The 56,143-nt window shown below is 59.4% G+C and carries 59 protein-coding genes and 4 tRNA genes (1 of these 63 running past the window's edge); 55 read left to right on the forward strand and 8 right to left on the reverse strand.

Annotated features, from left to right (window positions below):
- Positions 1-1,733 carry the 3' portion of a beta-propeller domain-containing protein gene (locus tag V5B44_RS03390; protein ID WP_332357716.1) on the forward strand. The gene continues 208 nt to the left of window position 1, outside the view, so only the last 1,733 of its 1,941 coding nucleotides appear in the window; its start codon lies off the left edge, out of view; the stop codon is at positions 1,731-1,733.
- Positions 1,734-1,847: 114 nt separating this feature from the next.
- Here the strand turns inward: V5B44_RS03390 and V5B44_RS03395 are convergent, their stop codons facing one another.
- From V5B44_RS03395 to V5B44_RS03410, 4 genes are all read right to left on the reverse strand, one after another.
- Positions 1,848-3,227 (reverse strand): carbonic anhydrase, encoded by a 1,380-nt coding sequence (locus V5B44_RS03395; RefSeq protein WP_332357717.1) that lies wholly within the window; start codon positions 3,225-3,227, stop codon positions 1,848-1,850.
- A gap of 190 nt (positions 3,228-3,417) precedes the next feature.
- Positions 3,418-5,082, reverse strand: a complete 1,665-nt coding sequence (locus V5B44_RS03400) for a cation acetate symporter (protein WP_332357718.1) — start codon at positions 5,080-5,082, stop codon at positions 3,418-3,420.
- Positions 5,079-5,399: a DUF485 domain-containing protein gene (locus tag V5B44_RS03405; protein ID WP_332357719.1), complete on the reverse strand. Its 321-nt coding sequence runs from the start codon at positions 5,397-5,399 to the stop codon at positions 5,079-5,081. Before V5B44_RS03405 ends, V5B44_RS03400 begins: the two co-directional genes overlap by 4 nt.
- A 178-nt stretch (positions 5,400-5,577) precedes the next feature.
- Positions 5,578-6,252 (reverse strand): Crp/Fnr family transcriptional regulator, encoded by a 675-nt coding sequence (locus tag V5B44_RS03410; RefSeq protein ID WP_332357720.1) that lies wholly within the window; start codon positions 6,250-6,252, stop codon positions 5,578-5,580.
- A 238-nt stretch (positions 6,253-6,490) separates the two neighbouring features.
- Between V5B44_RS03410 and V5B44_RS03415 the strand changes: the two genes are divergently transcribed.
- From V5B44_RS03415 to V5B44_RS03450, 8 genes are all read left to right on the forward strand, one after another.
- Positions 6,491-8,449, forward strand: a complete 1,959-nt coding sequence (locus V5B44_RS03415; RefSeq protein ID WP_332357721.1) for an AMP-dependent synthetase/ligase — start codon at positions 6,491-6,493, stop codon at positions 8,447-8,449.
- A complete protein-coding gene (locus tag V5B44_RS03420; protein ID WP_332357722.1) occupies positions 8,449-9,231 on the forward strand; it encodes an ABC transporter ATP-binding protein in 783 nt (260 codons plus the stop codon). The genes V5B44_RS03415 and V5B44_RS03420 overlap by 1 nt, the downstream gene beginning before the upstream one ends.
- A 12-nt stretch (positions 9,232-9,243) precedes the next feature.
- Positions 9,244-10,173, forward strand: coding sequence for a branched-chain amino acid ABC transporter permease (locus V5B44_RS03425; protein WP_332357723.1), 930 nt, complete (start codon positions 9,244-9,246; stop codon positions 10,171-10,173).
- A gap of 15 nt (positions 10,174-10,188) precedes the next feature.
- Positions 10,189-11,265: a branched-chain amino acid ABC transporter permease gene (locus V5B44_RS03430; protein ID WP_332357724.1), complete on the forward strand. Its 1,077-nt coding sequence runs from the start codon at positions 10,189-10,191 to the stop codon at positions 11,263-11,265.
- Positions 11,266-11,349: 84 nt separating this feature from the next.
- Entirely contained in the window at positions 11,350-12,687 is a 1,338-nt protein-coding gene (locus V5B44_RS03435; RefSeq protein WP_332357725.1) for an ABC transporter substrate-binding protein, read from the forward strand.
- A 79-nt stretch (positions 12,688-12,766) separates the two neighbouring features.
- Positions 12,767-13,582, forward strand: coding sequence for an ABC transporter ATP-binding protein (locus V5B44_RS03440; protein WP_332357726.1), 816 nt, complete (start codon positions 12,767-12,769; stop codon positions 13,580-13,582).
- Positions 13,583-13,701: 119 nt separating this feature from the next.
- Entirely contained in the window at positions 13,702-14,934 is a 1,233-nt protein-coding gene (locus tag V5B44_RS03445; RefSeq protein WP_332357727.1) for a phenylacetate--CoA ligase family protein, read from the forward strand.
- Positions 14,935-14,964: 30 nt separating this feature from the next.
- Positions 14,965-16,131, forward strand: a complete 1,167-nt coding sequence (locus V5B44_RS03450) for a CaiB/BaiF CoA transferase family protein (RefSeq protein WP_332357728.1) — start codon at positions 14,965-14,967, stop codon at positions 16,129-16,131.
- A gap of 128 nt (positions 16,132-16,259) precedes the next feature.
- Here V5B44_RS03450 and V5B44_RS03455 read toward each other — a convergent pair whose 3' ends face one another.
- From V5B44_RS03455 to V5B44_RS03465, 3 genes are all read right to left on the reverse strand, one after another.
- Positions 16,260-16,706: a PhaM family polyhydroxyalkanoate granule multifunctional regulatory protein gene (locus V5B44_RS03455; RefSeq protein ID WP_332357729.1), complete on the reverse strand. Its 447-nt coding sequence runs from the start codon at positions 16,704-16,706 to the stop codon at positions 16,260-16,262.
- A 103-nt stretch (positions 16,707-16,809) separates the two neighbouring features.
- Positions 16,810-17,613 carry a class I SAM-dependent methyltransferase gene (locus V5B44_RS03460; protein ID WP_332357730.1) on the reverse strand — a complete coding sequence of 268 codons (804 nt, stop codon included), beginning with the start codon at positions 17,611-17,613 and terminating at the stop codon, positions 16,810-16,812.
- A gap of 44 nt (positions 17,614-17,657) precedes the next feature.
- A complete protein-coding gene (locus tag V5B44_RS03465) occupies positions 17,658-21,242 on the reverse strand; it encodes an indolepyruvate ferredoxin oxidoreductase family protein (protein WP_332357731.1) in 3,585 nt (1,194 codons plus the stop codon).
- Positions 21,243-21,465: 223 nt separating this feature from the next.
- Between V5B44_RS03465 and V5B44_RS03470 the strand changes: the two genes are divergently transcribed.
- From V5B44_RS03470 to rplQ, 46 genes are all read left to right on the forward strand, one after another.
- A tRNA-Tyr gene (locus tag V5B44_RS03470) sits at positions 21,466-21,550 on the forward strand.
- 51 nt (positions 21,551-21,601) lie between these two features.
- Positions 21,602-21,675: transfer RNA gene (locus V5B44_RS03475), tRNA-Gly, on the forward strand.
- 39 nt (positions 21,676-21,714) lie between these two features.
- Positions 21,715-21,789: transfer RNA gene (locus tag V5B44_RS03480), tRNA-Thr, on the forward strand.
- Positions 21,790-21,843: 54 nt separating this feature from the next.
- Positions 21,844-23,034 (forward strand): elongation factor Tu, encoded by a 1,191-nt coding sequence (gene tuf, locus V5B44_RS03485; RefSeq protein WP_332357732.1) that lies wholly within the window; start codon positions 21,844-21,846, stop codon positions 23,032-23,034.
- A 54-nt stretch (positions 23,035-23,088) separates the two neighbouring features.
- A tRNA-Trp gene (locus tag V5B44_RS03490) sits at positions 23,089-23,164 on the forward strand.
- A 23-nt stretch (positions 23,165-23,187) separates the two neighbouring features.
- The gene (secE, locus tag V5B44_RS03495; protein ID WP_332357733.1) at positions 23,188-23,535 is read left to right on the forward strand and encodes a preprotein translocase subunit SecE; all 348 of its coding nucleotides are present in this window, start codon (positions 23,188-23,190) and stop codon (positions 23,533-23,535) included.
- Between the two features lie 2 nt (positions 23,536-23,537).
- Positions 23,538-24,071 (forward strand): transcription termination/antitermination protein NusG, encoded by a 534-nt coding sequence (gene nusG, locus V5B44_RS03500; RefSeq protein WP_332357734.1) that lies wholly within the window; start codon positions 23,538-23,540, stop codon positions 24,069-24,071.
- A 127-nt stretch (positions 24,072-24,198) separates the two neighbouring features.
- Complete coding sequence (gene rplK, locus V5B44_RS03505) at positions 24,199-24,630, forward strand: 50S ribosomal protein L11 (protein ID WP_332357735.1); 432 nt, start codon at positions 24,199-24,201, stop codon at positions 24,628-24,630.
- A gap of 1 nt (position 24,631) precedes the next feature.
- Entirely contained in the window at positions 24,632-25,321 is a 690-nt protein-coding gene (rplA, locus tag V5B44_RS03510) for a 50S ribosomal protein L1 (protein ID WP_332357736.1), read from the forward strand.
- A 280-nt stretch (positions 25,322-25,601) separates the two neighbouring features.
- On the forward strand, positions 25,602-26,099 hold the full coding sequence (gene rplJ, locus V5B44_RS03515; RefSeq protein ID WP_332357737.1) for a 50S ribosomal protein L10: 498 nt from the start codon (positions 25,602-25,604) through the stop codon (positions 26,097-26,099).
- A 48-nt stretch (positions 26,100-26,147) separates the two neighbouring features.
- On the forward strand, positions 26,148-26,516 hold the full coding sequence (gene rplL, locus V5B44_RS03520) for a 50S ribosomal protein L7/L12 (protein ID WP_332357738.1): 369 nt from the start codon (positions 26,148-26,150) through the stop codon (positions 26,514-26,516).
- 259 nt (positions 26,517-26,775) lie between these two features.
- Positions 26,776-31,059: a DNA-directed RNA polymerase subunit beta gene (gene rpoB, locus V5B44_RS03525; RefSeq protein ID WP_332357739.1), complete on the forward strand. Its 4,284-nt coding sequence runs from the start codon at positions 26,776-26,778 to the stop codon at positions 31,057-31,059.
- Between the two features lie 89 nt (positions 31,060-31,148).
- On the forward strand, positions 31,149-35,363 hold the full coding sequence (gene rpoC, locus V5B44_RS03530) for a DNA-directed RNA polymerase subunit beta' (RefSeq protein ID WP_332357740.1): 4,215 nt from the start codon (positions 31,149-31,151) through the stop codon (positions 35,361-35,363).
- A 167-nt stretch (positions 35,364-35,530) separates the two neighbouring features.
- A complete protein-coding gene (gene rpsL / locus V5B44_RS03535) occupies positions 35,531-35,908 on the forward strand; it encodes a 30S ribosomal protein S12 (protein ID WP_332357885.1) in 378 nt (125 codons plus the stop codon).
- 96 nt (positions 35,909-36,004) lie between these two features.
- Positions 36,005-36,475 carry a 30S ribosomal protein S7 gene (gene rpsG / locus V5B44_RS03540; protein WP_287632192.1) on the forward strand — a complete coding sequence of 157 codons (471 nt, stop codon included), beginning with the start codon at positions 36,005-36,007 and terminating at the stop codon, positions 36,473-36,475.
- Positions 36,476-36,548: 73 nt separating this feature from the next.
- The gene (fusA, locus tag V5B44_RS03545) at positions 36,549-38,642 is read left to right on the forward strand and encodes an elongation factor G (protein WP_332357886.1); all 2,094 of its coding nucleotides are present in this window, start codon (positions 36,549-36,551) and stop codon (positions 38,640-38,642) included.
- A 23-nt stretch (positions 38,643-38,665) separates the two neighbouring features.
- Positions 38,666-39,856 carry an elongation factor Tu gene (tuf, locus tag V5B44_RS03550; protein ID WP_332357732.1) on the forward strand — a complete coding sequence of 397 codons (1,191 nt, stop codon included), beginning with the start codon at positions 38,666-38,668 and terminating at the stop codon, positions 39,854-39,856.
- A 55-nt stretch (positions 39,857-39,911) separates the two neighbouring features.
- Positions 39,912-40,223, forward strand: a complete 312-nt coding sequence (rpsJ, locus tag V5B44_RS03555) for a 30S ribosomal protein S10 (protein WP_287635423.1) — start codon at positions 39,912-39,914, stop codon at positions 40,221-40,223.
- A 110-nt stretch (positions 40,224-40,333) separates the two neighbouring features.
- Complete coding sequence (gene rplC / locus V5B44_RS03560; RefSeq protein ID WP_332357741.1) at positions 40,334-40,978, forward strand: 50S ribosomal protein L3; 645 nt, start codon at positions 40,334-40,336, stop codon at positions 40,976-40,978.
- The gene (rplD, locus tag V5B44_RS03565) at positions 40,979-41,599 is read left to right on the forward strand and encodes a 50S ribosomal protein L4 (protein ID WP_332357742.1); all 621 of its coding nucleotides are present in this window, start codon (positions 40,979-40,981) and stop codon (positions 41,597-41,599) included.
- Positions 41,596-41,898: a 50S ribosomal protein L23 gene (gene rplW / locus V5B44_RS03570; protein WP_332357743.1), complete on the forward strand. Its 303-nt coding sequence runs from the start codon at positions 41,596-41,598 to the stop codon at positions 41,896-41,898. The genes rplD and rplW overlap by 4 nt, the downstream gene beginning before the upstream one ends.
- Positions 41,899-42,726: a 50S ribosomal protein L2 gene (gene rplB / locus V5B44_RS03575; protein WP_332357744.1), complete on the forward strand. Its 828-nt coding sequence runs from the start codon at positions 41,899-41,901 to the stop codon at positions 42,724-42,726. It abuts the gene before it with no gap.
- A gap of 13 nt (positions 42,727-42,739) precedes the next feature.
- Positions 42,740-43,015, forward strand: coding sequence for a 30S ribosomal protein S19 (gene rpsS, locus V5B44_RS03580; RefSeq protein WP_332357745.1), 276 nt, complete (start codon positions 42,740-42,742; stop codon positions 43,013-43,015).
- Between the two features lie 10 nt (positions 43,016-43,025).
- Complete coding sequence (gene rplV, locus V5B44_RS03585; protein ID WP_332357746.1) at positions 43,026-43,355, forward strand: 50S ribosomal protein L22; 330 nt, start codon at positions 43,026-43,028, stop codon at positions 43,353-43,355.
- Between the two features lie 9 nt (positions 43,356-43,364).
- Positions 43,365-44,204, forward strand: a complete 840-nt coding sequence (gene rpsC, locus V5B44_RS03590; RefSeq protein ID WP_332357747.1) for a 30S ribosomal protein S3 — start codon at positions 43,365-43,367, stop codon at positions 44,202-44,204.
- Positions 44,188-44,601, forward strand: a complete 414-nt coding sequence (gene rplP, locus V5B44_RS03595) for a 50S ribosomal protein L16 (protein ID WP_332357748.1) — start codon at positions 44,188-44,190, stop codon at positions 44,599-44,601. The genes rpsC and rplP overlap by 17 nt, the downstream gene beginning before the upstream one ends.
- A 2-nt stretch (positions 44,602-44,603) precedes the next feature.
- Positions 44,604-44,795, forward strand: coding sequence for a 50S ribosomal protein L29 (gene rpmC / locus V5B44_RS03600; RefSeq protein ID WP_332357887.1), 192 nt, complete (start codon positions 44,604-44,606; stop codon positions 44,793-44,795).
- Positions 44,792-45,058, forward strand: a complete 267-nt coding sequence (gene rpsQ / locus V5B44_RS03605; protein ID WP_332357749.1) for a 30S ribosomal protein S17 — start codon at positions 44,792-44,794, stop codon at positions 45,056-45,058. Before rpmC ends, rpsQ begins: the two co-directional genes overlap by 4 nt.
- Before the next feature lie 130 nt (positions 45,059-45,188).
- The gene (gene rplN, locus V5B44_RS03610) at positions 45,189-45,557 is read left to right on the forward strand and encodes a 50S ribosomal protein L14 (protein WP_287635436.1); all 369 of its coding nucleotides are present in this window, start codon (positions 45,189-45,191) and stop codon (positions 45,555-45,557) included.
- Positions 45,558-45,565: 8 nt separating this feature from the next.
- Positions 45,566-45,883 carry a 50S ribosomal protein L24 gene (gene rplX / locus V5B44_RS03615; RefSeq protein WP_332357750.1) on the forward strand — a complete coding sequence of 106 codons (318 nt, stop codon included), beginning with the start codon at positions 45,566-45,568 and terminating at the stop codon, positions 45,881-45,883.
- Between the two features lie 6 nt (positions 45,884-45,889).
- Entirely contained in the window at positions 45,890-46,432 is a 543-nt protein-coding gene (gene rplE / locus V5B44_RS03620; protein ID WP_332357888.1) for a 50S ribosomal protein L5, read from the forward strand.
- Between the two features lie 6 nt (positions 46,433-46,438).
- Positions 46,439-46,744: a 30S ribosomal protein S14 gene (gene rpsN / locus V5B44_RS03625; RefSeq protein ID WP_332357751.1), complete on the forward strand. Its 306-nt coding sequence runs from the start codon at positions 46,439-46,441 to the stop codon at positions 46,742-46,744.
- A 15-nt stretch (positions 46,745-46,759) separates the two neighbouring features.
- A complete protein-coding gene (rpsH, locus tag V5B44_RS03630; protein ID WP_332357752.1) occupies positions 46,760-47,155 on the forward strand; it encodes a 30S ribosomal protein S8 in 396 nt (131 codons plus the stop codon).
- A 9-nt stretch (positions 47,156-47,164) separates the two neighbouring features.
- Positions 47,165-47,701, forward strand: coding sequence for a 50S ribosomal protein L6 (gene rplF, locus V5B44_RS03635; protein WP_332357753.1), 537 nt, complete (start codon positions 47,165-47,167; stop codon positions 47,699-47,701).
- A 13-nt stretch (positions 47,702-47,714) separates the two neighbouring features.
- A complete protein-coding gene (rplR, locus tag V5B44_RS03640) occupies positions 47,715-48,068 on the forward strand; it encodes a 50S ribosomal protein L18 (RefSeq protein ID WP_332357889.1) in 354 nt (117 codons plus the stop codon).
- Between the two features lie 27 nt (positions 48,069-48,095).
- Positions 48,096-48,620, forward strand: a complete 525-nt coding sequence (rpsE, locus tag V5B44_RS03645; protein ID WP_332357754.1) for a 30S ribosomal protein S5 — start codon at positions 48,096-48,098, stop codon at positions 48,618-48,620.
- 3 nt (positions 48,621-48,623) lie between these two features.
- The gene (gene rpmD, locus V5B44_RS03650) at positions 48,624-48,806 is read left to right on the forward strand and encodes a 50S ribosomal protein L30 (protein WP_287635444.1); all 183 of its coding nucleotides are present in this window, start codon (positions 48,624-48,626) and stop codon (positions 48,804-48,806) included.
- A 1-nt stretch (position 48,807) separates the two neighbouring features.
- Entirely contained in the window at positions 48,808-49,242 is a 435-nt protein-coding gene (gene rplO / locus V5B44_RS03655; protein ID WP_332357755.1) for a 50S ribosomal protein L15, read from the forward strand.
- A gap of 23 nt (positions 49,243-49,265) precedes the next feature.
- Entirely contained in the window at positions 49,266-50,591 is a 1,326-nt protein-coding gene (gene secY / locus V5B44_RS03660) for a preprotein translocase subunit SecY (RefSeq protein WP_332357756.1), read from the forward strand.
- Between the two features lies 1 nt (position 50,592).
- Positions 50,593-50,811 carry a translation initiation factor IF-1 gene (gene infA / locus V5B44_RS03665; RefSeq protein WP_287635448.1) on the forward strand — a complete coding sequence of 73 codons (219 nt, stop codon included), beginning with the start codon at positions 50,593-50,595 and terminating at the stop codon, positions 50,809-50,811.
- 79 nt (positions 50,812-50,890) lie between these two features.
- On the forward strand, positions 50,891-51,004 hold the full coding sequence (gene rpmJ, locus V5B44_RS03670) for a 50S ribosomal protein L36 (protein WP_287635449.1): 114 nt from the start codon (positions 50,891-50,893) through the stop codon (positions 51,002-51,004).
- A 77-nt stretch (positions 51,005-51,081) separates the two neighbouring features.
- Complete coding sequence (gene rpsM, locus V5B44_RS03675) at positions 51,082-51,444, forward strand: 30S ribosomal protein S13 (protein WP_332357757.1); 363 nt, start codon at positions 51,082-51,084, stop codon at positions 51,442-51,444.
- A 20-nt stretch (positions 51,445-51,464) separates the two neighbouring features.
- A complete protein-coding gene (gene rpsK / locus V5B44_RS03680; RefSeq protein ID WP_034895319.1) occupies positions 51,465-51,860 on the forward strand; it encodes a 30S ribosomal protein S11 in 396 nt (131 codons plus the stop codon).
- Positions 51,861-51,873: 13 nt separating this feature from the next.
- On the forward strand, positions 51,874-52,503 hold the full coding sequence (gene rpsD / locus V5B44_RS03685) for a 30S ribosomal protein S4 (protein ID WP_332357758.1): 630 nt from the start codon (positions 51,874-51,876) through the stop codon (positions 52,501-52,503).
- A 38-nt stretch (positions 52,504-52,541) separates the two neighbouring features.
- Positions 52,542-53,516: a DNA-directed RNA polymerase subunit alpha gene (locus tag V5B44_RS03690; protein WP_332357759.1), complete on the forward strand. Its 975-nt coding sequence runs from the start codon at positions 52,542-52,544 to the stop codon at positions 53,514-53,516.
- A 30-nt stretch (positions 53,517-53,546) separates the two neighbouring features.
- The gene (gene rplQ / locus V5B44_RS03695; protein WP_332357760.1) at positions 53,547-53,939 is read left to right on the forward strand and encodes a 50S ribosomal protein L17; all 393 of its coding nucleotides are present in this window, start codon (positions 53,547-53,549) and stop codon (positions 53,937-53,939) included.
- A gap of 201 nt (positions 53,940-54,140) precedes the next feature.
- On the opposite strand, the gene V5B44_RS03700 is transcribed toward rplQ, so the two are convergent.
- Positions 54,141-55,970 (reverse strand): ABCB family ABC transporter ATP-binding protein/permease, encoded by a 1,830-nt coding sequence (locus V5B44_RS03700; protein ID WP_332357761.1) that lies wholly within the window; start codon positions 55,968-55,970, stop codon positions 54,141-54,143.
- Positions 55,971-56,143: the final 173 nt, after the last annotated feature.

Here is a 56,143-nt window from a genome sequence, read left to right on the forward strand (position 1 = left end):
AGGCCTCGGAACTGGCGTCGGGCCAGGTCCCGCCTCCACCCGTACCGGCAGCGGCTGCGCCCGCGGCGGCAGCCAAGACAGCCGCGGAGGCAAAAACCGAGTCCGTCACCAACGTTCAGCACGCCGGGGTTGACGAGGGCGGGATTGTCAAGGTGCACGGCGAGCATCTCGTGATCTTGCGGCGGGGGCGCCTGTTTACCGTCCGGGTTGGCGGTAACGAACTGCGACCGGTCTCGGCAATCGATGCTTACGGCAAGGACATCGACCCGCGTGGTGCGTGGTACGACGAGATGCTGATCTCGGGTAACACCATCGTCGTCATCGGTTACAGCTACGCTCGCGGCGGCACCGAGGTCGGCGTGTTCGATGTGTCGAGTGCCGGCCAGCTCGCCTACCGGGCGACCTACCATCTACGTTCCAACGACTACTACTCGTCGCGCAACTACGCGAGCCGGCTGATCGGCAGCAAGCTGATTGTCTATTCGCCGCACGTTCTCAATCCCTGGGGCGACCCCTACGTGGCTTTTCCGGCTATGCGCCACTGGCTGTCTGGGGCGCTACCAGGCGATTTCAAACGCATTGCGCCGGCGACGCGGATTTACCGCAGCGACGATCCCATCGACCCGTTTGCCGGCGTCGCCTTGCACAGCGTGACGGTCTGCGAGCTGGCCACGCCCGAGATGGACTGCCAGAGTACCGCCGTGATGGGTCCGCCAGGGCGTGTCTTCTACGTCTCGCCGAATTCGGTGTTCGTCTGGACCACGCCGATGCGTGGCGGATCACAGGGCACTGCCCCGGCGTCGGCCGTATTTCGCATTCCACTAGACGGCCGGGCGCCGAGCATGCTGAAGACGGTCGGCAGTCCGATCGACCAGTTCTCGTTTCACCAGGACGACAAGGGAATGCTGAACGTACTGCTGCGCGCCAATGGCCGCGGTGAGGGCATGTGGGCAGCTGAAGCCAACGTCGGCGACCTTGCGTTGCTGCGGGTGCCGCTGGCCAGTTTCTCCGATGGCAGTGACAGTGCGCCCATCGACGCCTACCGTCGCCTGCCGATAGCAGCCGGCCATGCGATCCAGAGTCGCTACGTTGGCCCGTTTCTGCTCTATGGGGGCGGAACCGGCTGGCGCTCGCCGCAAACCACGCCCCAATCGCAGGTGTACGCGGTGCGTTATGCGCAGGGCGAGGTCTACGAATTGCCGCTGCGACACTCGGTCGACCGTGTTGAAGCGCTTGGCAGCAACGCGCTGGTCGTTGGCAGCGATGGCAAGGACCTGCAGCTCACCAGCGTCCGGCTCGGGCGTCTGCCGGTAACGGTCGGCCGTTACACGCGGCAGGACGCTGCGCAGGGCGAAACGCGCAGTCATGGCTTCTTCTACAAGGCCGAGAGCGAGTTCGACGGCCTGCTCGGCCTGCCGATCATCGGCGGCGATCAGCCGGGGTCGCACCAGTTGCGCACCGCATCGGCGGCCTTGCTCTATCTGCGCAATCGCAGCCTGTTGCTGAGCGAACTGGGCACCCTCAAGGCGCGCCCGTCAGCGGCTGATCGTAGCGACGGCTGTCGTGCTTCCTGCGTCGATTGGTACGGGAACTCCCGGCCGCTGTTCGTTCGCAAGCGCGTTTTCGCACTGATGGGCTACGAGATCGTCGAGGGCAAGGTCGACCGGACGAGGATCGTCGAGACGCGGCGTGTGAACTTCGCGCCGGCGGTTCTACAGGTAGCGCCCCAATAGCCCGGGCTGGCAGGCAGCAAGGGCCGCTCGACCGCAGGTGCCCGGATCAGGCTGGCTTGTGCTCGTCCCGGCCGCGCGAAGAGATCGGGGAGCCTGGCGCCGGCACGGCAGAGGTCAGCGCGATTCCTTGATCATCCGTCCGAAGGTTGCCTGCACGGGTCGGGCGTTGTGCCGGTAGAGCCGCGCGAAAATCGCCAGTTGCTCGGGCGAGATCTGCTGCGGCTGCTTGAGCACCAGCCAGAGCACGCCTTCGGAGCACGGCGGTGTGGTCAATGAACCCATGTAGGTGTAGTAAGCACGGTCTGCCGGCAGCAACTGCGCGAGGTCGATGCTCAGCTCCGGTGGTGCGACGTACTCGTTCTTCTCCAGTGGCAGATTGTTCCAGACGGTCTGGATCAGCGGATGTTCCATCCCTTTCTCGAGCAGCACGGCGACGACAGCAATGTGCTCATCCTCCGACCTGTGCACCAGGTGTGCCACCATGTCGAAGGACTTGCCGTTCACCCGTTCTTCGGCCGGGCGATGAAAATGGAACTGCCTGAGATCGTAGCGCTTGCCGAGCAGGCTGATGCTGCTGCCACCCACTTCGACTTGTATGGTGTGGCCATTGTCGACGACGCGAAACTCTGAAAGCCGATAGTTGAATTGAATCGGTTCGAGATCAACGCGAAATCCGTCACGAATATCAATCGGCGATTGTCGTTTCCCGGTCGCGCAGGTGGCATATTCCGGCTTCAGCTTTCCCCAGTTGTCAGGACCGGCCTCACCCTCGTAGGACCATTGAAGCTGCCGCTGGATGTTGCCCCCGACTATCGGGTAGTCGCTGCTCGCGGGATGCAGTGTGGTCGTCCGGCGGGCGGCTGGCTCGGTCGCTGCCAATGCCCGCGCTGGCGTGATCGGCTCTCTTGCCGCTCGCCTGGCGGGCGCTGCGGGCTTGGCTTCCGGCCCCGCGTCGGCCTTCTCGATCGCCGGAGTTTGCAGGTTCGCCCGCCTGACGTCCTTCTGGACCAGCGCCTCGTTCGCCTTGCGCAGCTCACCGCTCGCCTCGTTGACCTTGTCGGCGGTCCGGCTGGCCGCCATCGCTGCTTCGCTGCCGGCTTTCGGTCGGCAGACTTCGCGCAGCAGCTTATCATCGAGCATTCCCGACCGCACCGGCATTGGCACCTGCACCTTGACATCTTCTTCGCGGAGCATTTCGCCCTCATCCCTGAAATAACTGCGCTTCAGGGTGCTGTAGCTGCGCGACAGGCAGTCGTAGCGGCTGAGGGCCTGGACGATGCGGTAAGACGAAGATGTTTTTGGGTCGATGATCGGCTTTTCGAGGACGATGCGCCCCAGGGCCACCGTCTTCCCGCTTTCATCTTTTCTGATGCTGCTGCGGTCGACCTCGACCCGCTTGCCCGGTTCGGCGGAAATCACCTGCCAGCCTGCCGATGCCACGGCCGGGCCGAGGACCATGAGGCAGATCGCGAGTAGCCGGAGGTGTGGGTGCATGCAGGGACTCCCGTCGTTCGTTGGACTCATCACCTCGTTCACGGAGAATTGTCGCTGAACTTTAGCCGCAAACCCGATTTCCCGCGCATGGGCGAGAAAGGGTCAGCGGCCGCGTCACTCTGCCACGCGGGCAAAAAAAAGCCCTGGCGGGCTACTTGCTCCGCCAGGGCTCTTGGGTAAAACCGAAGGCTCAGTGGCTGGCGCCGGAAGCACCGAAACCGGTCTGGGCGCGAACGTACTGGTCTTCGAACGCTTCTTTCTCGAGCTTGGACCGGGGTCCGGTGTCGCTCTTGGAGAAGATGTAGGCGAAGATGAAGGCGATCGGCATGGCGAACAGCGCCGGCTGCGTGTAGGGGAACAAGGCAGCCTTGTTGCCCAGCACGTCAACCCACACCGACTTCGAGAAGAGCACGAAGAGCACCGCCGAGATGACGCCGCCGTAGCCACCCCACAACGCACCGCGAGTGGTCAGACCCTTCCAGTACATCGAGAGGATCAGCACCGGGAAGTTGGCGGCCGCAGCCACACCGAAGGCCAGACCGACCATGAAGGCGATGTTCATCTTCTCGAACAGGATGCCGAGGACGATCGCCAGCATGCCCAGACCGATGGTCGCGAAGCGCGAAACGCGAATCTCTTCCTTCTCGGTCGCCTGCCCCTTGCGGATCACGCGCGCATAGATGTCGTGCGAGATCGCCGAAGCGCCGGCCAGCGCCAGACCCGAGACAACCGCCAGGATGGTGGCGAAGGCAACCGCCGCCAGGAAGCCCAGCAGCATGTTGCCGCCGACCGCCTTGGCCAGGTGCATGGCGACCATGTTGCCGCCGCCGATGATCTTGCCACCTACTACGCCGCCTTCGAAAAACTCGGGATTCTGGCCGACGATGATGATTGCGCAGAGGCCCATCAGGAAGATCACGTTGAAGAAGAACCCGACGAAACCGGAGGCATAGAGCACCGATTTGCGTGCTTCCTTGGCGTTGCCGACGGTGAAGAAGCGCATCAGGATGTGCGGCAGACCAGCCGTACCGAACATCAGGCCGAGACCGAGTGAGATTGCCGTGATCGGATCGGCCAGCAGGCTGCCCGGTGCCATCAGTTTCGGGCCAAGCTTGTGCAGCGCCTCGGCCTGGGTCAGCAGTTCGGTCAGCGAAAAGCCGAACTGGGTGTAGGCCAGGATCAGTGTCAGCGTACCGCCGAATAGCAGCATGCAGGCCTTGATGATCTGCACCCAGGTCGTCGCGACCATGCCGCCGAGGGTGACATAGACCATCATCAGGATGCCGACGACGAAGATCGCGATGTTGTAGTCGAGGCCGAAGAGCAGCTTGATCAACTGGCCGGCACCGACCATCTGGGCGATCAGGTAGAAGACGACGACCACCAGCGACGAGATCGCCGCCATCGTCCGTACCTTGCCCTGGTCGAGTCGGTATGAGGTGATGTCGGCAAAGGTGAACCGGCCCAGGTTGCGCAGCCGCTCGGCCATCAGGAAGAGAATGATCGGCCAGCCGGCAAAGAACGCCAGCATGTAGATGTAGGCGTCGTAGCCGGCGGTGTAGGCCATCGCCGTCAGCCCGAGCAGGGTTGCCGCCGACATGTAGTCGCCGGCGATCGCCAGGCCATTCTGGAAACCGGTGATGCCGCCGCCGGCGGTATAGAAGTCGGCAGTGGACTTGGTGCGGCCTGCCGCCCAGTAGGTGATGCCCATGGTCATCGCGACGAAGATCAGGAACATGATGATCGCGTGCCAGTTGGTGGCTTGCTTGGCGCCCGCAGCATCCATGGCCGGCCCGGCAAAAGCCAGGCCGGAGAGGAAGAGCAGGGTGATTGCCGAGGTCAGTCGATGCATCATAGCTTCTCCTTCTGAGCTTCCTTGATCAGCTCGGCAGTCAGGTCATCGAATTCCCCGTTGGCCTTGCGAACGTAGACCACCGTCAGCAGCCAGAAGAAGATGAACAAGCATAACTGGATGGTGTAGCCGATCGGCCACATCGATCCCTCGGCGATCTTCTGGGCCAGCAGGCCCGGGTTGAAGGCAACCAGCATGAAGAACCCGTAGAACAGGATCAGCACAATTGCCGAGAGAGTCCAGGCAAAGCGCCCCCGCTCCTGGACCAGTTTCTGGAATTTGGGATTGACCCGCATTCGCTCGTACATAACACTACTCATGTTTTTGCATCCTCCACTTTGGTTTTGTTGACGCGGTTTCACAGCGGATTAACCAATTTAGACAAGACCTTCTCGACAAGACCATCCCCTTGCCGCGGCGAATACTAACCCAGATCAATGCCGTGTTCAATTCTGCGTTTCTGGAAGCTTTGCCGCCAGGTGCGGCTTGCTGCCCGACTTATTCGCCGAAGCAGCGTAGCCGGTCAAGATCGAGGATGGTCAGGGTGCCGTAGTCGACGCGCACCAGTCCCGCCTGTTCAAGCACGTGCAGCGCCTGATTGACGCGTTGACGCGAGATGCCGGCGAGCAGGCCGATTTCTTCCTGGGAGATGCGCAGTTCGAGGCTGCTGCCGGGGTAGAGCAGCGGATGGAACATCGAGGCCAGGCAGCGAGCGAGCCGGGCGTCGGTATTCAGCAGCCGTTCGTGCTCCATCATGCCGATGAACTGACCCAGGCGCTCGTTGAGCTGGATCAGCAGGAAGCGGTTGAACGGGATGCTGTGATCGAGGAGGTGCTGAAATCGGCTGCGCTTCATGTAGGCAATCCGCGATTCGCGCAGCGCGATGACGTCGTAGCGGCGAGGCTCGTCCTTCATCAGCGAGCCTTCGCCGAACCAGCCGCCGCTCGACAGGCCGACGAAGCTGGTTGTTTTGCCGCTGCTCCAGTTGCTGGCCATCTTGACCAGTCCGTCGACGACGCCCAGCCAGTGTTCGACCGCGTCTCCCTTCATGCACACGTATTGCCCGGCGGGAACCGTCCGCACGACAGTGTCTCCCTTGACCTGCTCGAGCTCGTCCGCGGACAGTTGCCGTGCCCAGCAGGACGCTTGCAGCATGTCGTCGAGCGACTGCATTCCAGGTTCGATCGTCAAGGAACAGCCGAATTGTCTTCCGAGCGACAATTATAGCCGCCCGGAGCGCTTACACTGTGGCCAAGGTCCGTCCTGATGTCACCCTCTGGAAGTCGCTTCTTTCGCTTATGCGGCGCCGCACAATGACTGTCAGCGAAAAGGGACTAGAATCAACGACTACAAATAAACGATAAGGGCTTGCCGTCGGGTTTCTGACGGTCAAGGCACCGGAGGAGACGAGATGCCGGAGATCGCTTCCGCGCAGGTGCTGGATACGTTTCCGCGCCTGCTGATGGACCACGCGCAGGTGCGCGGCAACAAGCCAGCCATGCGCGAGAAGGATCTGGGGATCTGGCAATGCTGGACCTGGCACGAGGTCGCCGAGGAGGTGCGGGCTCTCGCTTGTGGTCTTGCCGAAATGGGTTTCAAGCGTGGCGACAATCTGGCCATCGTCGGCGAGAACCGCCCACGCATGTACATGATGATGACTGCCGCACAGTGCCTTGGCGGCGTGCCCTTGCCGCTCTACCAGGACGCTGTCGCCAACGAAATGCTCTTCGTCCTGCTCGACGCGGAAGTCCGTTTCATCTTCGTCGAGGATCAGGAGCAGGTCGACAAGGTGCTCGAGATCCAGACGCAGTTGCCGCAGCTCGAACACCTGCTCTACGACGATCCGCGCGGCATGCGGCACTACACGCTTCCCTTCATCCACGGCATCCGCGAGTTGATGGCGATGGGGCGGATTCACAACCGCAATCACCCTGACCTGCTGACCAGGGAGGTGGCCGTCGGCGCGTCCGATGATGTGAGCGTCATGCTGTACACTTCGGGCACGACCGGCAAGCCGAAGGGCGTTCGCCTGACACACCATGCTTTCATCAGCGCCGCTCGCGGCGGAGCCGATTTCGATCAACTGACCGCTGATGAAGACATCCTCTCCTATCTGCCGATGGCCTGGGTCGGTGACCACCTGTTCTCGTTTGCGCAGGCGATGGTGACCGGTTTCACGATCAACTGCCCGGAGTCTGCGGACACGGTGATGACTGATCTGCGCGAGATTGGCCCGACCTACTATTTTGCGCCACCACGCGTCTTCGAGAACCTGTTGACACAGGTGATGATCCGCATGGAGGACGCGAGTGTCGTCAAACAGAAGATGTTTCACTTCTTCATGGCCGTCGCCCGGCGCAGCGGGGCCGAGATCCTCGACGGTCAGCCGGTCTCGGCAGTCGATCGCCTGCTCTACGCGCTGGGCAACGTTTTTATCTTCGGGCCACTGAAGAACGTTCTCGGCATGAGCCGCATCCGCGTTGCCTATACCGCCGGGGCGGCGATCGGTCCGGACCTCTTCCGATTCTATCGGTCGATTGGCATTAACCTGAAGCAGCTCTACGGCCAGACGGAAACCTGTGCCTATGTCTGCCTGCAGCCCGATGGACAGATCAAGTTCGACAGTGTCGGCAAGCCGGCCCCAGGGGTTGAGGTGAAGATCGCCGACAACGGCGAGATTCTCGTTCGGGGTCCGATGTTGCTCAAGGAGTATTACAAGCGACCGGATGCGACGGCCGAAGCGATCAACGCCGATGGCTATTTCATGACCGGTGATGCCGGGATCTTCGACGACGACGGTCATCTGAAGATCATCGATCGCGCCAAGGACGTTGGCAAGCTGGCCAATGGGGCGATGTATGCGCCGAACTACATCGAGAACAAGCTGAAATTCTTCCCGCACATCAAGGAAGCGGTGGTCTTTGGCGACCAGCGCAAGATGGTCTGCGCGTTCATCAACATCGACATCGGCGCCGTCGGCAACTGGGCCGAGCGGCGTGGCATTGCCTATTCGGGCTATACCGATCTGGCGGCGAAGCCGGAGGTCTATGGGCTGATTCAGGAGTGCATTGAACAGGTCAATGGCGAACTGCTTGGCGAGGGCGCTCTCGCCGATTCACAGATTCACCGCTTCCTGATCCTGCACAAGGAACTTGATCCGGACGATGACGAACTGACGCGCACGCGCAAGGTGCGCCGCGGTTTCGTCGCCGAGAAGTATGCTGTGCTGATCGATGCGCTGTACAGCGGTCGCAACAGCCAGTTCATCGAAACGGCGGTCAAGTTCGAGGACGGCCGGCAAGGCAAGGTCGCTGCCGATCTCGTCATCCGCGACCTGAAGACCTTCGAGATTGCCGGGAGGGACGCCTGATGAGTCGACAGATCGGCGAGGTCATTCTCAACCTGAAGAACGTTTCTCTTGCCTTCGGTGGCGTCAAGGCGCTGACCGACATTTCCTTTGATGTTCGCGAGCACGAGATCCGCGCAATCATCGGCCCGAATGGCGCGGGCAAAAGTTCGATGCTCAACGTGATCAACGGTGTCTATCGGCCACAGCAGGGCGAGATCATCCTGCGCGGCCAGCACTTCAGCAAGATGAATCCCTACAAGGCGGCCAAGGCCGGGATCTCTCGCACCTTTCAGAACATTGCGCTGTTCAAGGGCATGAACGTGATCGACAACCTGATGACCGGGCGCAACCTGCAGATCCGGAGCAACCTGATTCAGCAGGCGTTCTGGTGGGGGCCGGCCCGGCGCGAGGAACTGGCGCATCGCGTCAAGGTCGAGCAGGTGATCGATTTCCTCGAGATCCAGCACATTCGCAAGACGCCGGTTGGCCGCCTGCCCTACGGTCTGCAGAAGCGGGTCGACCTGGGTCGTGCGCTGGCCATGGAGCCGAGCATTCTCCTGCTCGATGAGCCGATGGCCGGCATGAACGTCGAAGAGAAGCAGGACATGTGTCGTTTCATCCTCGACGTAAACGACCAGTTCGGTACGACGATCGTCCTCATCGAGCACGACATGGCGGTGGTCATGGATATCTCCGACCGGGTGGTGGTGCTCGATTACGGCAAAAAGATCGGTGACGGTGACCCCGACGAGGTTCGTGCTAATCCGGAAGTCATCAGTGCCTACCTTGGCGCCAGCCACTGAGGAGAGAACAAGATGGGTTTCTTTCTCGAAACATTGATCGGTGGCCTGATGGCCGGCATGCTTTATTCCCTGGTCGCGCTGGGATTTGTCTTGATTTTCAAAGCCTCCGGCGTGTTCAACTTTGCGCAGGGAGCGATGGTACTTTTCGCGGCCCTGGCGATGGCGCGCTTTTCGGCGTGGATACCCCAGTGGCTGGGAATTGACAGTCGTTTTCTGGCGAACACGGTGGCCTTCCTGCTGGCCGGGGCACTGATGTTTGTCGTCGCCTGGCTGATCGAGCGTCTGGTCCTGCGCCATCTGGTGAATCAGGAGGGCGCGACCTTGCTGATGGCCACCCTGGGCATCGCCTACGTTCTTGAAGGCGTTGGTACGAGCGTCTTCGGTAGCGATATATACAAGATCGACGTCGGCATGCCCAAGGAACCGGTGATGATTCTCGAGGGGGCCTTCGAAGGCGGATTGCTGATCAACAAGGAGGACTTTGTCGCCGCATTGATCGCGGCGGTTCTGGTCGGGCTGCTGGCGCTGTTTTTTCAGAAGACCGCTACCGGCCGTGCCCTGCGGGCGGTGGCGGATGACCATCAGGCGGCGCAGTCGATCGGCATTCCGCTCAATCGCATCTGGGTAATCGTCTGGTGCGTCGCCGGCGTGGTCGCCCTGGTTGCCGGGGTGATCTGGGGTTCCAAGTTGGGGGTCCAGTTCTCGCTGGCGACGGTGGCGCTGCGCGGTCTGCCGGTAGTCATTCTCGGCGGTCTGACTTCGATTCCCGGTGCGATCATCGGCGGGCTGATCATTGGCGTCGGCGAGAAACTTTCCGAGGTCTATCTCGGGCCGATGATTGGTGGTGGCATCGAAATCTGGTTTGCCTACCAGCTGGCCCTGCTCTTTTTGCTGTTCAGGCCGCAGGGGCTGTTCGGCGAAAAGATCATCGACCGCGTCTAACCAGGGAGCAGACAAGTGCTATATAGAGAAAACGGTCAGTTCAAGACCTCCTACGCCGCCGATCAGCAGATTTTTCCGATCGCCCAGGACCGCTGGGTGATCGTTGGCATCCTGGTGTTTGCCTTTGTCGGCGTTCCTCTGCTGGTCGACGAGTACCTCTTTCGCGCCATCCTGATTCCCTTCCTGATCCTTTCGCTGGCGGCACTTGGCGTTAATATCCTGGTTGGTTTCTGCGGCCAGATCACCCTTGGCGCCGGGGCCTTCATGGCCGTCGGCGCGTACGCCGCCTATAACTTCCACATTCGTGTCGAGGGCATCCCGCTCCTCGTTTCCTTCCTGCTCGGTGGCCTCACCTCGGCGGCAGTCGGCATCTTCTTCGGCATTCCGAGTCTGCGCGTTCGGGGTCTGTATCTTGCCGTCGCGACCCTCGCGGCACAGTTCTTCACCGACTGGGTGTTCCTGCGCGTCCCCTGGTTTACTGACAACGCTTCGTCCGGCTCTGTTTCCGTTTCGAACCTGCAGATCCTCGCCTGGCAGATCGACACGCCGGTCGACAAATACCTGTTCTGTCTGGCGTTCCTGGTGGTTTTTGCTCTGCTGGGGAAGAACATGACGCGTAGTGCCATCGGTCGGCAGTGGATGGCGATCCGCGATATGGACGTCGCCGCCGAGGTGATCGGAATCCGGCCGCTTTTTGCCAAGCTCTCAGCCTTTGCCGTCAGTTCCTTCTTTGTCGGCACCGCTGGCGCGCTGTGGGGTTTTATCCACCTGGCTTCGTGGGAGCCGGCGGCCTTCTCGGTCGATCGTTCATTCCAGTTGCTGTTCATGGTCATCATCGGCGGCCTGGGGTCGATCATGGGCAGCTTTTTTGGGGCGGCGTTCATCGTCATCCTGCCGATCGCCCTGAACCAGTTCCTGCCGGCGCTTGGCGGTTTATTCGGGATTACCATCTCCACTGCCGGCATATCGCATGCCGAACTGATCATCTTCGGTGCACTGATCATTTTTTTCCTGATCAAGGAACCACACGGCATTGCTCGCCTGTGGTCTACCGGCAAGGAAAAACTCAGGCTCTGGCCATTTCCGCACTGAGCGGCGGGCTGGGGGCTCGTTCCGCTACGACTAGAAGACTTTTTCGCAGGTGCATTACTTTCAATACAAAAAGAGGAGACACTAATGAAACTACGCAAGCTTGCATTGAGTGCTTCGGCGACAGTCGTCGCTCTGTTGTCGCTACTGACCTCACCGAATGCCCTGGCGCAGGCCAAGGAGCAGTTCTTTCCTGTCCTGGTATACCGTACCGGGGCCTATGCTCCCAATGGCACCCCTTGGGCCAATGGCTATGTTGATTACCTCAAGCTGGTGAATGCCAGGGGCGGGATCAACGGCGTCAAGATCAGCTTCGAGGAGTGCGAAACGGCTTATGCGACCGACCGCGGCGTCGAATGCTATGAGCGCCTGAAGGGTAAGCATGGCGGCGCTACCGTGTTCCAGCCCCTGTCGACCGGTGTTACCTTCGCACTGACCGAAAAGGCTCCGGTGGACAAGATTCCGCTGATCACTGCGGGCTACGGCCGCAGTGAATCGCAGAATGGTGCCGTTTTTACCTGGAACTTTCCCTTGCTAGGTACCTACTGGGTCGGCGCCGACGTCGCCATCCAGCATATCGGCAAGAAGCTCGGCGGGATGGCCAATCTGAAGGGGAAGAAAATCGCTCTCGTCTACCATGACAGTCCCTACGGCAAGGAGCCCATCCCGGTACTGCAGGAACTCGGCAAGACCTACGGTTTCGACGTGCAACTGCTGCCTGTGGCGCATCCCGGCGTCGAGCAGAAAGCGACCTGGCTGCAGATTCGTCAGCAGAAGCCCGACTACGTCCTGCTCTGGGGCTGGGGTGTGATGAACTCGACTTCGCTGCGCGAAGCCCAGGCGACAGGCTATCCCCGCGAGAAGATGATTGGAATCTGGTGGGCTGGTGCCGAACCCGATGTCAAGGACGTCGCTGAAGGTGCCAAGGGCTACAGCGCGTTGACCCTGCAGCATGGTGCCGAGCCGAACTCGAAGGTCGTCAAGGATGTGCTTGAACTCGTGCATGCCAAGGGACAGGGAACCGGGCCAAAGGACGAGGTTGGGCAGGTACTCTACATGCGTGGTCTGCTGTCGGCGATGCTCGGCGTTGAAGGAGTACGCAAGGCGCAGGAGCGCTATGGCAAGGGCAAGGTGATGAGTGGCGAGCAGGTTCGCTGGGGCCTGGAGAACCTCAATCTGGACCAGAAGACTCTCGATGCCATGGGCTTCGCCGGGGTCATGCGTCCGGTTCAGACATCCTGCCTTGACCATATGGGATCGTCGTGGGTGCGCGTTCACACCTGGAACGGTAGCAAGTGGGAGTTCAGTTCTGACTGGTACCAGGCGGATGAGAAAAACCTTCGGCCGATGGTGATGCTGGCCTCCAGCAAGTATGCCGAGGAGAAGAAGCTGAAGCCGCGCACGCCCGAGGAATGCAAGAAGTAGGGTCCGGCGGACTCGCCACCGCGAGTCGATTAGGTGCCCGCCCTTGTGTGGGAGGGCGCCGCACTAACGAAGAGACGCCATGAGCGACGCCACCAGCATCCTTCTCCGAGTCAATAGCATCGAGGTGATCTACAACCACGTGATCCTCGTTCTCAAGGGTGTTTCATTCAGCGTCCCCGAGGGCGGCATTGTTGCCCTGCTGGGAGGCAATGGCGCCGGCAAGACGACCACCCTGCGCGCGGTCAGTAATTTGCTGCACGGTGAGCGGGGAGAAGTCACCAAGGGGACGATCGACCTGCGCGACGAGCGAATCGAAGCGCTGACCCCGGCAGAACTGGTAAAGCGCGGCGTGATCCAGGTGATGGAAGGGCGACACTGCTTTGGCCACCTGAGCATCGAGGAAAACCTGCTCACCGGCGCCTATACACGCAAGGATGGCAAGGCGGCGGTCGCCGAGACGCTCGACAAGGTCTACGCGTATTTTCCGCGCCTGAAGACACGCCGCAGCAGCCAGGCAGCCTATACCTCGGGCGGGGAGCAGCAGATGTGCGCCATTGGGCGCGCGCTGATGGCCAATCCGAGCATGGTGCTGCTCGACGAGCCGTCGATGGGCCTGGCGCCGCAGGTCGTCGACGAGGTGTTCGGCATCGTCAAGGATCTGAACCAGAAGGAAGGAGTGACCTTCCTGCTCGCCGAGCAGAACACCAACATGGCGCTGCGCTACGCCGATTTCGGTTACATCCTTGAAAATGGCCGTGTGGTCATGGAGGGCGCTGCCGGAGATCTGGCGGCAAACGAAGACGTCAAGGAATTTTATCTGGGGCTCTCCTCGGCTGGTCGCAAGAGCTTCCGCGATGTCAAGCACTACCGCCGCCGCAAGCGCTGGCTCTCTTGATCTGGCAACGATCCGGATTACCTCGGCCGGCTTGCTCTTCGTCCCCAATCCGCCGATGGCCCCCCGCGCCCTGGTTCGCTGGCGGCGTTCGCCTGCTCTCCGGCGCCCATGAGAAGCCCATGAACTACTACGATTCCCTGGAAACCCGTTCGCCCGGTGAGCGCGAAGCCTCGTTGATGGCACGCTTGCCGCAGCAGGTTGCCCACGCCAAAAGCAGTTCGAACTACTTTGGCCGGTTGTATGCCGGATTTGATGCCCAGGCGATCAATTCCCGGCAAGCTCTGGCGAGGTTGCCGCTGACGCGCAAGACCGACCTGCACGAATTGCAGCGGGCAGCGCTACCCTTTGGCGGCCTGACAGCGACGCCGTTGTCGGCGCTCTCGCGGGTGTTCGCGTCGCCCGGCCCGATCTACGATCCCGAGGGGCGTGGACAGGACTGGTGGCGTTTTGCGCGGGTGTTGTTTGCCGCCGGTTTCCGGGCTGGCGAGCTGATCCACAATACCTTCTCGTATCACTTCACGCCGGCCGGCTTCATGCTCGAAGGCGCCGCACAACAGCTGGGCTGCCCGGTTTTTCCTGCTGGCGTGGGGCAGACCGAAATGCAGGTGCAGGTGATTGCCGATCTGAAGCCGGTGGCCTACGTTGGCACACCTTCCTTCCTGCGCATCATTTTTGACAAGGCCGACGAACTTGGCGCTGATGTGAGCTCACTCAGGAAAGCCGTGCTGTCTGGAGAAGCCTTGCCGGCGGCGCTGCGTCAGTCGCTCAACGAACGCGGGATGGTCGTTCGCCAGGCCTATGCGACTGCCGACCTTGGCGTGATTGCCTACGAAACTCCGAGTGAGGAGGGCCTGGTGGTCGAGGAGGAGATCCTGCTCGAGATTGTTCGTCCGGGTACGGGCGATCCAGTTGCCGACGGCGAGGTTGGCGAGGTAGTGGTGACTGGCTTCAACGCGGACTACCCATTGGTCCGCTTTGCCACCGGCGACTTGTCGGCGGTTCTGCCCGGCGTCAGTCCCTGCGGCCGGACCAACGTCCGCATCAAGGGCTGGCTGGGGCGAGCCGACCAGACGACCAAAGTCAAGGGCATGTTCGTACACCCTTCGCAGGTTGCCGCAATTCTCACTCGACATCCGGGCATTGACCGTGTGCGCCTGGTGGTCGACAACGCGAGCGGTAGCGATCGGATGAGCCTGCACTGTGAGGTTGGCAATCCCTCTGACCAGCTGGCTGCTGCCTTGGTGAACAGCCTCCGTGACCTGACCAAGCTGCGTGGGGAGGTCGTATTCTGTGCTGCCAACACCTTGCCCAACGATGGCAAGGTGATCGATGACCGCCGAAAGTATGGGTAAGGCTGACTGGGAGCCTGGCGGGGCGGGCGGATGAGTGGCGGACCGCTAAGGGGCGTTCGTGTTCTTGACTTGACGCGACTGCTGCCGGGTCCGGTCGCCACGCTGCATTTGGCCGATATGGGCGCCGACGTGATCAAGATCGAAGACCACGCTGCCGGTGACTACGCGCGCATCCTGGGTGACGGTCCGCACGGCGTCAGCGTTTTCTATCGCAGCGTCAATCGTAACAAGCGTGGCCTGCGCCTCGATCTGAAGCGCCCGCAGGGGCTGGAAGTGTTCTTGCGCCTGGCGCACACAGCCGACGTGGTAGTCGAGAGTTTCCGGCCGGGGGTCAGCGACAAGCTTGGTATCGGCTATGAAGTGCTGCGTGCACTCAATCCGAAACTCGTCTATTGCGCGATCACCGGTTATGGCCAGAGCGGGCCGCTGGCGATGGCCGCCGGCCACGACCTCAACTATATTGGCTTTGCCGGCGTTCTCGATCAGATCGGGGTGGACAGCGGCCAGCCAGCCATTCCGAATCTGCAGATAGGTGACTTGCTGGGCGGCGCGATGACTGCGGTGATGGGCATTCTCGCTGCTCTGTTCGACGCGCAGCGCAGCGGCCAGGGGCGGATGGTCGATGTGGCAATGAGCGAGGCAGTTCTGGCTCACAATCTCTTCCCGTTTTTCGCGTTGCAGACTGAAGGCGTGGTGCCTCTGCGTGGTGCCGATCTGTTGAGCGGTGGCGACGCCGGCTACGGCGTCTATGCAACGGCCGATAGACGCTACATGGCGGTCGCACCGCTGGAGAAGAAGTTCTGGGATATTTTCTGCGATGCCTTGGGCCGCCCTGAGTGGAAGGCTCGGCACGCTGCCCGTGGCGCTGCTGCGTCCGCATTGCGCGGTGAACTGGAGCAAGTCTTCGCGAGCCGCAATCAGGCAGACTGGCGGGCCCTGTTCGACGGGGTCGATTGCTGCGTGACACCGGTTCTCACCGTTGCAGAGGCTCTCGAACATCCGCAGTTTGTTGCCCGGGGCATGACGGTAGAGGCCGACGGGGTGACCCAATACTCGCCGCCAATGAAGCTTTCCGGCTGGGTCTTTGCCATCGAACGAAGCGCACCTTCGGCTGGCGAGCATGGCGAGGAAATCTTGCGCGAGGCTGGTTTCAGCAGACGCGAGATCCACTGTCTGCAGCAGGCGGCCATCATCTGACGGAAGAGCCCGTCACGCAAGGGAGAATGCACGCCAATGCCCCCGTAGGGCTTGGGAGTTCTGCTTCGGCTGCTCGTGAGAACCTTTCGCTGGCGGGTACGTTCGTTCGGGCCGCGCTTTGCTGGCGTCTACGGTTTGGCAGCGTCGTCGCGCGTTTCGCTGGCCTGTGCCGCTGCAGCCGCTGCTTTCTGCATTTGCTCCTGCATCTGTTGCAGCAGGGTCAGCGGCCAGAGAGCAGCCTGCTTGAGCGCTTCATTGCCGGTGCCGGCAACGAGAGAAGTACCCTGACTGTCGCCGGTAGCGGCTGCGCCAGTGCTGTAACTGGTTGCCATCTGACCCATCGCGCGGACTGCGTTGAGCGTCACGCATTGCATCTCGAGGCCCTGAATCGTCATCTGCAACATCGACAGATTCATTTTCAGCCAGCTCTCGACAGCCTTTAGGTCTTTCACCTTCTTCTCGATCTCTTCTACATCAAGGGTCGGCGTGACCATGTTGGGCAGTGAAAAGCCCATGCCACCCCACATCTTCTTGGCAAAGCTCAGGGGATCGGGTACTGCGTCGTGATTGGACATCTGGGGACTCCGGTGGTGGTGAGTCGGGGCATCTTAGCAAAGTTTGGCTCTTTCGGGCGAAGCGGCTGCGCGGGTTGGCAAGGCGGACGAGAGAGATCAGGTTTCACAGCCGGTAACAGAACAGGCGTGTTCGCCGGGTGTCATCAACGTCGGTCACGCTGTTAGCTTCGACATCGGGGATGGCAAAACTGTTGCTGATGAACAGGCTGCCCGGCCGCATCTCCTGGCGAACCTTCTGCCAGAGAGCCGTCATCGGAGCTGGCGACAGGAAGGCATAGACGACGTTGTAGGCGGCAAGGTCGGTTTGCCAGATATCTCCCCAGCGCCAGTCACAATTGGCCAACCCGGCGGTGCGCAGGCGGCCTATCAGCCAGGTGGCGGGCGCATTCTCGACGCCGGTGAAACGTCCGTCAGGCCGTTCTCTGGCCAGAGGGTTAACGACACTGCCGATACCCGCGCCCAGGTCAAGGAAGCGCAGGCCGTGCACTTCGGCGGTGAGCGCGGCGAGGGCTGCGGCAGTCGGTCGGTTCGAGAGATAGAGGGGTATCTGGCCAGTCAGTGCGCCGCGATAGACGAGCAACAGCCCGATGGACAGCAGGAGGAACCAGCCAGGATCGATCGCCAGTCGCGAAACACTCCAGGCCAGCGGCGCGAAGAGGGCGTGCATGATTCGCCACCACCACGGTTGGCTGGTCAGACTGGCGAATAATGCGGCGATTGCGCCAATGGCGAAAGCGGTCTGCGGCCAGGGGAGGTCTTTGCTGCCGATGCCATAGTAGGGCCAGGCCAGCGAGAGAACGACAAGCATTGCAGCAAGTTGCAGGGCGAGCTGGCGCAGTGGAGACACGAACGTCGGTGGCGAAGTTTCTGCCGGCTCGGTTTGGGGCGAGGACAAGGGTAATGGCAATGGCTTTCTCCTGGATAGCGAGTGGCGAATTCTATCCCCTGCGGTCAGGATGCGCGCGTTGGGCTGTCTGCTGTGGCCAGCAGTTGCGCGCGCAGGGCCGACTGTCTGGTGCGTGCCTGCAGCACCGACGCGGCCTTGACTTGACCAAAGCCGCGAATCTGTTCGGGCACACTGGCCAGCTCGATGGCGCTGGCCAGTGTTTCGGGCATCAGCCGCATGAGCATGAGTTCAACGTCGACTTCGTAGTCGGTCAGCAGTTGCCTTTCCATCTGCCGTTCCTCGGTCTTGCCGAAGGGATCGAAGATCGTGCCGCGCAAGGCCTTCAGCCGGCTCAGCCAGCGGAAGCTGTGCATCATCCAGGGGCCGTAACTGCGTTTGCTGGCTCTGCCGGTTGCGGGATCAGGTTTGGCGAGCAGCGGCGGTGCCAGATGAAAGTGCAGTCTGAAGTCGCCCTCGAACTCTTCGGACAACTGCTGGATGAACGATGGGTCGGCATAAAGCCTCGCCACCTCGTACTCGTCCTTGACCGCCAGCAACTTGAAATAGCCGCGGGCAACTGCTTCGGTCAGGGCCGTTGATGGCAACCTGGATTCGGCGGCGCGTACACGCTCGACGAGGGCACGGTAGCGTTGGGCGTAGCGTGCGTCCTGATAGGCGGTCAGAAACTCGACGCGGTGGTTGATCGTCTCGTCGAGGTTCTGTGAGATTCTTCGCCTCGCCGCCGGGCTGGCCGGCAGGGTGAGCTGCTGCATGGATTGCGGGTCATGTGCCGCGCGCCGACCCCAGAGGAAGGCCTGCCGGTTCTGCTCTATCGCCGCCCCATTGAGCTCGATGGCCTTTTCGATGGCCGTCAGCGATAGCGGCACGAGCCCCATTTGCCAGGCAACACCCAGCAGCAAGACATTGCCGTAGAGAGCGTCACCCATCAGGCGGCGGGACATTTCCGCCGTATCGAGAAAGAGCACCTTCCCTTCGCCCAACGCTTCATTGATCTGGGCCTGCATGGCTTCCTGAGGGAAATGCCAGTCCGGGTTACGGGTGAATTCGGCGGTTGGCGTCTCGGCGACATTGACTACTGCCCGCGTTTTGCCGGCCAGAACCTTCGATAGCGCTTCGCTGCCAGCAGTGACCACCAGGTCGCCGCCGATGACCGCATGCGCTTCGCCGGTGGCGATACGTGCCGCATGAATATCCTCTGGCCGATTGGCAATCCGGAGGTGGGAAAAAACAGCGCCGTATTTTTGCGCCAGGCCCGTCATGTCGAGCACCGAGACACCTTTGCCGTCGAGGTGCGCGGCCATGCCCAGCAGGGCGCCGAGGGTCACGACACCAGTGCCGCCAACACCGGTGACAAGTATGTTGAAAGGGCTTCGGGTATTGGCCAGCAGCGGTTCAGGCAAGGGGGAAAAAGTGCTGGTGTCGGCAGCAATGGCTTGGCCACGGCGCCGACGGCCGCCTTCGACTGTGACAAAGCTCGGGCATAAGCCCTTGAGGCAGGAAAAGTCCTTGTTGCACGATGACTGGTCAATGGCTCGCTTGCGGCCATATTCGGTTTCGACAGGAATCACCGCGAGGCAGTTGGACTGCACGCCGCAGTCCCCACATCCTTCACAGACTGCTTCGTTGATGAACACGCGCCGAGCGGGATCGGTCAGCTTGCCACGCTTTCGACGGCGGCGTTTCTCGGTGGCGCAGGTCTGGTCATAGATCAGGATCGACACCCCGGGATGCTGCCGCAGTTGGCGCTGAACCGCATCCAGCTGGTCACGGTGGTGGACCGGTGTCTGCGGCGCGAGATCGTGCACCTGATGATACTTGGCGGGCTCGTCGGTAACGATGACGATCTTGCTGATTCCTTCTGCTGCCAGCTGTCGGGTCAGCTGGGCGACGCTCAACTGGCCGTCGACCGCTTGTCCTCCGGTCATCGCCACGGCATCGTTGTAGAGAATCTTGTAGGTGATCGCGACGCCGGCGGCGACCGACTGGCGAATTGCCAATAGTCCGGAGTGGAAGTAGGTGCCATCGCCGAGATTGGCGAACACGTGCTTTTCGCTAGTGAACGGCGCCTGCCCAACCCAGGTCACGCCCTCGCCGCCCATGTGGGTGAAGGTCGCGGTGTTGCGATCCATCCAGGTCACCATGTAGTGACAGCCGATACCGGCGACGGCGCGTGAGCCTTCAGGCAAGCGCGTTGAGGTATTGTGGGGGCAGCCAGAGCAGAAATAGGGCGTACGCTGGATGGCGGCCATGCCGGTTGCCGGAAGGAGGGGCGTGGCGAGACTCTTCTGCTTGGCTTCGAGCAGCGCCAGTCGCGACTGGATGGCCGGCGAGGTGAAGAAGCGACCGATGCGTGCCGCCAGTGCCCTTGCGACTTGTGCTACCGACAACTCGCCGGCGGCCGGCAGCAGCCAGTCACCGTGCGTCAGGTGCCCGCTGCCCGTCGGTAGCAGGGACCACTCACCTTTCTCGTCGAACTTCCCGACAACCCGCGGGCGCACGTCTTCGCGCCAGTTGTAGAGCTCCTCCTTGAGCTGGTATTCGAGTAGTTGCCGTTTTTCCTCGACCACCAGGATCTCGTCGAGACCCTCGGCGAAGCGCCGCACCCCGTCCGCTTCGAGCGGCCAGACCATGCCGACCTTGTACAGGCGAATACCGATCTGCGCTGCCAGTTCGTCGTCGATACCGAGCTCGCCGAGTGCCTGGCGGACATCGAGGTAGGCCTTGCCAGCGGTGATGATTCCCAGACGCGCCGGCGAGGCGGGGTCTGTGCTGTCGATCACCACGCGGTTGAGCTGGTTGGCCCGACAATAGGCCAGCGCGGCGTAAAGCTTGTGGTTGATCAGGCGCGCTTCCTGTTGCAGTGGCGGGTCGGGCCAGCGGATGTTGAGCCCGTGCGGGTCGTTCGCCGGCAGTTCGAAATCGACCGGCAGTTTGATGCGGGTGGAGAGCGGATCAATCGATACTGAAGCCGATGTTTCAACCGTATCGGCCAGTGCCTTCATCACCACCCAGCAGCCGGAGTAGCGACTCATTGCCCAAGCGTGCAGGCCATAGTCGAGATACTCCTGGACGTTGGCGGGATAGAGGACGGGCATCATCACCGCTTTGAAAATGTGTTCGGTCTGGTGTGGCAGGGTGGACGATTTGGCGGCGTGGTCGTCGCCGGCAATCACCAGAACGCCACCAAGCCTGGCCGAACCAGCAGCGTTGGCGTGCCTGAACACGTCGCCGCAGCGGTCCACACCGGGCCCCTTGCCGTACCACATGGCGAAAACGCCATCGTGTTTGGCGCCAGGAAAAAGATTGAGTTGCTGGGTACCCCAGACGGCCGTCGCCGCAAGGTCCTCGTTGACCGCCGGCTGGAAGACGATGCGCTTGGCTTCGAGGTGTGCTTTTGCCTTCCACAGCGCCTGATCGAGTCCTCCCAGGGGGCTGCCACGGTAACCAGAGACAAAACCCGCGGTATTCAGTCCGGCCGCTTCGTCGCGCATGCGCTGCAGCATCGGCAGGCGAACGAGGGCCTGGGTGCCGCTGAGAAAGACTCGCCCGGAGGTCGCCGTATAGCGGCTATCGAGCGTGATCGAGAGATCGCCCATTCCTTCGCCTCCCTTGTCGTGACTGCCTGTCATCCGGTCCAGCCAGCCGATGTTCCTTTTCGACCGCTGGCTTGGGCGCAGGTTGCACCCTGGGTGCCGCGTCGCCCTCCCCGGACCGAGGCAGGATCTTTCCAAGGCTGGGAAGGTTGTCGGGATCCGGTGTCATCGAACCTGCCTTGTACTATAGAATACTGCGCGCCTCGAGAAAATATTTGACAGTCGGTTCGTTGGGCGTCAGAATTGTGGGTTCTTGGCTGGAGGGATACCCAAGTGGCCAACGGGATCAGACTGTAAATCTGACGGCTCTGCCTTCGAAGGTTCGAATCCTTCTCCCTCCACCACAAGCGCCGCTGTTGGTGAGGTTGTTCAATCGTTCTTCGGGTAATGGTTTCGCGGGTGTAGCTCAATGGTAGAGCTGAAGCCTTCCAAGCTTATGACGAGGGTTCGATTCCCTTCACCCGCTCCAGGTTGCGACCGCAGAATTGCTTAAGGCTTCTCGAGCGATGCCCATGTAGCTCAGCGGTAGAGCACTCCCTTGGTAAGGGAGAGGTCGACAGTTCAATTCTGTCCATGGGCACCACCGATTGGTGCTGTAGATTCATTATTAACTTCTAACGTCTTGAGGTACCGGTAAATGGCCAAGGGAAAATTTGAACGCACGAAGCCGCACGTCAATGTGGGCACGATTGGGCACGTTGATCATGGGAAGACCACGCTGACGGCGGCGATCACGACCATTCTGGCGAAGAAATATGGCGGTGTGGCGAAGGCCTACGACCAGATTGATGCGGCGCCGGAAGAGAAGGCGCGTGGCATCACGATCAATACCGCGCATGTCGAGTACGAGACGGCCAAGCGTCACTACGCGCACGTGGATTGCCCGGGTCACGCGGACTACATCAAGAACATGATTACCGGGGCGGCGCAGATGGACGGTGCGATCCTGGTGGTTTCGGCGGCTGACGGACCGATGCCGCAGACGCGAGAGCACATTCTGCTGGCGCGTCAGGTTGGTGTGCCCTACATCATCGTTTATCTGAACAAGTGCGACATGGTTGACGATGCCGAGTTGTTGGAGCTGGTGGACATGGAAGTGCGCGAGTTGCTGTCGAAGTACGACTTTCCGGGTGACGACGTACCGATCGTCCAGGGTTCGGCGTTGAAGGCTCTGGAAGGCGATCAGGGACCGCTGGGCGAAGGCTCGGTGATGGCCTTGGCGGACGCGCTGGATGCTTACATTCCGACGCCGCAGCGAGCGGTAGACAAGCCTTTCCTGTTGCCGATCGAGGACGTGTTCTCGATCTCTGGACGTGGCACGGTGGTCACGGGTCGTGTTGAGCGCGGGGTGGTGAAAGTCGGTGAAGAAGTCGAGATCGTTGGCATCAAGCCGACGGTGAAGACGATCTGCACGGGCGTTGAAATGTTCCGCAAGCTGCTGGACCAGGGGCAGGCGGGCGACAACGTGGGCGTGCTGTTGCGGGGCACGAAGCGAGACGACGTTGAGCGTGGTCAGGTGCTGGCCAAGCCGGGTTCGATCAAGCCGCACACGCACTTTACGGGTGAAGTTTACTGTCTGTCGAAGGAAGAAGGGGGGCGTCACACGCCGTTCTTCAACAACTATCGTCCACAGTTCTATTTTCGCACGACCGACGTGACCGGAGCGATTGCGATGCCGGAAGGTGTCGAGATGGTGATGCCCGGCGACAACGTCCAGATGACGGTCAAACTGATTTCCCCGATTGCCATGGAAGAGGGCCTGCGCTTCGCGATTCGTGAAGGTGGCCGTACCGTCGGCGCCGGCGTCGTCGCGAAAATAATCGAGTAAGTCCATAAAGGTACAGCGGCGGCCTCGTTCGCGGAGCCGCCGCAGTTCTGCCGCAGGGGCATAGCTCAACTGGCAGAGCGTCGGTCTCCAAAACCGAAGGTTGGGGGTTCGATTCCCTCTGCCCCTGCCAAACATGTAACCAAAGCGGACGAGATGGCCGATAAATTCAAGTTTGCGTTAGCGGTATTGCTGCTTGTGGCCGGCGTCGCTGGCTTCTACCTCCTCGCCGAGCAGGCGATGATTCTGCGGGTGCTGGCCGTCATGGCCGGGACCGGCTTGGCTGTCGCAGTGGCATGGCAGACCGAGCCCGGGCGTCGTTTCTTCGACTTTGCAAGAGAGTCTTCAGCCGAAGCGCGAAAAGTCGTCTGGCCTTCTCGCAAGGAAACCATGCAGACAACGGGCCTGGTCTTTGCGTTCGTCGTGGTGATGGCCCTGTTTCTCTGGTTGACCGACAAGAGCCTCGAGTGGCTGCTATACGACCTGGTTCTTGGGTGGAGATGACTATGAGCATGCGCTGGTATGTGGTACACGCCTATTCCGGGTTCGAGAAGAGCGTGCAACGCGCATTGCTCGAGCGCATCCAGCGTCAGGGAATGCAGGAGGCGTTTGGCCGAATCCTCGTTCCGGTGGAAGAGGTTGTCGAGCTGAAAATGGGCCAGAAAAGCATTTCCGAACGAAAGTTCTTCCCCGGCTATGTGCTGGTGGAGATGGAAATGAATGACGACTCTTGGCATCTGGTCAAGAGCACGCCAAAAGTGACCGGTTTTGTCGGTGGAACTGCCAACAAGCCGACGCCGATTTCCGAAAAGGAAGTCGCGAAGATCATGCAGCAAATGCAGGAAGGCGTCGACAAGCCGCGTCCGAAGGTTCTCTTCGAGCCCGGTGAAGTGGTTCGCGTCAAGGACGGGCCGTTCACCGATTTTCATGGTGCAGTTGAGCAGGTGAATTATGAGAAGAACCGCCTGCGTGTGTCAGTGACGATTTTTGGCCGCCCGACGCCGGTCGAGTTGGAGTTTGGACAGGTCGAGAAAGCTTGATCGTGCAAGGGAGTGGCGGTGCGTGGGTTTCACTCGACGCGCCGCAGTAGTGCGGCTTCCGGGCCGCGTTTGTCGTTTGGGGAGTGCTCTACCGAGCGCGTTTGAACCCGTCTAGAGGAGTCGCACCGTGGCAAAGAAAATCATCGGTTACATCAAGCTGCAAGTACCGGCAGGCAAGGCAAATCCTTCGCCGCCGATCGGGCCGGCGCTGGGTCAGCGTGGCCTAAATATCATGGAGTTCTGCAAGACGTTCAACGCGCAGACGCAGGGCCTCGAGCCGGGCTTGCCGATCCCCGTCGTCATCACCGCCTTCGCCGACAAGAGCTTCACCTTCATCATGAAGACGCCGCCGGCGACGGTTCTCATCAAGAAGGCGATTGGCATTCAGAAGGGCAGCGCCAAGCCCCATACCGCCAAGGTTGGTACCCTGACCCGGGCTCAGTGCGAGGCCATCGCGACTCAGAAAATGCCCGACCTGACCGCCGCCGACATGGACGCTGCCGTGCGTACCATCGCTGGCAGTGCCCGCACCATGGGCGTTTCCGTGGAGGGCATCTGAAATGGCCGCTCTGAGCAAACGCCAAAAAGCCTTCAAGGGCAAGATCGACGCCAACAAGACCTATCCGGTTGGCGAAGCGCTGAAGATGGCGCGTGAGTACGCAACCGCCAAGTTCGACGAATCGATTGACGTCGCCGTCTGCCTCGGCGTCGATCCCCGCAAGTCCGATCAGATCGTCCGCGGTTCGGTGGTCCTGCCTGCCGGCACCGGCAAGACGATCCGCGTTGCCGTCTTTGCCCAGGGGGAAAAGGCTGCCGCGGCCAAGGCCGCTGGTGCGGATATTGTCGGTTTCGAGGACCTTGCTGCGGAAATCAAAGCCGGGGTGATCAATTTCGATCGGGTCATTGCCACGCCGGATGCGATGCGCGTCGTCGGTCAACTGGGTCAGATACTGGGTCCGCGCGGCTTGATGCCGAACCCGAAGGTGGGTACGGTCACCATGGACGTGGCGACGGCAGTCCAGAATGCCAAGGCCGGGCAGGTACAGTATCGTACGGACAAGGGTGGCATCATTCACAGCACAATTGGTCGTGCATCCTTTGATGCCGACAAGCTGGCGGTCAATCTGAAGGCTTTGCTCGATGCCCTGATCAAGGCCAAACCGGCGACTTCAAAGGGGCAGTATGTGCGGCGTGTAGCTCTGTCCAGCACGATGGGGCCGGGCGTCCGGGTGGACGCTTCCACGTTGTAATGATTTAGCGGGCCACATTGAGTGTGCGTGGCCGGTGAGGAGCTTTGCTGGGAGGTCGACAACGCGTTCGCGCCATGTCGATGGACCGTCAAAGACCGCAGGTGCCGAGGCTTAGTAGCAGAGGCTTAAGTGTGCAAGCAGCCTGCGTAGACGGTGTGCCCCGAAAAGGATTTCGCAGCTTGGGTTTCTGGCCTTCGCTGCAACCCCTGATCAAGGTCGCCGTGGGTGCGGCACATCCTGCCGGATGTGTCGTCTGTTGACTTGAAGGGAGGAAAGGCCAGTGGGTCTTAATCTTGATGAAAAGAAGGTTGTTGTTGCCGAGGTGTCGGCAAGGATGGCCACTGCCCAGACGATCGTTCTGGCTGAGTACAGCGGCTTGCCAGTCACTCACCTGACTCGTTTGCGTGCGCAGGCGCGCGCTTCGGGTGTTTACCTGCGCGTTCTGAAAAACACCTTGGTGCGGCGGGCGGTCGAGGGCGGTGTGTTTGCCAGTCTGGCCGAACAGATGACGGGGCCACTGATTTACAGTATCTCGGATGATCCGGTGTCTGCGGCGAAGGTGCTCAACGATTTTGCCAAGACCAATGACAAGCTGGTTCTGAAGGCCGGCAGCTTTGCTGGCGAGCTGCTCGACAAGGCTGGGGTGCAGGCGCTGGCGGCCATCCCGAGTCGCGACGAGCTGCTTTCCCAGTTGCTGGGCATCATGCAGGCGCCAGTGTCCGGTTTTGCCTGTGCGCTTGCCGCCTTGGCCAAGCAGCGTGAAGAGGCGGTTTCCTGAGCATCCGGTCAGCTTTTTTGAGTATTCAGATTTAGGAGTTTATTGATTATGGCTATTACCAAAGAAGACATCCTCGAAGCCGTCGGCGCGATGACTGTCATGGAACTGAACACCCTGGTCAAGGCGTTCGAAGAGAAGTTTGGCGTTTCTGCAGCCTCGATGGCGGTTGCTGCGCCTGGGGCGGCTGCGGCGGTGGTTGAAGAGCAGACAGAATTTACCGTGGTGCTCGCCGGTATTGGCGAGAAGAAGGTCGAGGTCATCAAGGTTGTCCGCGCGGCTACCGGCCTTGGCCTCAAAGAAGCAAAGGATCTCGTCGACAGCGCACCGAAGGCGGTCAAGGAGTCCATTTCCAAGGCCGACGCCGAAGCCCTCAAGAAGCTCCTCGAGGATGCCGGCGCGAAGGTCGAGGTCAAGTAGTCTTGGTCAAGCAAGCCGGGCTGACAGCCTTTCGGCTGTCAGCCCGGTTGTGCTTTTTCGGAAACGGCTTGGCGTCTGCCCGTTGGGTGGGCGTAATGCCATGCAGTGTGCAAACGCAAGTACGACTGGTTAAGCCTGGGCAGGCCCGTTCCCTGCCGTTTTGTCATCCAGTCATATTGCGTTTGTCCGTTGCGCCCCGGCGGATAGTGCGATTGTCGCCGGTGCGCTAGAGGATTTGCCTTCTGAGTTCGGAGCGACCATGACCTACTCCTACACCGAGAAAAAGCGTATCCGCAAGAGCTTCGCCAAGCGCGTCAGCGTGCTTGACGTTCCCTACTTGCTGGCAACCCAGCTAGAGTCCTTCTCCGCTTTTCTGCAGGCGACAGTGCCCGTGGGGCAGCGAAAAAACCAGGGACTGCAGGCTGCCTTCTCCTCGATTTTCCCGATTGTCAGTCACAGTGGTAATGCGCGGCTGGAGTTTGTCAGCTTTACGCTTTCTGAACCGGCTTTCGACGTCACCGAGTGCCAGCAGCGTGGCCTGACCTTCGCCTCTGCCCTGCGAGCAAAGGTCCGTCTTGTAATTCTCGACCGCGAGGCCCCGGACACGATCAAGGAAGTCAAGGAGCAGGAAGTCTATATGGGCGAGATTCCGCTCATGACTTCGACCGGTTCCTTTGTCATCAATGGCACCGAGCGGGTCATCGTCTCCCAGCTTCACCGCTCGCCAGGCGTCTTCTTCGAGCACGACCGCGGCAAGACCCATAGTTCAGGCAAGTTGCTTTTTTCGGCGCGGGTGATCCCCTACCGTGGATCTTGGCTGGATTTCGAGTTCGACCCCAAGGACTTGCTCTTTTTCCGTGTCGACCGTCGTCGCAAAATGCCGGTGACCACGCTGCTGAAGGCGATTGGTTTGACGTCGCAACGGATTCTGCGCGAATTTTTCGAGTTTGACACCTTCTACCTGGGCAGGCAGGTGACTGAATTTGCCCTGGTTCCTGAGCGCCTGCGGGGAGAGGTTGCCCGCTTCGACTTCAACGATCCGTCGGGGCAGCTGATTATCGCCAAGGACAAGCGCATTACCGCCAAGCATATCCGCGAACTCGATGCTGCGGGAATCAAGCAGGTCGTCGTGCCGGAAGACTTTTTGATTGGTCGGGTGATCGGCGAGGACATCATAGATCCGAGCAGCGGGGAGATCTTGGCCAATGCCAACGACGAGATTAGCGAGAACCTGCTGGCAAAGCTGGTCGAGTCCGGGGTGACGTCGTTGCACACGCTTTACATTAACGACCTTGACCGTGGTGGTTTCATTTCGCAGACCCTGCGCGCTGACGAAACGGTCTCTCGGCAGGCCGCACGCATTGCCATTTACCGGATGATGCGACCCGGCGAGCCACCAACCGAAGAAGCGGTCGAAATCCTCTTCAACGGGCTGTTTTATTCTGACGATCGCTACGATCTGTCGGCGGTTGGCCGCATGAAGTTCAACCGCCGGGTGGGCCGGAAGGACGTTGTTGAATACAAGGTCATGGTCAAGCATGTGCCGTCCAAGCGTGAGGGGATCGTCAAGCTGATCAACGAGGCGGTTGGCGAGTCCATCCCGGTGGTCGAGCAGATCCTTGCCGAGTTGAGCCATGGACCACGGGCAGTAGCCGAGAACCTGAGCCGAGAAGCCGCAGAGGCCTTGCTTGATCAACTCAAGGCGCTGGGGGTCGCGGGCGAGGTGCGGGAACAGTTGACCTTGTCGCCGCGTGATATCGTTGAAGTCATCAAGCTGCTGGTTGAACTGCGCAATGGTCGTGGCGAAATCGATGACATCGACCATCTGGGCAACCGCCGTGTGCGCTCGGTGGGTGAACTGGCGGAAAATCAGTTCCGAGCCGGTCTGGTACGCGTCGAACGTGCCGTAAAGGAGCGCCTGTCACAGGCAGAGTCGGACAACCTGATGCCGCACGATCTGATCAACGCCAAGCCGATCAGCGCTGCAGTCCGGGAGTTTTTCGGCTCGAGCCAGCTGTCGCAGTTCATGGACCAGACCAACCCTCTGTCCGAGATCACCCACAAGCGCCGCGTTTCGGCGCTTGGTCCAGGCGGCTTGACACGTGAGCGGGCGGGTTTTGAAGTACGAGACGTGCATCCCACACACTATGGACGCGTCTGCCCGATCGAAACGCCGGAGGGTCCGAACATCGGCCTGATCAATTCACTGGCCTTGTTCGCCCGCACCAATGAGTACGGCTTTCTTGAAACCCCCTACCGAAAGGTGGTTGATGGCCGGGTGACCGATCAGATCGAGTATCTCTCCGCGATCGAGGAGGGCGCTTATATCATCGCTCAGGCTAATTCCGATCTTGGTAATGCGGGGGTATTGACTGATCAACTGGTGACCTGCCGCGAGAAGGGCGAGACCATCCTTGCCGAGCCGGCGCGTGTGCAGTACATGGACGTGGCGCCGAGCCAGATCGTGTCGGTGGCTGCCTCCCTGATTCCCTTTCTCGAGCATGACGATGCCAACCGTGCGCTGATGGGAGCCAACATGCAGCGTCAGGCTGTTCCCTGCCTGCGTCCGGAAAAGCCCTTGGTGGGCACAGGCATTGAGCGCACCGTCGCCGTGGATTCTGGAACGGCGGTGCAGGCGCTGCGCGGTGGGTTGGTGGACTACGTTGACGCCTCGCGCGTTGTCGTGCGGGTGAATGACGATGAAACGGGACCAGGCGAAGTCGGAGTCGACATTTACAATCTCGTCAAGTATACCCGCTCCAACCAGAACACGAATATCAACCAGCGGCCACTGGTGCGCGTCGGTGATCGCATTGCCAGGGGCGACGTGGTGGCGGACGGAGCATCGACCGACAAGGGCGAACTGGCTCTCGGCCAGAACATGCTGGTCGCGTTCATGCCCTGGAACGGCTACAACTTCGAGGATTCCATCCTCATATCCGAGCGCGTTGTTGCGGAAGATCGCTTCACTTCGATCCACATCGAGGAACTAACCGTCGTCGCGCGTGACACCAAACTCGGTCCGGAGGAAATCACTCGCGACATCGCTTCTCTTGGCGAGTCGCAACTCTCACGACTCGACGAGTCGGGGATTGTCTATATTGGTGCCGAAGTTGAAGCCGGTGACGTGCTGGTGGGTAAGGTCACGCCCAAGGGCGAAACGCAATTGACGCCGGAAGAGAAACTCTTGCGCGCGATCTTTGGCGAGAAAGCTTCGGATGTGAAGGACACCTCGCTGCGGGTTCAGTCCGGGATCTCGGGGACAGTCATCGATGTTCAGGTCTTCACCCGCGAAGGTATTGAGCGTGACAAGCGGGCTCAGTCGATCATTGATGACCACCTACGTAGTTACAAGCTTGACCTTGCTGACCAACTGCGTATCGTCGAACGCGATGCCTTTGCGCGTGCGGAGCGCATGATCGTCGGCAAGTCCGCAAATGGCGGGCCGAAGCGGTTGGCCAAGGGGACGCTGGTCACTCAGGAATACCTTGATGGGATCGACCCGCATCACTGGTTCGACATCCGGATGGCAGATGAAGACGTTGCGCAGCAACTGGAGTCGCTACGTGAGGGCCTGGAGCAGACGCGCAAGGGCTTCGACGTCGCCTTCGAGGAAAAGCGCAAGAAACTGACGCAGGGAGACGAATTGCCGCCCGGTGTGCAGAAGATGGTCAAGGTCTACGTTGCGGTCAAGCGGCGCCTGCAAGCGGGCGACAAGATGGCCGGGCGGCATGGCAACAAGGGGGTGGTCTCGCGTATCGTACCGGTTGAGGACATGCCTTACATGGCCGACGGCCGTCCGGTGGACATCGTGCTCAACCCGCTGGGTGTTCCTTCTCGGATGAACGTTGGTCAGATTCTTGAAGTGCACCTGGGGCTTGCCGCCAAGGGTCTCGGTGTCAAGATCGGCGAGATGCTCCGCCGGCAGGCGACCGCCAAGGAAGTCCGGGGCTTTCTCGACCAGATCTATAACGGGACGGGTAAACCCGAAGACCTTGAGCAGCTTAGCGATGCCGAAATTCTCGAAATGGCGGGCAATCTCGAGGCGGGCGTTCCGTTTGCGACGCCGGTTTTCGACGGCGCCAAGGAATCGGAGATCAAGTCGGTTCTCGCCTTGGCCGACATGCCGGCATCAGCGCAGATGACGCTGTACGATGGCCGTACCGGCGAGCAGTTCGAGCGTCAGGTGACGGTTGGTTACATGCACGTGTTGAAGCTGCACCACCTGGTCGATGACAAGATGCACGCACGTTCGACCGGCCCTTACTCGCTCGTTACCCAGCAGCCGCTGGGCGGCAAGGCGCAGTTCGGTGGTCAGCGTTTCGGCGAGATGGAGGTATGGGCGCTCGAGGCCTACGGCGCTTCCTACGTGCTGCAGGAAATGTTGACCGTCAAGTCGGACGACGTCAATGGCCGCACCAAGGTCTACGAGAACATTGTCAAGGGTGATCACAAGATTGACGCCGGCATGCCTGAGTCGTTCAATGTGTTGGTCAAGGAAATCCGTTCGCTGGCGATCGATATTGATCTCGAACGTTTCTGATTGTTTTGCCGAGGGGTGAGTGAGGGATGTAACTCCTCCAGCCTCATGGCTCTTCACCCCTGACACCTCACTCCTCACTGGAGCAAAAGATGAAAGCATTGCTTGATTTGTTTAGACAGGTGACGCAGGAAGAGCAGTTTGACGCGATCACCATTGGCCTTGCCTCGCCGGACAAGATTCGTTCATGGTCATACGGCGAAGTCAAGAAGCCGGAGACCATCAATTACCGCACCTTCAAGCCGGAGCGTGATGGCTTGTTCTGCGCAAAAATTTTTGGCCCGATCAAGGACTACGAGTGCCTCTGTGGCAAGTACAAGCGGCTGAAACATCGTGGCGTCATCTGTGAGAAGTGCGGCGTGGAAGTGACGCTGGCCAAGGTTCGTCGTGAGCGTATGGCACACATCGAACTGGCCAGTCCGGTCGCTCATATCTGGTTCCTGAAGAGCCTTCCGAGTCGTCTCGGCATGGTTCTTGACATGACGCTGCGCGACATCGAGCGGGTGCTTTACTTTGAAGCCTTCGTGGTCTTCGATCCGGGCATGACACCACTGGCTCGCGGTCAGTTGCTGACTGAGGATGACTATCTGGCGAAGGTCGAGGAGTACGGTGACGACTTCTTGGCAGCGATGGGCGCTGAAGGCATCCGCGAATTGCTGCGTTCAATCGATCTGGCGCGCGAGGTCGACAGTCTGCGCGGCGAACTCGAGACGACCACCTCCGAAACCAAGAGCAAGAAGTTCTCCAAGCGTCTGAAGATCCTTGAGGGCTTCCAGAAGTCGGGCATCAAACCCGAGTGGATGGTGCTTGAAGTCCTGCCCGTTTTGCCGCCAGATCTCCGCCCGTTGGTGCCGCTTGACGGTGGGCGTTTTGCGACGTCTGATCTGAACGATCTCTATCGGCGGGTGATCAACCGCAACAACCGCCTCAAGCGTCTACTTGAGCTCAAGGCCCCGGAGATCATCGTGCGCAACGAGAAGCGCATGCTGCAAGAGGCGGTTGATTCGCTGCTTGACAATGGCCGTCGTGGCAAGGCAATGACTGGCGCCAACAAGCGGCCGCTGAAGTCGCTGGCCGACATGATCAAGGGCAAGGGCGGTCGCTTTCGCCAGAACCTGCTCGGCAAGCGCGTTGACTATTCCGGCCGCTCGGTGATTGTCGTTGGGCCACAACTCAAGCTCCATCAGTGCGGTCTGCCGAAGCTGATGGCGCTCGAACTGTTCAAACCTTTCATCTTCAACCGTCTGGAGGTGATGGGTCTGGCCACCACCATCAAGCAGGCCAAGAAGATGGTCGAGACCCAGGAAGCCGTCGTTTGGGATATCCTGGAAGAGGTGATTCGCGAGCATCCGATTATGCTCAATCGCGCCCCGACCCTGCACCGCCTCGGGATTCAGGCGTTCGAACCGACCCTGATCGAAGGCAAGGCGATCCAGTTGCATCCGCTGGTTTGTGCCGCTTTCAACGCCGACTTCGACGGCGACCAGATGGCGGTTCATGTGCCCTTGTCGCTCGAGGCCCAGATGGAAGCGCGGACGCTCATGCTGGCGTCAAACAATGTTCTGTCGCCTGCAAACGGCGAGCCGATCATCGTCCCGTCGCAGGACATCGTCCTTGGTCTCTACTATGCTACCCGCGAGCGGATCAATGCCAGGGGTGAGGGCATGATGTTTCCCGATCTCGCTGAAGTGACGCGCGCCATGCAGGCTGGTGAGCTCGATATTCACGCAAGGATTTCGGTCCGCATTGCCGAGTATGAGAGGGACGGGGAGAACGGCTGGCAGGAAAAGACCACTCGTTACCGGACGACGGCTGGTCGCGCGCTGCTCTCGGAGATACTGCCCAAGGGGCTGCCTTTCAGCCTGATCGACAAGACCCTGAAGAAAAAGGAAATATCGAAACTGATCAATGCGGCTTTCCGCCGCTGTGGTCTCAAGGAAACCGTCGTTTTTGCCGACAAGCTGATGCAGAATGGCTATCGTCTGGCGACTCGCGCCGGGATTTCCATCTGTTCCGATGACATGTTGGTGCCGGCCCAAAAGCGCAACATCATCGCCGACGCCGAAGCGGAGGTCAAGGAAATCGAGAACCAATACACCAATGGTCTAGTGACCAACGGTGAGCGCTACAACAAGGTGGTCGACATCTGGGGTCGTACGGGCGACAAGGTTGCCAAGGTAATGATGGATCAGCTAGGTCACGTGGAGGTGACGAATCGCCACGGAGAGAAGGAGATGCAGGAGTCTTTCAATTCCATCTTCATGATGGCTGACTCAGGCGCGCGGGGTTCTGCGGCCCAGATCCGTCAGTTGGCAGGTATGCGCGGCCTGATGGCCAAGCCGGATGGCTCGATCATTGAAACCCCGATCACGACCAACTTCCGCGAAGGGCTGAACGTTCTGCAGTACTTCATTTCGACCCACGGCGCGCGCAAAGGCCTTGCAGATACCGCCTTGAAGACAGCCAACTCAGGTTACCTGACCCGGCGACTGGTCGACGTGACGCAGGACCTCGTCGTCATCGAGGACGATTGCGGCACAAGCAACGGCGTGACCATGAAGGCCCTGATTGAAGGCGGCGAGGTGATAGAGGCTCTGCGTGAGCGGATCCTCGGTCGCGTGACGGCTTCTGACGTCGTTCATCCCGACACCCAGGAGACGGTCATCGAGCAAGGGACGCTGATCAGCGAGGATCATTGCGACCTGATCGATCAGTTGGGGATTGACGAAGTCAAGGCGCGCACGCCCCTGACTTGCGAAACGCGTTACGGTCTTTGCGCCAAGTGTTATGGCCGCGATCTGGGGCGTGGTTCGCCGGTGAACGTCGGTGAAGCAGTTGGCGTGATCGCTGCACAATCCATCGGCGAGCCGGGAACCCAGTTGACCATGCGCACCTTCCATGTCGGTGGTGCAGCGTCGCGCGCGGCAGTTGCCAGCCAGGTCGAGACGCACAGCGCGGGCATCGTGCGCTTCACTTCGACCATGCGCTACGTGACCAGTGCAAAGGGCGAGAAGATAGTCATCACCCGTTCCGGCGAGATCCTGATCACTGACGACAATGGTCGCGAGCGGGAGAAACACAAAGTTCCCTACGGTGCAACGTTGCAGGTTGCCGATGCTCAGGCGGTCAAAGCCGGTGCCAGGCTGGCCAGTTGGGATCCGCACACGCGTCCGATCATTGCCGAATACTCGGGTCTGGTAAAGTTCGAGAACGTCGAAGAAGGCGTTACGGTCGCCAAGCAAATTGATGAGGTCACGGGGCTATCAACTCTGGTGGTGATCGATCCGAAGCGTGGCGGGAAGGCTCCGAGCAAGGGCTTGCGTCCGCAAGTGAGGTTGTTCGAACCCGACGGCGAAGAAGTCAAGATGCACGGCAGCGATCACCCGGTCACAATTACCTTTCAGGTTGGCGCGATCATCAATGTGCTCGATGGCCAACAGATTTCCGTTGGTGACGTGCTTGCTCGCCTGCCGCAGGAATCGGCCAAGACGCGTGACATTACCGGCGGCCTGCCGCGCGTTGCGGAACTATTCGAGGCGCGTACGCCCAAGGATGCGGGAATGTTGGCGGAGTTTACCGGCACCATGTCCTTCGGCAAGGACACCAAAGGCAAGCAGCGGCTGGTAATTACTGACCTTGAAGGCGTGAACCACGAATACCTTATCCTGAAGGACAAGCATGTCCTGGTGCATGACGGGCAGGTGGTGAATAAGGGTGAATCGATCGTCGATGGCGCGCCAGACCCGCACGACATTCTGCGCCTGCTGGGCGTCGAAGCTCTGGCGATCTACATTACGGACGAGGTTCAGGATGTGTATCGTCTTCAGGGCGTCAAGATCAATGATAAACACATCGAGGTGATCGTTCGCCAGATGCTGCGCCGCGTCAATGTGTTGGATCCTGGCGATACCAAGTTTATCAAGGGAGAGCAGGTCGAACGTGCGCATTTGCTCGACGAAAACGACCGCATGTTCGCCGATGGTAAGCTGCCAGCGACGTACGAACATGTGCTGCTTGGCATCACGAAGGCCTCGCTGTCCACCGATTCGTTCATTTCGGCTGCGTCATTCCAGGAAACGACGCGGGTGCTGACAGAAGCAGCGATCATGGGTAAACGTGACGAGCTGCGCGGACTCAAGGAAAACGTCATTGTCGGTCGCCTGATACCGGCGGGAACGGGTCTTGCCTACCACAACACGCGCAAGAAGAATGCGGCTGGTGAGGATATTGCTGCGGGGAGCGGACTGCTGTCTGAAGACGATCTGTCTGCCAGTGAAGAGAGTGCGCAGAATGCCCCCGTTGCTTGACTTGGACCCCAATAGACCATAGAATCGCCGGTCTTTGTCGCCGATAGCTAGGTGTCGCGTCGGCTTGTTATGGATGTCGCCAAGGCGGCCTTTGGTCCGCCTTGGTTTTTTGCAGACGCCAAGTGCTCGTCACGTCGCGTTCTGAACTGAACATAGGGGTGGAAGCAATGCCAACCATTAACCAGCTGGTGCGCAAGCCGCGCGAGGCCGTACGCACCAAGAGCAAAGTCCCTGCACTGAGCAATTGCCCCCAGAAGCGGGGCGTTTGCACTCGTGTGTACACTACCACGCCGAAGAAGCCCAACTCTGCGCTGCGCAAGGTTTGCAAGGTTCGGCTGACGAATGGTTTTGAGGTTATTTCATACATTGGTGGTGAAGGCCACAACCTGCAGGAGCACTCTGTTGTTCTGATCCGCGGCGGTCGTGTCAAGGATCTGCCAGGTGTCCGTTACCACACTGTTCGCGGTTCGCTGGATACCCAGGGTGTGAAGAAGCGCAAGCAGGGTCGTTCCAAGTACGGTACCAAGCGCCCGAAGGCGGCTTGAGTTTCGTCCCGAGTAAGGGTCGCTCGTGATGGGCGGCTGGGAGGGGTGGGTCTGTTGCCCAATCCTTCAACTGAATTGTGACTATGAGAGGTTGCTATGCCCCGTCGTCGTGAAGTACCGAAGCGCGATATTCTGCCGGACCCGAAATTTGGCAATGTCGAGGTGTCGAAGTTCGTCAATACGATCATGAAAAGCGGCAAGAAGTCCGTCGCCGAGCGTATTGTCTATGGAGCCTTTGACCAGATCGTGACCAAGACTGGAAAGGATCCCCTCGAGGTTTTCGGTTTGGCTCTTGGTAACATCAAGCCTCTGGTCGAAGTCAAGAGTCGTCGGGTGGGTGGGGCGAATTATCAGGTGCCGGTTGAGGTTCGTCCTAGCCGCCGGATGGCCCTTGCCATGCGCTGGCTGCGGGAGTCAGCGCGTAAGCGTTCGGAAAAGTCGATGGGTCAGCGCCTGGCAGCAGAAATGCTGGAAGCATCGGAAAGCCGCGGCGGTGCAGTCAAGAAGCGCGACGAAGTGCACCGTATGGCCGAGGCCAACAAGGCGTTCGCGCACTTCCGGTTCTAAGGCACCAGCGTCCAGGGCGCCGCTTCGGCTGCCTTGTGCTGGCGATCGTTCTTTATTAGCGAAGGTTCATACTGTGGCTCGCAAAACCCCCATTGAGCGTTACCGGAACATCGGTATCAGCGCTCACATTGATGCTGGCAAGACGACGGCGACGGAGCGTATCCTGTTCTATACGGGTATCAACCACAAGATCGGTGAAGTGCATGACGGCGCCGCGACGATGGACTGGATGGCGCAGGAGCAGGAGCGGGGGATTACCATTACCTCGGCGGCCACGACGTGCTTCTGGAAGGGCATGCAGCTGGATCGTCCCGAGCACCGGATCAACATCATCGATACGCCTGGTCACGTGGATTTCACGATCGAGGTCGAGCGCTCGATGCGTGTCCTCGATGGCGCGTGCATGATTTATTGTGCTGTGGGTGGTGTGCAGCCGCAGTCCGAAACCGTTTGGCGTCAGGCGACCAAGTACAAAGTACCCCGGTTGGCCTTCGTCAACAAGATGGACCGCCAGGGCGCGGATTTTTTTAAGGTCGTTGACCAGATGCGGACCCGCCTGAAGGCCAATCCGGTCCCAATCGTCATACCGATCGGAAAGGAGGACTACTTCGAGGGGGTCGTCGATCTGATCAAGATGAAGGCGATTTACTGGGATGAAGCCTCGCTGGGGATGAAGTTCGATTACCGCGACATTCCGGCCGAGTTGCAGTCCGAGGCCGACGAATGGCGCAGCAAGATGGTCGAAGCCGCCGCAGAGTCGTCTGAAGAGCTGATGGACAGGTACCTCGATGAGGGTGATCTGACTGAAGCGGACCTGATCAAGGGCTTGCGTGATCGCACCATCGCGTGCGAAATTCAGCCGGCCCTTTGCGGAACGGCCTTCAAGAACAAGGGCGTGCAACGCATGCTCGACGCGGTGATTGATCTTCTGCCGTCGCCGGTGGACATTCCTCCAGTTACCGGGGAGAAGGAAAACGGTGAGCCGGATACGCGGGAAGCGTCCGACAGTGCGAAGTTTTCTGCTCTCGCCTTCAAGCTGATGACCGACCCCTACGTCGGCCAGTTGACCTTCATCCGAGTGTATTCTGGCGTTCTGAAATCTGGCGACACGATTTTCAACCCCATCAAGGGCCGTCGCGAGCGCATCGGCCGAGTCCTGCAGATGCACGCCAACAATCGTGAAGAACTCAAGGAAGTGCTCGCGGGCGACATCGCAGCGTGCGTTGGCCTCAAGGAAGTAACTACCGGCGAAACCCTCTGCGATCCTTCGGCAGTCATCACCCTGGAGCGGATGGTATTTCCTGAGCCCGTGATCCACGTGGCCGTCGAGCCGAAGACCAAGCCGGACCAGGAGAAGATGGGCATAGCCCTCGGTCGCCTGGCTCAGGAGGATCCCTCGTTCCGCGTGCGTACCGATGAAGAGTCTGGGCAGACGATTATCTCGGGAATGGGCGAGCTCCACCTGGAGATAATCGTTGATCGACTGAAGCGGGAATTCGGTGTGGACGCCAACGTCGGCGCGCCACAGGTGGCCTATCGGGAATGCATCAAGAAATCGGTCGAACAGGAAGGGAAGTTTGTCAAACAGTCGGGTGGCCGCGGTCAGTATGGTCATGTCTGGTTAAAAATTGAGCCGAACGAGCCTGGCAAAGGGTACGAGTTCGTTGACGCGATCAAGGGTGGTACCGTACCTCGAGAGTACATCCCCGCGGTGGACAAGGGGTTGCAGGATTCGGTCACCAGTGGCGTGCTGGCGGGATTTCCGGTGGTCGATATCAAGTTCACGCTGTTTGAAGGCTCGTACCACGACGTGGATTCGAATGAAAATGCCTTTCGGCAAGCGGCAGCCATTGCCTTCAAGGAGGGAATGCGCAAAGCTTCGCCGACCCTCCTTGAGCCGATGATGGCAGTCGACGTGGAGACGCCTGAGGACTATATGGGGAACGTGATGGGCGACCTGTCGAGCCGTCGCGGCATGATTCAGGGAATGGAAGACCTGCCCGGAAACATCAAAGCCATCAAGGCGGAGGTGCCGCTGGCTGAGATGTTTGGTTATTCGACGACCCTGCGATCCCTCAGTCAGGGGCGCGCGACTTACTCAATGGAATTCAAGCACTACGCTGAGGCGCCGAAAAACGTCGCCGAGGCGGTCATCAACAAGAAATGACTCTGATATTGTAAGGATACTAAATGGCCAAGGGAAAATTTGAACGCACGAAGCCGCACGTCAATGTGGGCACGATTGGGCACGTTGATCATGGGAAGACCACGCTGACGGCGGCGATCACGACCATTCTGGCGAAGAAATATGGCGGTGTGGCGAAGGCCTACGACCAGATTGATGCGGCGCCGGAAGAGAAGGCGCGTGGCATCACGATCAATACCGCGCATGTCGAGTACGAGACGGCCAAGCGTCACTACGCGCACGTGGATTGCCCGGGTCACGCGGACTACATCAAGAACATGATTACCGGGGCGGCGCAGATGGACGGTGCGATCCTGGTGGTTTCGGCGGCTGACGGACCGATGCCGCAGACGCGAGAGCACATTCTGCTGGCGCGTCAGGTTGGTGTGCCCTACATCATCGTTTATCTGAACAAGTGCGACATGGTTGACGATGCCGAGTTGTTGGAGCTGGTGGACATGGAAGTGCGCGAGTTGCTGTCGAAGTACGACTTTCCGGGTGACGACGTACCGATCGTCCAGGGTTCGGCGTTGAAGGCTCTGGAAGGCGATCAGGGACCGCTGGGCGAAGGCTCGGTGATGGCCTTGGCGGACGCGCTGGATGCTTACATTCCGACGCCGCAGCGAGCGGTAGACAAGCCTTTCCTGTTGCCGATCGAGGACGTGTTCTCGATCTCTGGACGTGGCACGGTGGTCACGGGTCGTGTTGAGCGCGGGGTGGTGAAAGTCGGTGAAGAAGTCGAGATCGTTGGCATCAAGCCGACGGTGAAGACGATCTGCACGGGCGTTGAAATGTTCCGCAAGCTGCTGGACCAGGGGCAGGCGGGCGACAACGTGGGCGTGCTGTTGCGGGGCACGAAGCGAGACGACGTTGAGCGTGGTCAGGTGCTGGCCAAGCCGGGTTCGATCAAGCCGCACACGCACTTTACGGGTGAAGTTTACTGTCTGTCGAAGGAAGAAGGGGGGCGTCACACGCCGTTCTTCAACAACTATCGTCCACAGTTCTATTTTCGCACGACCGACGTGACCGGAGCGATTGCGATGCCGGAAGGTGTCGAGATGGTGATGCCCGGCGACAACGTCCAGATGACGGTCAAACTGATTTCCCCGATTGCCATGGAAGAGGGCCTGCGCTTCGCGATTCGTGAAGGTGGCCGTACCGTCGGCGCCGGCGTCGTCGCGAAAATAATCGAGTAGTTCGGCAAACTCCCGGTGGGGTTCCCTTTCCACCGGCCGCTCTTTGGAAGAAGACATGCAAAGCCAGAAAATCCGCATCCGCCTGAAAGCCTTTGACTATCGTCTGATTGATCAGTCAGCTCAGGAAATTGTCGACACCGCAAAGCGTACCGGGGCCGTTGTTCGTGGCCCGGTTCCGCTGCCGACCCGCATCCAGCGTTTTGATATTCTGCGCTCACCGCATGTCGACAAGACTTCGCGTGACCAGTTCGAGATACGCACCCATCTTCGCCTGATGGATATCATTGATCCAACTGACAAGACCGTCGATGCCCTGATGAAGCTTGATCTACCCGCGGGTGTTGACGTTGAAATTAAGTTGCAGTAAGGCTTCCTTGCGGCTATAATCGCCGCCTTTCGCCGGGCAGCCTATATTGAGACTGCCCGTTCCTTAGCAGCGCTCGCCGGCCAATCGTAGCCGGTCAGAGGAGAATAAACATGAGTCTTGGCCTTGTTGGGCGCAAGGTCGGCATGACGCGCATTTTTACCGACGACGGCGTAAGTGTCCCGGTAACCGTGCTCGATGTGTCGAACAATCGGGTCGCCCAGATCAAAACGCAGCAGAATGATGGCTACTCCGTCGTCCAGGTGGCTTTCGGCAAACGTCGCCCCTCTCGTGTCAACAAGCCATTGGCCGGTCACCTCGCCAAGGCCGGTGTTGAGGCGGGCCATGTCCTGAAGGAGTTCCCGGTTTCCGTTGACGAGCTCGCGGCTCTCCAGGCGGGTGACCATATCAGCGTCACCATCTTTTCCGTCGGACAAAAGGTTGACGTGACGGGGCAAACCATCGGCAAGGGCTTTGCGGGCGGCATCAAGCGGCATCACTTCAGGTCCCAGGGCGCTGCGCATGGCAACTCGGTCTCCCACCAGGCTCTCGGGTCCACCGGTATGGCGCAGGATCCGGGTCGCGTTTTTCCGGGCAAGAAGATGGCCGGCCATCTCGGCGCCGTGAAGCGCACACAGCAGAACCTTGAGGTCGTGCGTGTCGATGTTGAGCGCCAGTTGCTGTTGCTTAAAGGCGCCGTTCCCGGCTCCAAGGGCGCCGACGTCATAGTGCGTCCGGCAGTCAAGGTGGGGGCATAAATGGAACTCAAGCTTATCAATGACGAAGGACAGGAAGCGAGCCGCCTCGAGGCCTCCGACGTCCTGTTTGGTCGCGAATACAACGAAGCGTTGGTGCACCAGGTCCTGGTTGCCTACCAGGCGAACGCGCGTAGTGGCAATCGGGCCCAGAAGGATCGCCAGGATGTGCGGCACACGACCAAGAAGCCGTGGCGTCAAAAGGGCACCGGACGAGCTCGTGCCGGTATGTCGTCATCGCCGATCTGGCGCGGCGGCGGCCGGGTTTTCCCGAATTCTTCGGACGAGAATTTCAGCCACAAGCTGAACAGGAAAATGTACCGCGCGGGCATGGCATCGATCCTTTCGCAGCTCGCTCGTGAAGGTCGCCTGGCCGTGGTGGAAAGCCTGTCGATTGAGGCGCCCAAGACCAGGTTGTTTGCAGCGAAGATCAAAGGGATGGGTTACGAGTCGGTGCTTGTGATTACAGACGATCTCGACGAGAACGTTTTTCTGGCGTCGCGTAATTTGCCGAATGTCCTCGTGGTTGAAGTCCAGCAGGCGGACCCGGTGTCCTTGGTCCGCTTCCCGAAGGTCCTGCTGACAAAAGCTGCGCTCGCCAAGTTTGAGGAGATCCTGGGATGAATCAAGAACGTTTGATGCAAGTGCTCCTCGCACCGCAGATCTCCGAAAAGGCCACCTTCGTTGCCGACAAGTACCAGCAGGTGATCTTTCGTGTTGCCTCCAACGCAACAAAGCCTGAAGTCAAGGGAGCGGTCGAGTTGCTGTTCAAGGTGGCTGTCGAGTCGGTCCAGATCGCCAACGTCAAAGGAAAGCAGAAAAAGTTTGGCCGCGTGATGGGCCGTCGCAGCAACTGGAAGAAGGCCTATGTGTGCCTGCAGCCCGGCCAGGAGATTAATTTCGTCGATGGGGGAGCGGTCTAGATGGCACTCGCTAAAGTCAAACCGACCTCGCCCGGCCGCCGCGCGGTTATCCGGGTCGTCAATCTTAATCTGCACAAGGGCGCTCCGGTTGCCGGGCTTGTCGAGTCGCAGTCGAAAAAGGCTGGCCGCAACAACAACGGGCATATCACGACTCGCCACCAGGGCGGTGGTCACAAGCAACACTATCGCCTGGTTGATTTCAAGCGCAACAAGGACGGGATTCCGGCGACAGTAGAGCGTCTCGAGTACGATCCAAACCGGACCGCCAACATTGCTCTGCTCTGTTATGCGGATGGCGAGCGTCGCTACATCATTGCGCCCAAAGGCCTTGTTGTTGGTCAGCAGATAAACAGTGGTTCAGAGGCCCCGATCAAGGTAGGCAACGCCCTGCCCATTCGCAACATCCCGGTTGGCACGACCATCCACTGCGTCGAGATGGTGCCCGGCAAGGGCGCTCAGTTGGCACGTTCGGCTGGCACCTCGGTGCAGTTATTGGCCCGGGAAGGCGTCCACGCCCAGTTGCGCTTGCGCTCCGGTGAAATTCGCCGAGTGCACGTCGAGTGCCGCGCGACGATCGGCGAGGTGGGTAACGAAGAGCATAGTCTACGTTCGATAGGCAAGGCTGGCGGGAATCGTTGGCGCGGCATTCGCCCAACCGTACGTGGTGTGGCGATGAATCCGATCGATCACCCGCACGGTGGGGGCGAAGGCAAGACGGCATCGGGTATGCATCCGGTCAGTCCTTGGGGTACCAAGACCAAAGGTTATCGCACTCGTCGCAACAAGCGCACGACTTCGATGATCGTGCAGCGCCGTCAAAAACGCTAAGGGATAGAGAACCATGGGACGTTCCATTAAAAAGGGCCCGTTTGCTGATGCCCATCTGATCAAAAAAGTGGGCACGGTGCGTGCGACTGGCGATAAGCGCCCGATCAAGACCTGGTCGCGCCGGTCCACCGTGCTGCCAGATTTTGTGGGCTTGACCATCGCGGTTCATAACGGCAAGCAACATGTTCCTGTGTATGTCACCGAGAACATGGTTGGGCACAAGCTGGGCGAGTTTTCTCTTACCCGCACGTTTAAAGGCCACACCTCTGGCAAGAAGGCCAAGAAGTAAAGGAATGAATATGGAAACTCGTGCTGTTTTGCGCGGCGTTCGGCTGTCGAGCCAGAAGGGTCGCCTGGTGGCCGATCAGATCCGCGGCCTGGCCGTCGATCGGGCACTCAATCTGCTGACATTCAGCCCCAAGAAGGGTGCAGCGATCATCAAGAAGGTGCTCGAATCGGCGATCGCCAATGCCGAGCACAATGCGGGTGCCGATATTGACGAACTGAAGGTTAAGACCATCTCTGTCGAAAAGGGCATGGTGCTCAAGCGCTTCACGGCGCGGGCGAAGGGACGCGGCAACCGGATCGTCAAGCCGACCTGTCACGTTTTTCTGACTGTCGGCAACTGAGGAACAAGAATGGGACAAAAGATTCATCCTGCTGGCTTTCGTCTGGCCGTCACGCGTGATTGGTCTTCGCGCTGGTACGCCAACAGCAAGAACTTTGCCGGCATGCTCAACGAAGATGTTCGCGTTCGCGAATACCTCAAGAAGAAGCTAAAGCACGCGTCGGTTGGACGTATCCTGATCGAGCGCCCCGCCAAGAACGCCCGCGTCACGATCTTCTCGGCACGCCCGGGTGTGGTGATTGGGAAAAAGGGTGAGGAGATCGATCACCTGCGGATCGCTTTACAGAAGATCATGGGCGTCCCTGTGCACGTCAGTATCGAGGAAATTCGCAAACCCGAGCTGGACGCGCAATTGGTGGCCGACTCGATTACGCAGCAGCTCGAGAAGCGTATCATGTTCCGCCGGGCCATGAAGCGTGCGATGCAGAACGCCATGCGTCTTGGCGCGCAGGGTATAAAGATCATGAGTTCAGGCCGTCTCAATGGCGCGGAAATTGCTCGGCGCGAATGGTACCGCGAGGGTCGAGTCCCGCTCCATACGCTGCGGGCTGATATTGACTACGCGACCTCCGAAGCCTTGACTACCTATGGTCTTATTGGCGTCAAGGTCTGGATCTTCAAAGGGGAGATTCTCAATCGCCAGGAGCAGGCGGCGACGGCTTCCGATGCGACCCTTGATGAGCAGCGCCGCCCCCGTCGTGCTCCGCGCGCCGGTGACGTTGCCGACAGGCCGCCGCGCATGGTGAAGGGGCCGGAGGAACTGGCGAGGGTTGAGGGCGCTGTTGGGGAAGCGAAGGCACCCGTGAAACGAGTAAGAAAGGCAGGTACAACAGATGCTGCAGCCAGCTAGAAGGAAATACCGCAAAGAGCAGAAAGGCCGCAATACGGGCCTGGCGCTGCGCGGGGCCAAGGTCAGTTTCGGTGAGTATGGACTGAAGTCAATTGGCCGTGGCCGACTGACTGCCCGTCAGATTGAAGCTGCTCGGCGTGCAATGACGCGTCATATCAAGCGTGGCGGGCGGATCTGGATCCGCATCTTTCCCGACAAGCCGATTTCCAAGAAGCCTGCCGAGGTTCGTATGGGAAGCGGCAAAGGGAATCCAGAGTACTACGTGGCCGAGATCAAGCCGGGTAAGGTCCTTTACGAGATGGATGGGGTCAGCGAAACTCTTGCTCGCGAAGCCTTTGCCCTTGCGGCCGCCAAGCTTCCGATCCCGACGGTTTTTGTTACGCGCATGGTAGGTTGATCATGAAAGTCAGTGAACTCAGAGAAAAAACCGTCGACGAGCTGAACCAGGAACTGCTGGCCCTGCTGAAGGCCCAGTTCGGCCTGCGAATGCAGCTTGCTACACAGCAGTTGTCGAACAACAGTCAGATTGGCAAGGTGCGTCGCCAGATCGCACGCGTACGCACGCTTCTTCGTGAAAAGGCAGTTCAATGAGCGAAACCACTACCAGCAAGCGTACCTTGGTTGGGCGCGTCCTCAGCGACAAAATGGATAATACTGTGACGGTAATTGTCGAGCGCAGAGTGAAACACCCGATATATAACAAGATCATCGTGCGCTCGAGCAAGTACCACGCGCACAACGACAAGAACGAAGCCAAACTGGGTGATGTTGTCGAGATCCAGGAGTCGCGGCCATTGTCGAAGACGAAATCGTGGGTTGTCAGCAAGCTGCTCGAACGTGCAGTGGCGATTTAGCCCTTGATTTTGTCTCAATAGCGGTTATAATCGCCGGCTTTCCCCCGCTCGATGGTGTTTCGAGGTCGAGCCTTTCTCCCCTTGTGGGTTCCAAGACTGACCGCCACCGCGGGCCAAGTTGGAGTGACAAATGATTCAAGTACAGACTACTCTCGACGTCGCCGACAACACCGGCGCACGCTCAGTGATGTGCATCAAGGTGTTGGGCGGCTCAAAGCGTCGATATGCAGGCGTGGGCGATATTATCAAGGTGAGCATCAAGGATGCTGCCCCCCGCGGGCGCGTCAAGAAGGGTGATGTCTACAGCGCAGTGGTGGTGCGTACTGCCAAAGGCGTGCGACGCGTAGACGGGTCGCTGGTGAAGTTCGACCACAACGCGGCCGTACTCCTCAACAACAAGATGGAGCCGATAGGTACCCGTATCTTCGGGCCGGTTACACGCGAATTGCGCGGTGATCGATTCATGAAGATCGTGTCGTTGGCACCTGAAGTACTTTAGGGGGGGGCATGGAAAGGATTCGCAAGGGCGACGATGTTATCGTGACCGCCGGTAGGGACAAGGGAAAACGGGGAAGTGTCCTTCGCCGTTCGGACGCCGAGCATGTCCTGGTGGAGGGCGTGAATCGAGTGAAGAAGCATGTCAAACCAAATCCGGTCAAAGGTGTCGTCGGCGGTATTGTTGAGAAAGAGATGCCGCTACACATTTCTAACGTTTCGCTCTATAACCCGGCGACCAGAAAAGCAGACCGAGTTGGCTTCAAGACCCTTGAAGATGGCACAAAGGTTCGTTTTTTCAAGTCGAACGGCGAAGTGTTGGGGGCATAAGGGACAATCATGGCGCGTTTGCTGGAGTACTACAACACCACAGTGGTGCCCGAACTGACCCAGAAGTTTGGGTATAAGTCGAGAATGCAGGTCCCCCGAATCACCAAGATTACCCTGAACATGGGGGTAGGTGAGGCCATCGCGGACAAGAAAGTGCTTGAGAATGCGATGGGCGACCTGGTCAAGATCGCTGGGCAAAAGCCCGTCACCACCAAAGCGAGGAAGTCCATCGCCGGTTTCAAGATTCGCACCGGATACCCAATTGGGTGCATGGTGACCCTTCGCGGTCCGCGCATGTTCGAGTTTATAGACAGACTGGTCACCGTAGCGCTGCCCAGGGTCCGCGACTTTCGCGGTATCTCCGGCAAGGGTTTCGACGGTCGTGGTAACTACAACATGGGCCTCAAGGAGCAGATCATCTTCCCCGAAATCGAGTATGACCGGATTGATGCGTTGCGGGGCATGAACATCAGTGTCACTACTACTGCCAAGACGGATGAAGAGGCGCGTGCCTTGCTTGGCGCGTTTAAATTTCCCTTCAGGAACTGAGACGAAATGGCAAAACTCGCTGTGATCAACCGCGGTGAAAAGCGGCGCAAGATTGTGGAAAAATATGCCAAGAAGCGTGCTGAGCTGATGGCTGCCGTTGCTGACCAGGGTCGGTCTGTCGAAGAGCGCTTTGAGGCGCGCCTGAAAGTCCAGGCGCTACCGCGCAATGCGAGCCCGGTCAGGCTTCGCAATCGCTGTCAGTTGACCGGACGTCCTCGGGGTGTCTATCGCAAGTTCGGTTTGGGTCGCGGCAAGCTGCGCGAGTTCGTGATGCAGGGCGAAGTGCCAGGAATGGTCAAGGCTAGCTGGTAGGCAGGAGAGAACGAAATGAGTATGAGCGATCCGATCAGCGACATGCTGACACGCATCCGAAATGCCCAGATGGCAAGCAAGGCCTCCGTCGCCATGCCGTCTTCAAAGGTAAAGATTGCCATCGCCCAGGTGTTGAAGGACGAAGGTTACGTCGAGGATTTCGCAGTTAGTCCGAATGAAGGCAAGCCGATTCTCGAAATTGGCCTTAAGTATTATGCGGGTCGACCGGTCATCGAGCGGATAGACCGCGTGTCACGGCCGGGCCTCCGGATCTACAGAGGAGCTGATGACATCCCGCTGGTCATGAATGGTCTTGGGGTAGCAATAGTCTCGACACCCAGGGGCGTTATGACTGACCGTAAGGCTCGCGCCAGCCATATTGGCGGCGAAGTGCTGTGCTTCGTCGCATAAGGGGTAGCTATGTCCCGCGTTGCAAAGAAAACAATTGTTCTCCCGCCGGGTGTTTCGGTAGATATCTCGCTGGAACAAGTTTCCGTCAAGGGGCCACTCGGTACGCTCGTTTTTCCCGCTCATCCAGCGGTGACGGTCGAACAGGAGGGTGATAGCCTGTCGTGCAAGCCGGTTTTGGGGATGGCCAATGGCGATGCGATGTCCGGCACCATTCGTGCCGTGGTTGCGAACATGGTTACGGGTGTTAGCAAGGGATTCGAGCGTAAGCTAAGCCTCGTTGGCGTTGGGTATCGTGCTCAAGCCCAGGGCGACACGCTCAACCTGACCCTTGGATTCTCGCATCCAGTTGCTTACAAGCTCCCGAGCGGCATTACTGCTATGACGCCGACCCAGACCGAGATTGTGATCAAGGGCGTTGATCGACAGCTCGTTGGCCAAGTCGCGGCCGAAGTTCGTTCGTATCGCAAGCCCGAGCCCTACAAGGGCAAGGGCGTGCGATATGTAGACGAGGTGGTCGTGATCAAGGAAACCAAGAAGAAAAAGTAGGGGTGCAGAGATGATTGACAAAAAACAGGCGCGTTTGCGCAGGGCTCGCAAAACCCGGGCCAAGATTGCCGAACTGAAGACAGTGCGCTTGTCGGTTCACCGCAGCAACTGCCATATCTACGCCCAGGTAATTTCGGCTTGTGGTTCGCAGGTGCTCGCGGCAGCTTCCTCGCTGGAGCCCGAGGTGCGGAAGATGCTCCCGAACGGGGGCGACATCAGCGCGGCGAAGACGATCGGCCTGTTGATCGCCGAGCGCGCCAGAAAGGCCGGAATCGAACAGGTTTCGTTTGATCGTGCAGGCTTTCGCTATCACGGGCGGATCAAGGCGCTGGCAGACGCAGCCCGTGAAGCCGGCCTCAAGTTCTGATCGCGCCACAGAGAATTGGAGTAATCGATGGCTAAGCCGCAAAGCAGAAAACCTCAGCAAGCCGAGAAGCCCGATGACGGCATGCGTGAGAAGATGATCTCTATCAACCGAGTGACCAAGGTGGTGAAGGGTGGTCGTATTCTCGGGTTCGCAGCACTGACGGTGGTTGGTGATGGGGATGGTCGTGTGGGGATGGGCAAGGGGAAGTCGCGCGAAGTGCCGGTCGCCGTGCAGAAAGCGATGGAGGAGGCGCGCCGTAACCTGATCAAGGTCAGCCTCAAGGGTGGCACCCTGCAGCACACGGTCGTGGGGCATCACGGGGCTTCAAGAGTGATGATGCAGCCGGCACCTGAGGGAACCGGGATCATTGCTGGCGGGGCCATGCGCTCGGTCTTCGATGTCATCGGTATGACCAATGTGGTTGCCAAGGCGCACGGTTCAACCAATCCTTACAATATCGTCCGCGCAACCATCAATGGCCTGAAGGCGATGACCACGCCAGCCGAGGTCGCCGCCAAGCGGGGCAAGACGGTCGCTGAAATCCTGGGGTAAGAAATGGCTGAGAAAAAAGTAAAGGTGACGCTCGTCCGGAGCCTCATCGGCACCAAGGAGTCGCACCGCGCCACGGTACGAGGTTTGGGCTTGCGGCGGCTCAATAGTAGCTCGGTCCTTGAAGACACGCCGGCGGTTCGGGGAATGATCAACAAGGTGTCCTACCTGTTGAAGTGTGAGGGCTGAGATGGAACTTAATACTGTTCAGGCCGCTGACGGGGCGCGTGCGGGTAGGAAGCGTGTCGGGCGCGGGATCGGCTCCGGGTTGGGAAAGACCTGCGGGCGCGGTCACAAGGGACAAAAGTCGCGTGCGGGTGGCTTCCACAAGGTGGGCTTCGAAGGCGGCCAGATGCCGCTACAGCGCCGTTTGCCAAAGCGTGGCTTCAAGTCTATGACCAGGGCGCGTAACTTCGAGGTTCGCCTGTCGGAAATCGCGCGCTTACCGGTCGACGAGATAGACCTTTCGACGCTGATGCAGGCCAATCTCGTCTCGCAGCACGCGTTGTCGGCGAAGGTTGTGCTCTCTGGCGAGATCAACCGTAAGGTCATCCTCAAGGGTGTCGGGGCGACCGCAGGCGCACGGGCGGCAATCGAAGCCGCCGGTGGCAGCATTGCGGATTAACGAGCAGGCAGGGGTGATCTTTTTTGGCAACTAGTTCGAGCACGGTTAGCAAGGGTGGAAAGTTTGGCGACCTCAAGCGCCGGCTGTGGTTCCTGCTCGGGGCACTGGTCGTGTACCGGATTGGGGCGCACATTCCCGTGCCAGGCATTGATGCGCAGGCTTTGAGCGAGCTGTTCAAGCAACAGCAGGGCGGCATCCTTGGCATGTTCAACATGTTTTCCGGAGGCGCCTTGTCGCGCTTCACGATTTTCGCGCTCGGAATCATGCCGTACATTTCGGCGTCGATCATCATGCAACTGATGACTCACGCCAGCCCTCAACTCGAGGCGCTGAAGAAGGAGGGCGAAGCCGGGCGCAGGAAAATAACGCAGTACACGCGTTATGGCACCGTCTTTCTGGCGCTGTTTCAGGGGATTGGTATAGCGGTTGCGGTTGAGTCCCAACCCGGGCTGGTGCTCGACCCGGGAATGATGTTCCGCTTCGTGACCGTGACGACGCTGGTTACCGGGACAATGTTCCTGATGTGGCTCGGCGAGCAGGTGACCGAACGGGGCCTGGGCAACGGGATTTCGATCATCATTTTCGCCGGGATCGCAGCCGGCCTGCCGAACGCGATCGGTGGTTTGCTGGAGTTGGTGCGTACGGGTGCCATGCATCCGCTGACGGCAATCGTGATCAGCTTGCTGGTGGTTCTGGTCACCGCCTTCGTGGTGTTTGTCGAACGGGGTCAGCGAAAGATCCTGGTCAACTACGCAAAGCGCCAGGTTGGTAACAAGATTTATGGCGGTCAGAGTTCGCACTTGCCGCTCAAGTTGAACATGGCGGGCGTTATCCCGCCGATCTTTGCCTCGTCGATCATACTTTTTCCAGCGACCGTTGCCGGTTGGTTTGGTTCGGGTGAGTCGGTTCGCTGGCTTAAGGACATTGCTGGTGCCTTGTCTCCGGGGCAGCCGGTCTATGTCATGCTGTACGCGGCGGCGATTATCTTCTTCTGTTTCTTCTACACCGCCTTGGTTTTCAACTCCAAGGAAACGGCAGATAACCTCAAGAAGAGCGGCGCTTTCGTGCCAGGGATAAGGCCAGGGGATCAGACAGCGCGTTACATTGACAAGATACTGATGCGACTCACCCTCGTTGGGGCGGCGTACATCACGATCGTATGCTTGCTGCCCGAGTTCCTGATCCTGAAGTGGAATGTGCCCTTTTATTTTGGCGGTACCTCGCTGCTGATCATCGTGGTGGTTACGATGGATTTCATGACTCAGGTCCAGGCATATGCCATGTCACACCAATACGAGAGTTTGCTGAAGAAAGCCAACTTCAAAGGCTCCGGGATGTCGGCGAAATAGGATGGCAAAGGAAGATTTGATCGAAATGCAGGGAGAGGTTATCGAGAACCTTCCCAATGCCACCTTCAGGGTGAAGCTCGAAAACGGGCATATCGTCCTGGGTTTTATATCAGGCAAGATGCGGATGCACTACATACGCATTCTGCCGGGCGACAAGGTCACGGTTCAACTTACGCCATACGATCTGAGTCGCGCGCGAATCGTCTTCCGCGCGAAGTGAGAAGTTTCTACGCAGTAATCTACGCAATAATTCGGCGAAGGGCTGGCTGCGCCTCGTGCCGGGGAATCAGGAGTGAGTCATGAAAGTGCTGGCATCTGTGAAACGCATCTGCCGGAAGTGCAAGATCATTCGGCGTCATGGCGTCGTCCGTGTGATTTGTTCGGATCAGCGTCACAAACAGCGTCAAGGTTGATCGCTGCGGCTCACTCGGGTGGGTCGCCAGTCGGTTGAAGGTATAATTGCAAGTTTCGATTATTTTGGGGTGAATCGATGGCCCGCATCGCAGGCGTAAACCTCCCGAACCACCAGCATGCCGAGATTGCTCTTACTGCAATCTACGGTATCGGACGTCCGCGCGCACAGAAGATTTGTGATGCTGCTGGGGTTCCACGTTCAACAAAAATGAAGGACCTGACCGAAGCTGAACTGGAGCGCCTGCGCGACCAGATCGGCAGGTTCAGTGTCGAGGGCGATCTGCGTCGCGAAGTGACGATGAGCATCAAGCGGTTGATGGATCTCGGCTGCTATCGTGGCCTTCGTCACCGCAAGGGCCTGCCGTCTCGCGGCCAGCGGACGCGGACTAACGCGCGCACCCGCAAGGGCCCGCGGAAGCCGATCGCCGGCAAGAAGTAATCAGGAGCTAGGACCTTACTATGGCCAAGACCGCCGCAAAAGTTCGCAAGAAAGTCAAGATCAGAAAAAACGTGGCCGAGGGCGTTGCCCATATCCACGCCTCGTTCAACAACACGATCATCACGATCACCGACCGCCAGGGTAATGCCTTGTCGTGGGCGACGTCTGGTGGTGCCGGTTTCAAGGGATCACGCAAGAGCACGCCTTTTGCCGCTCAGGTCGCTGCCGAGGCTGCCGGTAGAGTGGCCGTAGAGTGCGGCGTCAAGAACCTTGAGGTTCGCATCAAGGGTCCTGGACCTGGGCGTGAGTCTTCAGTGCGTGCGCTCAATGCACTAGGCATGAAGATAACAGCAATTACCGATGTAACACCGATCCCGCACAACGGCTGTCGGCCGCCCAAGAGGCGTCGGATTTAAGGAGAAGGAAAAAGTGGCTCGCAATCTCGATCCGAAGTGCCGTCAGTGCCGCCGCGAAGGCGAAAAGTTGTTCCTGAAGGGAGAGAAGTGCTTTACGGATAAGTGTGCTATCGAACGTCGTTCGTATGCCCCCGGTCAGCATGGCCAAAAATCCGGACAGCGGTTGTCGGACTATGGCGTCCACCTCCGGGAAAAGCAAAAGATCCGCCGCATCTACGGCGTTCTTGAAGGCCAGTTTCGCAAGGTCTATAGAGAAGCGGACCGTCGCAAAGGTGTGACCGGCGAAGTTCTCCTGCAGTTGCTGGAGGCTCGTTTGGACAGCGTTTGCTATCGCATGGGCTTTGCCGCGTCACGTTCGGAGTCTCGCCAAGTGGTTCGGCATAATGGCGTACTGGTGAATGGTCGCCGTGTGAACATCCCTTCCTATCAGGTGCGTCCAGGCGACGTCGTCGAAGTGTGTGATAAGGCGAAAGCGCATCTTCGCGTCAAGGCCGCTCTGGCCGCTGCCGAGGCTCGTGGGTTTCCGGAATGGGTCGAAGTTGACGCAAAGGCTGCGAAGGGTACCTATAAAGCGCACCCGGAACGTAGTGAGCTGCCGCCGACGATCAACGAGAGTCTCGTCATCGAACTCTATTCGAAGTAGTCGCGGCGAGTCTTGACGGACTGAGGCAAAGGACATACATGCAAAGCAGTGGACTATTTAAACCGCGCATCATCGATGTGCAGAGCTTGTCGCCGGTGCATGCACGAGTGGTCATGGAGCCGTTTGAACGCGGTTACGGACACACCCTAGGTAATGCTTTGCGCCGAATCCTGCTGTCGTCGATGCCTGGTTATGCACCGACCGAAGTCAGCATCGAAGGCGTACTTCACGAGTACTCGACGATCGACGGTGTTCAGGAGGACGTGGTGGATATCCTCCTCAACCTGAAGGGCGTGGTTTTCAAACTCTACAACCGTGAAGAAGTCGTCCTGCATCTCCGAAAGGAAGGGAAGGGCGTCGTGCGGGCTGCCGACATCGAAGTTTCTCACGATGTCGAGATCATCAATCCGGAGCACGTGATTGCGCACCTGTCGGCTGGTGGCAAGTTGGCCATGGAAATGAAGGTTGAGCGGTCGCGCGGCTACGTTGCAGGCAACCTTCGTGAGTTGAGCGACGGTAGCAAGAACATCGGCAAGCTGGTCCTGGACGCCTCGTTCAGCCCGGTGCGGCGAGTTAGCTATGCGGTCGAGAGTGCCCGTGTCGAACAGCGGACTGACCTTGACAAGCTGATCATGGACATTGAGACCAACGGCGCCATTGAGCCAGAGGAAGCGATCCGGACGGCCGCCCGGATCCTGATGGAGCAGCTGTCCGTCTTCGCCGACCTCGCTGGGACAGCGATGCCTATCGAGTATCAGAAGACGGTGCAGGTTGACCCGTTGCTGCTGCGTCCGGTGGATGACCTGGAGCTGACGGTTCGTTCGGCTAATTGTCTGAAGGCAGAGAATATTTACTACATCGGTGATCTGATTCAGCGCACCGAAAACGAATTGCTCAAAACGCCCAATCTTGGACGAAAGTCGCTTAATGAGATCAAGGAAGTGTTGGCCGCCCGCGGTCTGACACTGGGCATGAAGTTAGAGAACTGGCCTCCGGCCGGACTCGAGAAGTGAGCAGCCGGAAAAGAACAGGAAGGAATTGATATGCGTCACCGTTTGGGTCTTCGCAAACTGAATCGTACCAGCGCCCACCGTCTGGCGATGTTGCGCAATATTACGGTCTCGTTGCTTCGTGAAGAGGTCATCAAGACGACGCTGCCGAAGGCCAAGGAGCTTCGCCGCGTCATCGAGCCGATCATCACGCTCGGCAAGAAGCCGAGTCTCGCCAACCGCCGGCTCGCTTTTGATCGTTTGCGCGATCGGGACATGGTAGTCAAGGTGTTTGACGAACTTGGACCGCGTTACGCAAGCCGCAATGGCGGTTATCTTCGGATCCTGAAGTGTGGCTTCCGCGATGGTGACAATGCGCCGATGGCGTTCGTCGAATTGCTCGACAGGCCTGATTCGCTGGGCGATTCGGCGACGGTAGCAAGCTAGGCCGTCTGGCACTTCAGCCCGACTTGAGAAAACGCCAGGTCACGCCTGGCGTTTTTTTGTCGGCGAACGTGCCGCAGGGAAAGCTGCCTAGCCCCGCGGGGTTTCCCCGCTAGCGGCTGATATCGGCGGTTCACGATGTGCTCTGGCGGGCCATGAGTCGGTCAGGTTGCCTTGTGCAGTTCGTGGGCGAGGCTACTAGGGTCAGCACTGGGAGACGAGCAACGCAGGTGCGTCGCTGGACTCTTCCAGCTGCTGCAGTGCCCACATTTGCGCATACAGACCTGAGGCATCCAGCAGTTTCATGTGGGAGCCGCGTTCGACTATTCGACCAGCATCCATTACCAGGATCTCGTCGGCATTCATGATGGTCGATAGCCGGTGGGCAATGATCAGTGTCGTGCGACCACGTGCCGCGTTATCAAGACTCGCCTGAATGGCCTTCTCGGTTTTCGAGTCGAGTGCCGACGTCGCTTCGTCGAAGATCAGCACCGGTGGGTTCTTCAGCAGTGCCCGGGCAATCGCCACCCTTTGCTTCTCCCCGCCGGAGAGCTTCAGGCCACGCTCGCCGACCCTCGTTTCATAGCCATCGGGGAGCAAGTCGATAAAACTCGAGAGTTGCGCTGCTGCGGCCGCGGCAATCACCTGTTCTCGACTCGCTTCGGGCTGGCCGTAGTGGATGTTGTAGTAGATGGTGTCGTTGAACAGGACCGTGTCCTGCGGAACGATGCCAATTGCGCTCCGCAGGCTCGTTTGCGTCAGATCGCGAAGATCGACACCATTGACTAGAATGTGGCCGGCGCTGACGTCGTAGAAGCGGTACAGAAGGCGCGCCAGGGTGGATTTTCCAGAACCGGATTCGCCAACAACAGCGACCGTCCGTCCGGCAGGAATCGCAAAGTCAATGCGCTGCAGGATTTGCCGGTTTGGTTCATAGGAAAAGTCGACCTCCGAAAACCGGATCTGCACCGCTCCGGCGGCTAGACAAGCAGCGTCGGGAGCGTCGGCAATTTCCCGGTTGACCGCCAGGAGGTCGAACATCCGCTCGATGTCCGCTAGTGCCTGGCGAATCTCGCGGTAAACCACCCCGAGAAAGTTGAGCGGCATGTAAAGCTGAATCAGGAAGGCGTTGACCAGGACCAGGTCGCCGATGGTCATGCTGCCGTCAACCACACCACTTGCCGCTCGCCACATCATGGCCGTGACCCCCAGGGCGATGATGACCTGCTGACCAAGATTGAGCCAGGACAGTGATACCTGGCTGCGGGTCGCCGCGTCTTCCCACTCCTGCATCTGCCGGTCGTAACGCCGCGCTTCGTACTCCTCGTTATTGAAGTACTTGACCGTTTCGTAATTCAGCAGGCTATCGATCGCGCGGGTATTCGCCGCCGAATCCATCTCGTTGAGCTTCCGCCGAATGGCGATCCGCCAGTTGCTGACCTTGATTGTGAACACGACGTAGGTCGCCAGCGAAGCGAGGGTGATAAGGACAAAGGCACTGTCGTAGCGCAGCAGCAGAATGACCAGGACGAGGGTGATTTCGACCAGGGTCGGGAGGATCGAGTAGAGCGTGTAGCTGATCAGACTCGAAATCGATCGGCTGCCACGCTCGATGTCGCGGGAAACCCCGCCGGTCTGTCGTTCGAGATGAAAGCGAAGCGAGAGTTCGTGCAGGTGACGGAAGACCTCGAGGGCGATCCGGCGCACGGCCCGTTGTGTGACGCGCGCGAAAAGAATCTCGCGCAGCTCGGTAAACAGAGAGGTGGAAAAGCGCAGCGCGCCATACAGCAGGAGCAACAGGGCTGGCAAGGTGAGTGCCTGCTGAGTACTGCTCAGGCCGTCGATCATCTCCTTGAAGACTAGGGGCACGGTGACGTTGGCTAGCTTGGCGCTGAACAGACAGGACAAGGCCAGCAGCACACGCCATTTGTATTGCCACAGATAGGGCAGCAACTTGTGCAAGGTGGCCCCGAGGTGGGCGTTGGCAGCGGCGGGGCTGACGGGGGCAGGGTAGGGCGAGGCGGTGCGGCGCATGGGTCGGGCTGTTCAATCGAGTTTCGGATCAGTGGAGTATGCCCTGTTGTCGAGGCCGGTCTCAAGGCAGATGCAGAAAGTTGAAAAAATCCTTGCATTCACGGTGCTGTGGGCCTAATATTAAAACGAACGTTTGAACGAAATGGTTCGGCAGAGTCATCAGAGTTCTCCCG

This window comes from Candidatus Accumulibacter necessarius (assembly GCF_036625085.1).

Coding starts and splice junctions, on each gene's coding strand:
- V5B44_RS03445 (WP_332357727.1), top strand. CDS start 13,702: ATGAACTACTACGATTCCCTGGAAACCCGTTCGCCCGGTGAGCGCGAA.
- V5B44_RS03415 (WP_332357721.1), top strand. CDS start 6,491: ATGCCGGAGATCGCTTCCGCGCAGGTGCTGGATACGTTTCCGCGCCTG.
- V5B44_RS03395 (WP_332357717.1), bottom strand. CDS start 3,227: ATGCACCCACACCTCCGGCTACTCGCGATCTGCCTCATGGTCCTCGGC.
- rpsK (WP_034895319.1), top strand. CDS start 51,465: ATGGCCAAGACCGCCGCAAAAGTTCGCAAGAAAGTCAAGATCAGAAAA.
- rpsE (WP_332357754.1), top strand. CDS start 48,096: ATGGCTAAGCCGCAAAGCAGAAAACCTCAGCAAGCCGAGAAGCCCGAT.
- rpmC (WP_332357887.1), top strand. CDS start 44,604: ATGAAAGTCAGTGAACTCAGAGAAAAAACCGTCGACGAGCTGAACCAG.
- rpsG (WP_287632192.1), top strand. CDS start 36,005: ATGCCCCGTCGTCGTGAAGTACCGAAGCGCGATATTCTGCCGGACCCG.
- rplW (WP_332357743.1), top strand. CDS start 41,596: ATGAATCAAGAACGTTTGATGCAAGTGCTCCTCGCACCGCAGATCTCC.
- V5B44_RS03405 (WP_332357719.1), bottom strand. CDS start 5,399: ATGAGTAGTGTTATGTACGAGCGAATGCGGGTCAATCCCAAATTCCAG.
- V5B44_RS03700 (WP_332357761.1), bottom strand. CDS start 55,970: ATGCGCCGCACCGCCTCGCCCTACCCTGCCCCCGTCAGCCCCGCCGCT.
- rplV (WP_332357746.1), top strand. CDS start 43,026: ATGGAAACTCGTGCTGTTTTGCGCGGCGTTCGGCTGTCGAGCCAGAAG.
- rplF (WP_332357753.1), top strand. CDS start 47,165: ATGTCCCGCGTTGCAAAGAAAACAATTGTTCTCCCGCCGGGTGTTTCG.
- rpsN (WP_332357751.1), top strand. CDS start 46,439: ATGGCAAAACTCGCTGTGATCAACCGCGGTGAAAAGCGGCGCAAGATT.
- rplL (WP_332357738.1), top strand. CDS start 26,148: ATGGCTATTACCAAAGAAGACATCCTCGAAGCCGTCGGCGCGATGACT.
- secE (WP_332357733.1), top strand. CDS start 23,188: ATGGCCGATAAATTCAAGTTTGCGTTAGCGGTATTGCTGCTTGTGGCC.
- V5B44_RS03425 (WP_332357723.1), top strand. CDS start 9,244: ATGGGTTTCTTTCTCGAAACATTGATCGGTGGCCTGATGGCCGGCATG.
- rplB (WP_332357744.1), top strand. CDS start 41,899: ATGGCACTCGCTAAAGTCAAACCGACCTCGCCCGGCCGCCGCGCGGTT.
- rpoB (WP_332357739.1), top strand. CDS start 26,776: ATGACCTACTCCTACACCGAGAAAAAGCGTATCCGCAAGAGCTTCGCC.
- V5B44_RS03440 (WP_332357726.1), top strand. CDS start 12,767: ATGAGCGACGCCACCAGCATCCTTCTCCGAGTCAATAGCATCGAGGTG.
- V5B44_RS03435 (WP_332357725.1), top strand. CDS start 11,350: ATGAAACTACGCAAGCTTGCATTGAGTGCTTCGGCGACAGTCGTCGCT.
- V5B44_RS03400 (WP_332357718.1), bottom strand. CDS start 5,082: ATGATGCATCGACTGACCTCGGCAATCACCCTGCTCTTCCTCTCCGGC.
- rplO (WP_332357755.1), top strand. CDS start 48,808: ATGGAACTTAATACTGTTCAGGCCGCTGACGGGGCGCGTGCGGGTAGG.
- rpmJ (WP_287635449.1), top strand. CDS start 50,891: ATGAAAGTGCTGGCATCTGTGAAACGCATCTGCCGGAAGTGCAAGATC.
- V5B44_RS03690 (WP_332357759.1), top strand. CDS start 52,542: ATGCAAAGCAGTGGACTATTTAAACCGCGCATCATCGATGTGCAGAGC.
- rplD (WP_332357742.1), top strand. CDS start 40,979: ATGGAACTCAAGCTTATCAATGACGAAGGACAGGAAGCGAGCCGCCTC.
- V5B44_RS03410 (WP_332357720.1), bottom strand. CDS start 6,252: ATGCAGTCGCTCGACGACATGCTGCAAGCGTCCTGCTGGGCACGGCAA.
- tuf (WP_332357732.1), top strand. CDS start 38,666: ATGGCCAAGGGAAAATTTGAACGCACGAAGCCGCACGTCAATGTGGGC.
- rplP (WP_332357748.1), top strand. CDS start 44,188: ATGCTGCAGCCAGCTAGAAGGAAATACCGCAAAGAGCAGAAAGGCCGC.
- rpsQ (WP_332357749.1), top strand. CDS start 44,792: ATGAGCGAAACCACTACCAGCAAGCGTACCTTGGTTGGGCGCGTCCTC.
- tuf (WP_332357732.1), top strand. CDS start 21,844: ATGGCCAAGGGAAAATTTGAACGCACGAAGCCGCACGTCAATGTGGGC.
- rpsH (WP_332357752.1), top strand. CDS start 46,760: ATGAGTATGAGCGATCCGATCAGCGACATGCTGACACGCATCCGAAAT.
- rpsS (WP_332357745.1), top strand. CDS start 42,740: ATGGGACGTTCCATTAAAAAGGGCCCGTTTGCTGATGCCCATCTGATC.
- V5B44_RS03455 (WP_332357729.1), bottom strand. CDS start 16,706: ATGTCCAATCACGACGCAGTACCCGATCCCCTGAGCTTTGCCAAGAAG.
- rplA (WP_332357736.1), top strand. CDS start 24,632: ATGGCCGCTCTGAGCAAACGCCAAAAAGCCTTCAAGGGCAAGATCGAC.
- rplN (WP_287635436.1), top strand. CDS start 45,189: ATGATTCAAGTACAGACTACTCTCGACGTCGCCGACAACACCGGCGCA.
- rplX (WP_332357750.1), top strand. CDS start 45,566: ATGGAAAGGATTCGCAAGGGCGACGATGTTATCGTGACCGCCGGTAGG.
- rpsJ (WP_287635423.1), top strand. CDS start 39,912: ATGCAAAGCCAGAAAATCCGCATCCGCCTGAAAGCCTTTGACTATCGT.
- V5B44_RS03450 (WP_332357728.1), top strand. CDS start 14,965: ATGAGTGGCGGACCGCTAAGGGGCGTTCGTGTTCTTGACTTGACGCGA.
- rplC (WP_332357741.1), top strand. CDS start 40,334: ATGAGTCTTGGCCTTGTTGGGCGCAAGGTCGGCATGACGCGCATTTTT.
- rpsC (WP_332357747.1), top strand. CDS start 43,365: ATGGGACAAAAGATTCATCCTGCTGGCTTTCGTCTGGCCGTCACGCGT.
- V5B44_RS03420 (WP_332357722.1), top strand. CDS start 8,449: ATGAGTCGACAGATCGGCGAGGTCATTCTCAACCTGAAGAACGTTTCT.
- rpsL (WP_332357885.1), top strand. CDS start 35,531: ATGCCAACCATTAACCAGCTGGTGCGCAAGCCGCGCGAGGCCGTACGC.
- rpmD (WP_287635444.1), top strand. CDS start 48,624: ATGGCTGAGAAAAAAGTAAAGGTGACGCTCGTCCGGAGCCTCATCGGC.
- rpsM (WP_332357757.1), top strand. CDS start 51,082: ATGGCCCGCATCGCAGGCGTAAACCTCCCGAACCACCAGCATGCCGAG.
- nusG (WP_332357734.1), top strand. CDS start 23,538: ATGAGCATGCGCTGGTATGTGGTACACGCCTATTCCGGGTTCGAGAAG.
- rplQ (WP_332357760.1), top strand. CDS start 53,547: ATGCGTCACCGTTTGGGTCTTCGCAAACTGAATCGTACCAGCGCCCAC.
- V5B44_RS03465 (WP_332357731.1), bottom strand. CDS start 21,242: ATGACAGGCAGTCACGACAAGGGAGGCGAAGGAATGGGCGATCTCTCG.
- rpoC (WP_332357740.1), top strand. CDS start 31,149: ATGAAAGCATTGCTTGATTTGTTTAGACAGGTGACGCAGGAAGAGCAG.
- infA (WP_287635448.1), top strand. CDS start 50,593: ATGGCAAAGGAAGATTTGATCGAAATGCAGGGAGAGGTTATCGAGAAC.